This is a genomic window from Paraburkholderia sp. AV2, from assembly GCF_054968425.1.
Window position 1 is genome coordinate 1 of sequence record NZ_JBANLK010000048.1, and the last position, 46,060, is coordinate 46,060.

Annotated in this window: 40 protein-coding genes and 2 pseudogenes; 20 read left to right on the forward strand and 22 right to left on the reverse strand. The window is 63.5% G+C overall.

The window, feature by feature from the left end:
* From V8683_RS25505 to V8683_RS25520, 4 genes are all read right to left on the reverse strand, one after another.
* Positions 1-136, reverse strand: a 136-nt coding sequence (locus V8683_RS25505) for an ESPR-type extended signal peptide-containing protein (protein ID WP_462880687.1), incomplete at its 3' end; no start/stop codon positions are given.
* A gap of 252 nt (positions 137-388) precedes the next feature.
* Positions 389-916 carry a DUF6496 domain-containing protein gene (locus V8683_RS25510; RefSeq protein WP_411193126.1) on the reverse strand — a complete coding sequence of 176 codons (528 nt, stop codon included), beginning with the start codon at positions 914-916 and terminating at the stop codon, positions 389-391.
* A 92-nt stretch (positions 917-1,008) separates the two neighbouring features.
* Entirely contained in the window at positions 1,009-1,503 is a 495-nt protein-coding gene (locus tag V8683_RS25515; protein WP_411193125.1) for a PRC-barrel domain-containing protein, read from the reverse strand.
* A 131-nt stretch (positions 1,504-1,634) separates the two neighbouring features.
* Entirely contained in the window at positions 1,635-2,054 is a 420-nt protein-coding gene (locus V8683_RS25520) for a hypothetical protein (RefSeq protein ID WP_411193124.1), read from the reverse strand.
* Between the two features lie 353 nt (positions 2,055-2,407).
* On the opposite strand from V8683_RS25520, the gene V8683_RS25525 reads away from it, so the two are divergent.
* The gene (locus tag V8683_RS25525) at positions 2,408-2,686 is read left to right on the forward strand and encodes a hypothetical protein (protein WP_411193123.1); all 279 of its coding nucleotides are present in this window, start codon (positions 2,408-2,410) and stop codon (positions 2,684-2,686) included.
* 56 nt (positions 2,687-2,742) lie between these two features.
* On the forward strand, positions 2,743-2,874 hold the full coding sequence (locus V8683_RS25530) for a hypothetical protein (RefSeq protein WP_411193122.1): 132 nt from the start codon (positions 2,743-2,745) through the stop codon (positions 2,872-2,874).
* A gap of 73 nt (positions 2,875-2,947) precedes the next feature.
* Here the strand turns inward: V8683_RS25530 and V8683_RS25535 are convergent, their stop codons facing one another.
* Positions 2,948-3,379 (reverse strand): CBS domain-containing protein, encoded by a 432-nt coding sequence (locus V8683_RS25535; RefSeq protein ID WP_411193121.1) that lies wholly within the window; start codon positions 3,377-3,379, stop codon positions 2,948-2,950.
* 153 nt (positions 3,380-3,532) lie between these two features.
* Between V8683_RS25535 and budC the strand changes: the two genes are divergently transcribed.
* Together budC and V8683_RS25545 are read left to right on the forward strand one after the other, a co-directional pair.
* The gene (budC, locus tag V8683_RS25540; protein WP_411193120.1) at positions 3,533-4,297 is read left to right on the forward strand and encodes a meso-2,3-butanediol dehydrogenase; all 765 of its coding nucleotides are present in this window, start codon (positions 3,533-3,535) and stop codon (positions 4,295-4,297) included.
* A gap of 75 nt (positions 4,298-4,372) precedes the next feature.
* A complete protein-coding gene (locus V8683_RS25545) occupies positions 4,373-5,443 on the forward strand; it encodes a hypothetical protein (RefSeq protein WP_411193119.1) in 1,071 nt (356 codons plus the stop codon).
* 53 nt (positions 5,444-5,496) lie between these two features.
* Here the strand turns inward: V8683_RS25545 and V8683_RS25550 are convergent, their stop codons facing one another.
* The 9 genes from V8683_RS25550 to V8683_RS25590 all read right to left on the reverse strand — a co-directional run bounded on the left by V8683_RS25550 (position 5,497) and on the right by V8683_RS25590 (position 14,013).
* Entirely contained in the window at positions 5,497-5,925 is a 429-nt protein-coding gene (locus V8683_RS25550; protein ID WP_411193118.1) for a DUF3005 domain-containing protein, read from the reverse strand.
* A 62-nt stretch (positions 5,926-5,987) separates the two neighbouring features.
* Complete coding sequence (locus V8683_RS25555; RefSeq protein ID WP_411193117.1) at positions 5,988-6,587, reverse strand: hypothetical protein; 600 nt, start codon at positions 6,585-6,587, stop codon at positions 5,988-5,990.
* 144 nt (positions 6,588-6,731) lie between these two features.
* Positions 6,732-6,917, reverse strand: coding sequence for a hypothetical protein (locus V8683_RS25560; RefSeq protein WP_411193116.1), 186 nt, complete (start codon positions 6,915-6,917; stop codon positions 6,732-6,734).
* 76 nt (positions 6,918-6,993) lie between these two features.
* Positions 6,994-7,818, reverse strand: coding sequence for an alpha/beta hydrolase (locus V8683_RS25565; protein WP_411193115.1), 825 nt, complete (start codon positions 7,816-7,818; stop codon positions 6,994-6,996).
* 83 nt (positions 7,819-7,901) lie between these two features.
* Entirely contained in the window at positions 7,902-8,225 is a 324-nt protein-coding gene (locus tag V8683_RS25570) for a hypothetical protein (protein ID WP_411193114.1), read from the reverse strand.
* Positions 8,226-8,436: 211 nt separating this feature from the next.
* Positions 8,437-9,894: an NCS1 family nucleobase:cation symporter-1 gene (locus V8683_RS25575; protein WP_411193113.1), complete on the reverse strand. Its 1,458-nt coding sequence runs from the start codon at positions 9,892-9,894 to the stop codon at positions 8,437-8,439.
* A gap of 104 nt (positions 9,895-9,998) precedes the next feature.
* A complete protein-coding gene (locus V8683_RS25580; RefSeq protein WP_411193112.1) occupies positions 9,999-11,147 on the reverse strand; it encodes a porin in 1,149 nt (382 codons plus the stop codon).
* Positions 11,148-11,377: 230 nt separating this feature from the next.
* A complete protein-coding gene (locus V8683_RS25585; protein WP_411193111.1) occupies positions 11,378-12,763 on the reverse strand; it encodes an LLM class flavin-dependent oxidoreductase in 1,386 nt (461 codons plus the stop codon).
* Positions 12,763-14,013 carry an SfnB family sulfur acquisition oxidoreductase gene (locus tag V8683_RS25590; protein WP_411193110.1) on the reverse strand — a complete coding sequence of 417 codons (1,251 nt, stop codon included), beginning with the start codon at positions 14,011-14,013 and terminating at the stop codon, positions 12,763-12,765. The genes V8683_RS25585 and V8683_RS25590 overlap by 1 nt, the downstream gene beginning before the upstream one ends.
* A gap of 754 nt (positions 14,014-14,767) precedes the next feature.
* On the opposite strand from V8683_RS25590, the gene V8683_RS25595 reads away from it, so the two are divergent.
* The 3 genes from V8683_RS25595 (at position 14,768) to V8683_RS25605 (ending at position 20,953) form a co-directional block, all read left to right on the forward strand.
* A complete protein-coding gene (locus tag V8683_RS25595; RefSeq protein WP_462880686.1) occupies positions 14,768-16,279 on the forward strand; it encodes an efflux transporter outer membrane subunit in 1,512 nt (503 codons plus the stop codon).
* Positions 16,280-16,594: 315 nt separating this feature from the next.
* Positions 16,595-17,692, forward strand: a complete 1,098-nt coding sequence (locus V8683_RS25600) for an efflux RND transporter periplasmic adaptor subunit (protein WP_411193108.1) — start codon at positions 16,595-16,597, stop codon at positions 17,690-17,692.
* 12 nt (positions 17,693-17,704) lie between these two features.
* Positions 17,705-20,953, forward strand: coding sequence for an efflux RND transporter permease subunit (locus V8683_RS25605; RefSeq protein ID WP_411193107.1), 3,249 nt, complete (start codon positions 17,705-17,707; stop codon positions 20,951-20,953).
* A 62-nt stretch (positions 20,954-21,015) separates the two neighbouring features.
* Here V8683_RS25605 and V8683_RS25610 read toward each other — a convergent pair whose 3' ends face one another.
* The 4 genes from V8683_RS25610 to cynR all read right to left on the reverse strand — a co-directional run bounded on the left by V8683_RS25610 (position 21,016) and on the right by cynR (position 26,517).
* Positions 21,016-21,759 (reverse strand): SDR family NAD(P)-dependent oxidoreductase, encoded by a 744-nt coding sequence (locus V8683_RS25610; protein ID WP_411193106.1) that lies wholly within the window; start codon positions 21,757-21,759, stop codon positions 21,016-21,018.
* A gap of 151 nt (positions 21,760-21,910) precedes the next feature.
* Complete coding sequence (locus tag V8683_RS25615; RefSeq protein ID WP_411193105.1) at positions 21,911-22,966, reverse strand: HAF repeat-containing protein; 1,056 nt, start codon at positions 22,964-22,966, stop codon at positions 21,911-21,913.
* Positions 22,967-23,141: 175 nt separating this feature from the next.
* Complete coding sequence (locus V8683_RS25620) at positions 23,142-25,508, reverse strand: DNA polymerase II (protein WP_411193104.1); 2,367 nt, start codon at positions 25,506-25,508, stop codon at positions 23,142-23,144.
* A 127-nt stretch (positions 25,509-25,635) separates the two neighbouring features.
* On the reverse strand, positions 25,636-26,517 hold the full coding sequence (gene cynR, locus V8683_RS25625) for a transcriptional regulator CynR (RefSeq protein ID WP_411193103.1): 882 nt from the start codon (positions 26,515-26,517) through the stop codon (positions 25,636-25,638).
* Between the two features lie 125 nt (positions 26,518-26,642).
* On the opposite strand from cynR, the gene V8683_RS25630 reads away from it, so the two are divergent.
* The 5 genes and pseudogenes from V8683_RS25630 to V8683_RS25650 all read left to right on the forward strand — a co-directional run.
* Positions 26,643-27,302, forward strand: a complete 660-nt coding sequence (locus V8683_RS25630; RefSeq protein WP_411193102.1) for a carbonic anhydrase — start codon at positions 26,643-26,645, stop codon at positions 27,300-27,302.
* Between the two features lie 40 nt (positions 27,303-27,342).
* Positions 27,343-27,813 (forward strand): cyanase, encoded by a 471-nt coding sequence (gene cynS, locus V8683_RS25635; RefSeq protein WP_411193101.1) that lies wholly within the window; start codon positions 27,343-27,345, stop codon positions 27,811-27,813.
* Positions 27,814-28,654: 841 nt separating this feature from the next.
* Positions 28,655-29,506 (forward strand): SPFH domain-containing protein, encoded by an 852-nt coding sequence (locus tag V8683_RS25640; protein WP_411193100.1) that lies wholly within the window; start codon positions 28,655-28,657, stop codon positions 29,504-29,506.
* Between the two features lie 53 nt (positions 29,507-29,559).
* The gene (locus V8683_RS25645) at positions 29,560-30,084 is read left to right on the forward strand and encodes a hypothetical protein (protein WP_411193099.1); all 525 of its coding nucleotides are present in this window, start codon (positions 29,560-29,562) and stop codon (positions 30,082-30,084) included.
* 41 nt (positions 30,085-30,125) lie between these two features.
* A pseudogene (locus tag V8683_RS25650) lies at positions 30,126-30,359 on the forward strand (transporter substrate-binding domain-containing protein); the annotation flags it as partial.
* On the opposite strand, the gene V8683_RS25655 reads toward V8683_RS25650, so the two are convergent.
* Positions 30,360-30,782 carry an Rrf2 family transcriptional regulator gene (locus V8683_RS25655; RefSeq protein WP_411193098.1) on the reverse strand — a complete coding sequence of 141 codons (423 nt, stop codon included), beginning with the start codon at positions 30,780-30,782 and terminating at the stop codon, positions 30,360-30,362. It lies immediately after the preceding pseudogene.
* Between the two features lie 76 nt (positions 30,783-30,858).
* Here V8683_RS25655 and V8683_RS25660 point away from each other — a divergent pair, with 76 nt between their 5' ends.
* The gene (locus tag V8683_RS25660; RefSeq protein WP_411193097.1) at positions 30,859-31,833 is read left to right on the forward strand and encodes an alpha/beta fold hydrolase; all 975 of its coding nucleotides are present in this window, start codon (positions 30,859-30,861) and stop codon (positions 31,831-31,833) included.
* A 313-nt stretch (positions 31,834-32,146) separates the two neighbouring features.
* Here the strand turns inward: V8683_RS25660 and V8683_RS25665 are convergent, their stop codons facing one another.
* On the reverse strand, positions 32,147-32,881 hold the full coding sequence (locus V8683_RS25665) for a hypothetical protein (protein WP_411193096.1): 735 nt from the start codon (positions 32,879-32,881) through the stop codon (positions 32,147-32,149).
* Between the two features lie 255 nt (positions 32,882-33,136).
* On the opposite strand from V8683_RS25665, the pseudogene V8683_RS25670 reads away from it, so the two are divergent.
* Positions 33,137-33,379 (forward strand): annotated as a pseudogene (locus V8683_RS25670) (integrase); the annotation flags it as partial.
* 763 nt (positions 33,380-34,142) lie between these two features.
* Here the strand turns inward: V8683_RS25670 and V8683_RS25675 are convergent.
* Complete coding sequence (locus V8683_RS25675; protein ID WP_411193095.1) at positions 34,143-34,712, reverse strand: YdeI/OmpD-associated family protein; 570 nt, start codon at positions 34,710-34,712, stop codon at positions 34,143-34,145.
* Positions 34,713-34,886: 174 nt separating this feature from the next.
* Between V8683_RS25675 and V8683_RS25680 the strand changes: the two genes are divergently transcribed.
* From V8683_RS25680 to V8683_RS25700, 5 genes are all read left to right on the forward strand, one after another.
* Complete coding sequence (locus V8683_RS25680; protein WP_411193094.1) at positions 34,887-35,522, forward strand: TetR/AcrR family transcriptional regulator; 636 nt, start codon at positions 34,887-34,889, stop codon at positions 35,520-35,522.
* A gap of 8 nt (positions 35,523-35,530) precedes the next feature.
* On the forward strand, positions 35,531-36,640 hold the full coding sequence (locus tag V8683_RS25685) for an alkene reductase (protein WP_411193093.1): 1,110 nt from the start codon (positions 35,531-35,533) through the stop codon (positions 36,638-36,640).
* Positions 36,641-36,702: 62 nt separating this feature from the next.
* Complete coding sequence (locus V8683_RS25690) at positions 36,703-37,677, forward strand: alpha/beta fold hydrolase (RefSeq protein ID WP_411193092.1); 975 nt, start codon at positions 36,703-36,705, stop codon at positions 37,675-37,677.
* A 101-nt stretch (positions 37,678-37,778) separates the two neighbouring features.
* Positions 37,779-42,629 carry an NAD-glutamate dehydrogenase gene (locus tag V8683_RS25695; protein WP_411193091.1) on the forward strand — a complete coding sequence of 1,617 codons (4,851 nt, stop codon included), beginning with the start codon at positions 37,779-37,781 and terminating at the stop codon, positions 42,627-42,629.
* A gap of 12 nt (positions 42,630-42,641) precedes the next feature.
* Positions 42,642-43,544: an NAD-dependent epimerase/dehydratase family protein gene (locus tag V8683_RS25700; protein WP_411193090.1), complete on the forward strand. Its 903-nt coding sequence runs from the start codon at positions 42,642-42,644 to the stop codon at positions 43,542-43,544.
* A gap of 10 nt (positions 43,545-43,554) precedes the next feature.
* Here the strand turns inward: V8683_RS25700 and V8683_RS25705 are convergent, their stop codons facing one another.
* Positions 43,555-44,208, reverse strand: coding sequence for a TetR/AcrR family transcriptional regulator (locus tag V8683_RS25705; RefSeq protein ID WP_411193089.1), 654 nt, complete (start codon positions 44,206-44,208; stop codon positions 43,555-43,557).
* 156 nt (positions 44,209-44,364) lie between these two features.
* On the opposite strand from V8683_RS25705, the gene V8683_RS25710 reads away from it, so the two are divergent.
* Positions 44,365-45,975, forward strand: coding sequence for an AMP-binding protein (locus V8683_RS25710; RefSeq protein WP_411193088.1), 1,611 nt, complete (start codon positions 44,365-44,367; stop codon positions 45,973-45,975).
* The last annotated feature ends 85 nt before the right edge of the window (positions 45,976-46,060 follow it).

Genomic DNA, 46,060 nt, shown 5'->3' on the forward strand with positions numbered 1-46,060 from the left:
CCGTTTCCGAAACGGCGACAAGCATTCCCCGAAGCCTGCTGAACACAAGCCGGTAGCAATGGTTATTCAATTTTCTTGTACCTGTGATGCTGGACGAAGCCCTGCCGGTTTGCAGGACGTTTCCCAGTGACGTCACACGAGGCCAGACACGGCATCGGAACTGGAAGCGCGCTTTGCACGCACAGGCATGCTTACCCAATCCCTAATTAACGACTGTCAACTATTGCCAGGATTCGTCGTTAAAACCACACTTCGTTAAATGCTTTATGCGCCTTGTCGGTAAAACCGGCTTCGACCGATTACGCAGATAACGCTGCAATCTGGCCGATCGCGATCGGGCGATCTCGCCCGATGAGCCCGACGAAATCCGGCCGGATAGTGCGGCATGCTAGCGGTGCGTCCCATGTGCGCGCGCCGCTCGCGTTTGCGCGGCCTTTTTCGCCGCGGCCGAGCGTCCCGCCGCGCCCTTGGTCTGCGCGGCCTTCTTCGCGGCGGCCGAACGGCTGCTGGCCGGCCGGCGCGCGGCTGCGCTCTTCGCCTGCTTCGACATGGCCTTTTTCGAGGCGCCTGCCGGACTCTCACGCTTCAGTGCGGCCGTGGTCGCGCGCGAGCGTTGGGTCTTCGATTCGGAACTGGCGCGGGCCGGCTTCCGGCCCTGGCCCGCAACCGCATCCTTGCCGGCTTTTCTGCGCGTCGCTTCGCGGGTCTTGCCCTGCGCCGGCGGCTTCAGATCGACGCCGGCCCGGCGTGCCTCGGAAAGGCCGATCGCCACCGCCTGGCTGGCGGAACGCACGCCGTGCTTGCCGGCCCGCACGCGTTCGACTTCTTCCTTGACGAATTCTCCAGCCTGCGTGCTGGCCGACTTGCCGGCGCGCTTGTCGGCGCGCGCACGCTCGATGGTCTTTTGCTCGGGCATTTTCGTTCTCCCAGGTAAGTGTCGGGACATCTTGCATTTGCGCAATAGCCGTACCGCGCAGGTCCAGGTCGTGCCGAGCACTTCGTTTGCGATCAGCGCTTCGTTTCTGGAGCGTCCGGGTCGTCGCGCAGGCCGCGCATGTCGAGCACGGCGGGATCGTCCCAGTAGGGCTGGGTGCCGTAGTATGCGTGCAGCGTCGTGGCCCAGCTCAGGTCGGCCATGGTGGGCCACTGGTCCTTGTCGAATCCCGGCGCTTCCTTCACGCGTTCGGACGAAACACTGAGCAAAAAGCACTTGCGGCTCGTATCGAGCGTAAGCGCGCTCCACGGTATGGCGAGGAGCTTGTTGCCAATGCCGAGAAAGCCGCCGCTCGCCATCACGGCATAAGCGATGCGGCCGCCCTGCACGTCGAGCATGATCTCCTTGATCTTGCCGACTTCTTCTCCCTCCGAACTCAGCACGCGGTCGCTGTCGAGCGTGCTGGCCGCCATGACGTTCGGCCCCGGCCCGGCGGCCGTGGCACTGCCTTTGCCGACGATGCGCGCGCCGGTTCCTGCTTGCGTGGAGGTATGAGAGGTAACAGACATGATGGACTCCTGATCGGTTGGATGGCCCCTCATGGGCAGCAACGCGCGCGCCTGACGCGAGTTAGCGGGGTCTCGCGATGCGTGGCCTTGTGCGGATCTTTACGTGCGTGGCCGACAGCAGGCGAGTGGCGTTACCGGAAGGGGGCGCACAGGCGGTCGAGGGGCAGGACGAGCAGCACGGTCCCGCTGAATGCCAGGCCGAACGTGAAAGCGGCGGCCGAGGCCACACTGCACCAGGCCACGAACCGGATCGCATCGCCGCGCCGCGGCGCGAGCGAGACGATCTGGCGTAACGCGCGTCCCGCCGCGACCACCAGCGCGAGGCAGGCACCGAACGCCAGCACCGAGGCAATGGTGACGAAGCGCTCGAGTTCGTCCCATGGAAGCGCGTTGTGTTGCGTGATGCCGCCGGAGCAGGCCGTCGAGACGAGCTTTATGCTCACGAGCAGGTGCAGTAGCCAGATGAGCGGCGCGGCGAAGAGCGCAGTCCAGATGATCGCCCGCTGCAGCCGGGTGGGATCGCGGGGGGAGGGGGAAGCGGGCAGGCTCATCGTCGGTCGGCGGAATGATGGCTCGTCGCCATGGCTGGAGTTCCTGTCGGCAAATCTCGCTCTCGATCATACGCGCCTATCGCGGACTGCCCGATGGTGCCCGCCTGGCCCGACGCGACGTGGACAGGTCGGGTCACCTGGCCGGCCTGCATGAAAGGCCGGTGGAAGTGCAACTGTACCGTGCAACGCATCTCCCATGCCCGGGGCCCATTCCGGTAGTCCGGCAGCGCGACCTGACCGCAGGTACGAGCGATGCGAACCGCCATGTCGGGCAGGTTCATCGTCACGCGCGGACCGCCGTGCCCGCACCGTGCGGCCTCTCGCCCGAGGCCACGTTACCGAAGGAGAGTTCCATGAATTCTGCCAAACCCCATTCGCCTGCTGGCTCCGCCACGACGCCCCCTGTCGAAGGCACGCCGCCACGATCCGACGCGAAGCCCGCGCGGGGTTATCCCGGCTCGTTCGATCAGCCGGAGCCGCGGCCGGAGGCGATGCCCGCCGAAGGCGGTCCGCATCCTGAGCAGACCGCCGAGGTGCCGCTCGGCATGCACGGGCACCCGGAGCCGCCCGGCGCACGCGGGCACAACAGTCCGCCCATACGTAGGAAGCCCGGCGACAAATGCACGCAATAGGCCCACATAACCGCCACGCGCAGCCACATCGAGCGATGCGCTGAGGAGTGCGGATCATGCCGGAAGAGACCGCGTGGTTCCTGCTGGTTGGCGTGCTGCCGATGTTCGTCGCGCTCGACGCCATCGTGATTACCGTTGAGGGACTTTGCGGACCACCGAGGGCGACGAGGGCGCCGTTGCAACGATGACGTGTAATGACTGCAACGGCGAGCATCTCAGGGCCAATCGTCCGATGGTAAGCGCGTCTGTCTGCGCTCGTAATCACCTCACGCGCCGCTGCGAGATGTCTTCCAGCGTATTGGCCACGCTCTGGCGCTGCTGGCCGTCGCAGCGCGTGGCGATATCGGCGAGCGAAAGCGTCCCGACCAGTTCGCGCGCGTGGTTGACGACCGGCACGCGGCGCACCTGCGCCTCGCCCATGCGGCGCTGCACGACGTCGAGGTCGTCGTCCTCGTAGCAGCACTGTACGTCGGAACTGGCCACGCGCGCCACGGGCTCCATCGGCTCGTAGCCGGCGGTCAGGGCGCGCACCGCGAGATCGCGGTCGGTCACCATGCCGACGACATGATCGCCGTCGCAGATGGGCAGCGCGCCGATGTCGTGCCGGCGCATGAGTTGCGCAGCGTGCCGGATCGTGGATTCCGGCGTCACGCGCACGACGTTGCGCGACATGATTTCGTAGACCTGGGTCATGGGTTCCTCCTCTTTCGTGTGCAAGCGCGCAAGCATAGGAGCATCGGCCGTTCCGCGCTTCGCCTTAAGCCGCATCAGAGACGGGCATGGCAGTTGCACGTCCGGTCCTCACGTGCGCGGCCGCGCCGCGACGCTGCTGCCAGGGAGGGCTCGATGGAACGTTTCAACGACAAAGTTGTGATCGTGACCGGTGCGGGCTCGGGCATCGGCGCCGCCACCGCACGCCGCTTCGCCGCAGCGGGCGCCGCCGTGGTGCTCGCGGGCCGCACGCCCGCGAAGCTGCGCCACGTGGCCGCCGGGTTGACGGAAAGCCGTGCGCTCGTTCATCCCGCGGACGTGAGCGATGCGGGCGAGGTGCTGGCGCTCGTCGACGCCACTATTGCGCGTTTCGGCCGCATCGACGTGCTCGTCAATAACGCGGGCATCGCCTCGATGGGGGCGATCGACGAAGCGCCGCTCGAAGACTGGGACCGCGTCATGGCGACCAACGTGAGCGGGGTGCTCTATTGCATGCGAGCGGCTGCACCGTTTCTCAAGGCGACGAAGGGTTGCATCGTCAATGTGTCTTCGGTGTCGGGCCTGGGCGGCGACTGGGGCATGAGCTTTTACAACGCGGCCAAGGGGGCGGTCACGAATCTCACCCGTGCGGCAGCGCTCGATTTCGCGCCGGCGGGCGTGCGCGTGAATGCGGTGTGCCCCTCGCTGACGCGTTCGGATCTCACCGGGGATCTGCTCGACGATGAAGCCCTGATGGCGCGCTTTCGCGAGCGCATTCCGCTTGGCCGCCATGCCGAGCCCGAGGAGGTCGCAGCCGTGATTGCGTTTCTCGCGAGCGACGACGCGCGTTTCATCACGGGCGCGAATATTCCCGTGGATGGCGGATTGGGCGCGTCGAACGGGCAGCCGCGTCTGGCCTGAACGCATTCGTCAGAGGTACGAGAATTGCTGTGCGGGCGCGGATTCCACCACGGGCCGCCATGCGTCCCCTACAAGATGATTTCAAAGGCAACCGTTCTGGCTCTTCTTGGCGCCGCCTGTCTTGGTGCGGGCTGCGCGCATATCGGCCCGGATCACCTGCGCGCCGACCAGGTGGACTACGCGCGGGCACTCGGCGATGCCAAAAAGCGGCAGATCCTCGCCACGATCGTGGGGCTGCGCTATGGCGACGCCCCGGCCTTCCTCACGGTCAGCTCGGTCATTGCCGCGTATCAGTTCGATTCGAGCGCGGGCGCAACGGGCAACATTGGTTCGGGATCCGAACCGAACTACGCCATGGCGACGGGCAGCGTCTCGTATGGCAACCACCCCACGTTCACGTTCGCGCCGACTACCGGCGAAGCCTACGCTTCCGCCTATATCCGGCCGCTTGCGCCGGAACTCGTGTTGCCGCTCGCCGAAGGAGGCATTCCGATCGATCTGCTGCTGCGCATGACGGCGCAATCGATCGGCGGCTTGCAGAACGGCAGCGCGCTAGGCGGCGAGAACAGCGCCGGCGCCCCCGGTTTCTTCGAGTTGCTGCGCGTGTTCCGGCGCCTGCAACTGGCGGGCGAGTTGAGCCTGGAGTCTCGCGACGACAAAGGCAAGCCGAGCGTCTGGCTCGCGATCGGCGCCGAGCAGAGCGCCAGCACGCACGAGGTGGCAGCCGATCTGGCGCGCGTGCGCCAGTTGCTGCATCTGTCGGCGGCCACGCGCACCTACGAGATCGTCTATGGACCGTCCTCCGGCGGCGGGACGCGCATTCCGATGGTGACGCGTTCGGTGCTCGGCATCCTGACGGACCTCGGCGCGCAGGTGGAGGTGCCCGACGAGCAGGTGAGCAATGGATCGACGAAGGCGACCGTCGGCCTCATCGGCGGCGAAACGCGGCCGACCATCATCGTCCATGCCGGCAGGAAACCGGGCGCGGATCCGTATGTCGCCGTCGACTACGACGGCACGGCCTACTGGGTGGAGCGCGACGACTTCGACTCGAAATACGCGTTCACGGTATTGCAGAACCTGATGGCGCTCGCGGAATCCGATACGAGCGCGAAGGCGCCGGTGCTGACGATTCCGGCGAATTAAGGGGTCGTTTGCAGCCGGCCCTGCAGCCTGCCCGTTCCGGCGGCGGATTGCCCCTATTCGTGCGGGTCGCCCTGGACTTCGCGCTCCAGACTGATGATCGCGTCCGTGCGCTCGCCGTGGCGGCTTTCCACGACCACGTAGCCCTGCACCACCACGCGGTAGCCCGGCAGCGCCGCGATATGCGGCACGGCGCGCACGGTGCGGCTGTCGAAGCCACCGAGCCCGTCCGACGCGACGGAGACGTGGTTCTCCATCGTCGCATTGGAGGTGACGACGTTGTCGTGCCGTTCCCTCACGTCGCGACGCGCTTCGAGCGTCTTGCCGTCGGCGTCGACGGAGCTGTTGCTCGCCGCCGTTCCCGCTACTTCGACGGTGAGAATTCTGCGGCTCGCAATGGCGAGGGGATCCAGCGACGCGAAGCCGGCGGGGTGGTCGGCATCGGCTTCCGGCGGGGTGTTCCGGTTGTGCTCGGAATGCGGCATGTTGGCCTCCATGAGTGAGATCACATCGATGCGCATCGCGCGTTCCAACCGCCTGGCCGCCCTCATTTCACGTTCGTGCGGCTGCGTGCGGTACGGCTTTCGTCGACGGGTTTCACCGTTCGCGTGGGATCGAAGTCCGACCATTGACCATGTTGCCAGAGGCCGGACGCTTCTTCGATGTCCTGACCGTTGGCTTCGCGCAGGATGCTCACCACGCGCGGCTGCTCGGCGGGGCTGACGTGGACGGCGACGAGCACGCCGGACTCGCGCTCATGCGGACCTGCCGTAACGGCAGGCTCGTTCTCCTTGCCTCCGCCTCGTGTCATCAGCATCGCACCCGCCAGCGAGCCGACATAGGCGCCCACTGCGGTCGCCACGATCAGGACCAGCAGCGAATGAAAGAACAGGAGCGTCAGGATGCCGGCTATGAGCATCCCCACCACGGCGCCGATGCCGCCGCCGCCCGTTGCCCCGATGCCGGCGGGTCGCGCCTGTGTGTCGGCGTATTCGTCGCCGCCAATCGGGTAGCGCGCATGCTGGCCGCTGGGATTGACGTAGAACTCGGCGACGTCTTCGTCGACGAAGCCGTGGGTCAACAGCCGCCGTTTTGCCGAGTCGGCAGCGGCGAATGTCGTAAACCGTGCTGCGATGATCTGGGACATGGCTTCCTCCGTTTTGCAGTCGGCGATTGGGGATCGACGCCAGTGAAGCGACGCGTCGATCGATCTGCCTGCTGTCGCGCAAGTGCCGTTCCGACCATGTCGTGGAAAGCTCGTGGAAAGCGATGCGGACGCTTCGGCACGGCATCACGCGCCGGTAATCGGCCAGTCGGCCGCGCCGCCGCTTCGGTCCGCCGCGAGCAGCATGCGGACCACGCCGCTGTGCAGGATGACGGGTTTCCCGCCGTTGCGTTCGAGTGCCTGCGCGCAGATCGCTTCGATGCGGTCGCGCGCCTGAGAGAAGGCGTCGAGCAGCCAGGTCGCGCGGAGCACTCGCGAGGGCGTCGGCAGGATGCGCGCCTGGGCCGCCGGTCACGTTGGCTTCACGGCACGGCTTCCTGCCGCGACGTTAATCCGGCGCCCCGAGTACGCTCATTTGCCAGCCGTCATGTCGCGCGAGATCGTCGAGCATCGAAAAATGCGTGCAGCCGGGCACATGCACGAGCCCGACAGGTTCACGTGCCGCTTCGCACGCGAGCGCGTAGTCGGTCGAATGGCGCACCAGTTCCGCAAGCTCATTTGCGCCGACCGCGAGCACCATCGGCGCGCCGTGGCCGATATGCCTCAGCGGACTGTAGTCGTTGATCTCGCGCGCGCTCAGTTTCAACTTTTCGTCGAGCCAGCAGAGGCTGATCGGTTCGAGGTCGACGAGCGCGCTGATCGCGAGCACCTTCGAAACGGCCGGATGCGCGCGATAGATCGCGCTCAGATGCCCGCCCGCGGAATGCCCGCTCAGACACAGCGGGCGCCCTGCGATGCCGGCTCCGGCGCGGTCGGCGGCCAGGTGGTCGAGCAGCAGACCGATTTCCGCCACGATTTCGGTCATGCTGGCTTCCGGGGCGAGCGTATATTCCGCAAGCGCCACGTTATAGCCGCGCGCGATCGGACCCGAGGCGACGAACGCGAAGTCCTCTTTCACGCAGTTCTGCCAGTACCCGCCGTGAATGAAAACGAAGGTTGGCGCGTCCGGCCGGTCACAGGGGATCCAGTCATAACGCTGGCGCGGCCGCCCGCCGTATCGCAGATCGCGTTGGCAGGGCACGGCTTCGTAGAGCTTGCGGCTGCGCGCCTGGAAGTCGGCCAGCACGCCCGCGAAGTCGGCGACGGCTTTCGTGTTGTTGTAGGCCATGTCGAGCGTGTCTCGATCCATGCCTCGATAGATGGCTTGCGTCATCGTCTCCTCTCGTCCTCTGTGGTCGGATCGCCGTTTGCGGCCACGGCATGCAGCGTATTTTATGATCGGGCCGCAAACCCGCGCTAAACCGACGTGTGCCCGGCGTAAAACTGTCCGAAGTGGCGCGCGGCGAAGAGGGAAATCAACAGCCCGCCCAGGCCGGCGGCCGCCACATGCGAGGTAGCGTGAAGATCGAAAGACCCGACGCGGCAGATCAGCAGGTAACCTGTGGCGAGATTAAAGGCCCCCCACAGAACATTGACCGTCGGCGAGGACCGTCCCTTGCCGGGGGGATTGGCGAACGGACTCTGAAATGGCCGCCCCATCGTTCCGCTCACGAGATGAGGTATGGCATTGGCGAGAAAGACCCCGCCGAAAAAGTAAGCAATATGGTGTGCCCATTCCATTAGCAAGGTTCCTCATTGAGTGTTCCGGACCATCGACCGCGGCTCCATGCCGTGCGGCTTGCACAAGCGAAATTTGACAGTAACACTTAACAGTTTATCTGGCAAGTTTGACTGATGATAAGGACGTGCGCGACGGCTGCGCGGAAGCCGTCGCTTCGTGCAGCCGTCCCGGCAGGAAATGGGGGCTTTGTGCTTTCCCGGCGGAAAGCCTTCAAACGCGCGTGGGTGCGACGGCGGTGCGGGGCCGCAAGGCCGTCATGATCAGGTACGTGCCGCCGCCGATCGCGACACCGAAGAACCACCCATAGGTGTTCCACCAGACCGGCAGCAGGCTGGTGAGATTGGGCAGAAACGTGGAAAAGAGGCTGCCGAGCGCGACGGCGACGAGGGCGTTGACGTTCCAGCCGCCTTCGTAACGGTACTCGCCGTATTCTTCGTAGAGCGCCGCGACGTTGACGTTCCCTTTGGCCACCAGATAGTAGTCCGCAAGGATGATGCCGAGCAGCGGGCCCATCGTGGCGCCAATAGCGTTGACGAAGTGCGCGGCATTGCCTTCCCACGGGGCGAACGGGTAGAGCACGAGCGCGATGATCGCCGCAACGTAGCCGCCTTTGCGGAAGCTGATCTGCTTCGGGAACGTGTTGGAAATGTCGAAGGCCGCCGAGACGAAATTGGCCACCACGTTGATGCCGAGCGTGGCGACCGCGAAAGTCAGCGCCGCGATGAGCGCCAATACCCAGCTATCGAACCGGGCCGAGATCTGCTCCGGGTGGAGCAGCACTTCGCCATAAACCCGGTAGGCGGCGAGGGTGGTGATGCCGGCGACCAGCGAAAAGGCAATCAGGTTGACCGGCAGGCCCCACAGATTGCCTTTCTTCACGGCGTCGCGGTTTTTCGCATAGCGCGAAAAGTCGCAGAAATTGAGGTACAGCGCTGCGAAATAGGTGATCCAGGTGGCGCCCACCGCCATCAGCGCCCAGAATGAGCCCGGCTTGCCGCTCACGCCGACGTCTTTGGTCTTGTCGAGCAGCACATCGGTCGGAATGCCGCTCGCGAACGAGAAGCCGCCCGCTTTCACGCACAGGCCGACCGAGAGGATCAGCATGGCCACCCACACGGCCGGTCCCGCCCAGTCCTGGAACCGGCGCACCGTCTCCATGCCCTTTTGTATGATGAACAACTGCAGCACCCAGATGACCACGTAGCAGATCACCTCCAGTGCCGAATGGCCGAGCAACTGCGTGCCCTTGTGGAACGCGAGAAGGCTGTCGTTGCGGATCAGCAGCGCGACCACTGCGCCCGAAGCCGCCGCCGTTTGCGCGCCGTACCAGAAGCAGGCCACCACGGCTCGCACCAGCGCGGCCAGGTTGGCGCCCCAGATGCCGAAGGAGGCGCGTGCGAGTACCGGATAGGGCACGCCGGTCTTTTCGCCGGCATAGCCGATCAGGTTCATGAGCGCGAAGATCACGAGCGAGCCGATGCCGATCGCGAGGATGAAGTTGACGAAGCTCCCACATAGCAGGAACAGGCTGGCGGCGAGGTAGTAGCCCCAGAGGCTGTGCACGTCCGAGGTCCAGACGTTGAAGATGCTGAAGGCCCCCCAGTTGCGCGTCTGCGCCGGCGCGAGGTCTTCGTTGTAGAGGCCGGGGGAGGGATCGCGGAGGTCCATCTGTTGCTCCTTTGCACGCGCGGAAAAGAAGAAACACGACCGGACATGCCCAGATGGAGACGCTCCGCCACTGAGGCCTGCTGGTTTGCAGGCATTCTATGCTGTCAAAAACGCTCGCGCATGCCAATGGTGGCGGCGATCTGGGTTTGCGTGGACGACGGGCCACCCGCACCGTCGATGAACGCGACGTAGTTGTGCCCCGAAACCTTCTGGAACATGGTTTCGAAGTAGACGTCCGTATGTTTCGACAAGGTGTACACGGTCTGGAAATCCGCGGACTGCCAGTGCGGATTGCTGCCGTAGGTCTTCGTATCGGAAACGCTGCCGTCCGTATACGTATAGGTCAGTCCGACCGAGACACGCGAGGTCACGGTGAACATCGCATTCGCTTCGTAGTTGTTGAAACGCACCGTGCCGTCCGCGCTGCCGAACGAATCGCTGCCTTCGAACGCGCTTTGCGTATAAGCGAGCCCTAGCCGGGCAATACCGATCCCGTAGTTGACGGCGCCGCCGAAAGTCCGCTGTGTCTGCGCGCCGAGCTGGAAGCCGGCTTTGGCTTCGTACGACGACTCCGCGGTATCGACGGCGCCCGTGGTGTTGGTGGAGCTGGATCCATTGACCTGCATGTACCCGGCGGCGACATCCAGCGGACCGTTCGTGTATCTCGCGCCCGCGCTGTAGGCCCGGTTCGCGGCGAACTCCGTCGTGTTCGAGAACGCGTAGGCACCCCCGAAGCTCAAGCCGGACAGATCCGGGCTTGCGTACTTGACGGCGTTGTTGAACGCGAACGAGTGGACGAGGTTGTCGTTGTCGAACGGATGGGCGAAGCCGGTACTGCCGAAGGTATCCGCCTGGGCGGTCAGCGGTCTCAGGTAGTCGACGATGGAATCGTACTGGCGACCGAGCGAGAGCGAGCCGCTGTTGACACCCCCGATACCGACGAAGGCCGAGCGCCCGAACAGCCGGTTGTCCTGCCCGAGCTTGCCGTTCGTGACGTTGAAGCCGTTTTCGAGGTCGAAGAACGAGTTGATCCCGCCGCCCAGGTCTTCCTGGCCGCGAACGCCGAAACGCGATCCGTTGATCGTGCCGCTCGTCGCTTGCCAGAGCGGCCCATGGGCGCCCCCGCTCGAGACGTTGTTCGTATACATGAGCCCCGCGTCGATCAGCCCGTAGAGTGTCACGGAGCTTTGTGCGTGCGCGGCGCTGGCCCAGGCAAGAAGCAGGGCGGCGGGCACGGGTAGTAATTTTTTCATTGAGTTTCCCAAGGTCTCGACTGCACGATCAGCAGGCAGCCGAGTGTAGGGAAACGCCCCTAATTGCCGAACCAAGCAGTTTGAAAAAGCATTCCCGCGGCAATGCAAAGTAAGCGGGGCGGGGATGGCGGGGGCGATCGCGTTGTTCTGAAAGTCAGAATTGAGAATTTCGGAAGAATGGCGGGCGATTTTGCGGGGCTTTCGCGCCCGCGCCTTGTCTCCTCGCGTCGTCAGGCCACCGGTGCCTCGGCGCGCGCGCCCACGCGGAACCGCGCGCCGGCATGGCGTTCGGGCAGCGTGTCCTCTGCGCCGAACAGTTTGTGCCGCAGCGTGCCCGGCGCATACGCCGTCTTGTAGAGCCCGCGGTTCTGCAGCTCGGGCACGATCAGTTCGACGAAATCCTCATAACTTTCGGGCACTACCGTGCGGCTCAGGTTGAATCCGTCGACGCCGGCTTCGTCGACCCAGGCCTGCAGTTCGTCGGCGACTTGCGCAGCACTGCCGACGATGGCCGGATAGCGTCCGCCCAACTCGAACATCTCCAGCAGCTTGCGGCGCGTCCAGCCGTGCTGCTTTGCCGTGCGCGCCGCCGATTCGATCGCGTTGCCGCCTGCGTAGTCCACCGGCGCGTCGAGATCGTATTGCGCGTAGTCGACACCGGTGCTGGCCGCGAAGTGGGCGAGGCCGGCTTCGCGGCTCGCGTAGTGCAGATAGTCCGCGTATTTTTCGCGCGCTTGCGCCGAGGTCGCGCCGGGCACGACGGCCGCGCCCACGAAAACTTTCACGTCGTCGGGCCGGCGGCCCGCGCGCACCAGTTCCTCGCGCAGCGTGCGCACGGTTTCGCGGGCGGCCTGGCGGTTGGGCGGCGAGATGAACACGCACTCGGCGTGGCGCGCGGCGAAACGCTGGCCGCGCCCGGAACTGCCGGCCTGGAACAGCACCGGCGTGCGCTGGGGCGACGGCTCCGCGAGATGGTAGCCGTCCACGTTGTAATAGCGCCCCGCGTGCTGCACGCGATGCAGTTTCGCCGGATCGGCGAACACGCGCGCGGCCTTGTCGCGGCGCACGGCGCCTTCTTCCCAGCTGCCTTCCCAGAGCTTGTAGAGCACGTCGAGATATTCGTCCGCGCGATCGTAGCGCTCATCGTGCGGCAGTTGTTCGGCGAGTCCCATCGCGCGGGCGGCGCTGTCGAGGTAGCCCGTCACGATGTTCCAGCCGATGCGCCCGCCGGTCAGATGATCGAGCGTCGAGAAACGCCGGGCGAGCAGATAGGGCGGCTCGTACGAGAGATTCACCGTCACGCCGAAGCCGAGATGCGAGGTCGCGGCCGCCATCGCGGAGACGAGCAGCGTCGGGTCGTTGACCGGCAACTGGATCGACTCGCGCAGCGTCACGTCCACGTCGTGCCGGTAGACGTCGTAGACACCGACGATATCGGCGAGAAAGAGGCCGTCGAACAGGCCCCGTTCGAGCGTGCGCGCGAGATTCGTCCAGTAGGGCAGCAGCCGGTAGTCGGTCGAGCGGTCGCGCGGATGGGTCCAGAGCCCGTGATTGATGTGCCCCACGCAGTTCATGTTGAACGCGTTGAGGAGGACAGGCTTGCGCGGCGCGGTCATCAGATCGCTCCGTGCCGCGGCGGCAGGACGTCGTTCAGGAAGTAGTTGCCGATGGCGTGATATTTCCAGCGGACGGGGTCGTGCAGCGTGTGCGTGCGCGCGTTGCGCCAATGGCGGTCGAGGTTGTGGGCGGCGCGCGTGGCGGACGAGCCGGCCAGCTCGAAGAGCTTTTCGCTGGCTTCGAGCGCGATGCGCGTGGTCAGCACCTTGGCCTCGGCGACGGCTACCGAGGCGCGCGCGCTTGCTTCGGCGTCCACACGTTGCGCCGCGATTGCGTCGAGCGTGCGTGCCGCTTCGAGCAGGACTTCGCGCGCCGCGTGCAGATCGATCTGCACGCGGCCCACGTCGGCGATGATGTAAGGATCGTCGGCGGCGCGCGTGACGCCCGAATCGATCCAGGGCCGCGCGCGTTTGCGCACGAATTCGAGCGCGTCGGCCACGGCCGCCTCGGCGATGCCCTGGTCGATGGCTGCCTGGATCAGTTGCGAGTTCGGGCCGTAGAGTCCCGGACGGGTCGCGAGCTTCCAGATGGGCAGGACGTCGTCGGGGTCGACCGGCACGTCTTCGAAGATGACCGTGCCGCTCGCCGTGGTGCGCTGCCCGAACGAGCCCCAGTCGTCGATGATGAGGAGACCTGATGCGTCGCGCGGCACCCAGACCTGCACGGCGCGGCCCGCGTCGTCCACGGCGCGGGCGGGCACGCGATGCGCGAAGAGCGCGCCGGTGGAGTAGTAGCGCGTGCCGGAAAGGCGCAGGCCTTGCGGCGTTTCGGCAAGAAGCGTGGAGCCTTGCAGGATCGTCGCGGCGTCGGCTGAGCGGCGCTCCGGCCCGGCATTGCCGAAGCGGCGGCCCGCGAGCGCTTCGCCGTAGAAGCGGCGCTTCTGCGCCGGCGAGCCGATCTCGCGCAATACGCCTGGTACGCCGAAATGATTTTGCGGAATCTGCCCGAACGCGGGATCGGCGGCGCAGAGGATCGCGAAGACTTCGGCGAGCGTCGCGTAGGAAACGTCGGCGCCGCCGTATTTGCGCGGCACCGTGATGCCGCCCAGACCGCCTTCGGACCACAGGTCGAGTTCGTCCCACGGCAGCGTGCGTTCGCGGTCGCGCTGCGATGCGCCCGGCGCGATGGCCGCGGCGAGGGCGTGCGCCGCTTCGAGCGCTTCGGCGTCGCTGGCGATCCGGCGCACGCGCGAGGGATCGGGAAGACGAGGCAAACGCGCCCCGTCGGAGGCAATGACGGAGAGGGACATGGAGATCCGGTTCGAAAAGGCCGATGGACTGTGGTGGCCCGCGCGCATGTCGTTGCGTACCGTTGCGCGCCGTGGCCGGCGGCCGACACGTCGAGTGGGCCTGTCATTCATTGGAACAGCGGGCGCCGCGATTCCCTACCACTAAATCGTCGATTGCATATGCGCTTTCTTGCTATGCCGCCGCCGCTACGCCGGGACAGACGCCTCGGCCTGGGCGCCTGCGCGCGCCGCCGCTTCTTCCCGCTTGATGCGCTCGATGTCGCGAAAGCGCGCGGCCATATTCTCCCGCGGCAATCTCAACCCAACGGCTCGTTCCCCGGCGCAATTCGCCTGGAGATGACCGCTCCGGTCCAAAGGACTATATCGTTTAAAGACGATTGATCCGCTGCGCAATATCAATTCGCCAGTCTGTCTCCAACAAAACGAAAAAAAATCCGCCATTGTTTTCCGTATCGCTCAATTCGGCGATGTCGGTAACTGTCATTAGGGCGAAAAGTACGCCATTGCGGGCATTACCATTCCTTCTTCCAGGTAATATTCGAAACCGCTGGCGCCGCTAATCCCGATGGACGAATCGTCTTGAATCGCGGTTTGTAGGCTAATTGAAAACTGGTAATCCGTTTTAATTGACTCATTGATTAAGTTGGCTTAGGCTTCGTCGTTATTGTTCCTGGGGCAATCCCTTACGGCGGGTTCGCGAATGCACGTGTTTTCCGGTTTCTGCACCAGAAAGTCGCTTTCAGCACATGCCCGCTTGCGGGCCCTGACGCAATACGGGTGCATGATCGGCGCGGCCTGGTTGATGGCGGCGTGCGCGGTCGGGCCGGACTACCAGAAGCCGGAAGTGGTGATCCCCACCAGCTTCAAGGAAGGGGTGGACTGGCAGCGTGCGCAGGTCAATCCGCAAGCGTCGCTCTCGAGCACATGGTGGCTCGACTACAACGACCCCAAGCTCACGGAGCTGATCGAACAGTCGTTCAAGGCCAACCAGTCGATTGCCCAGGCGGAAGCCGCATACCGGCTCGCCCAGGCGACCGTGGAGGCCAGCAGGGCGAGCTTTTTCCCGACCATCGGCGCGGAGGCGGCCGGCACGCGCGTGGGGTTCGGCTCGGGCGCGGCGCAGCTCCAATACGGTAGTTCGGCGTTGTCGGGGGCGTACAACACGATCAATGTCAATGCCACGGCGAGCTGGGAGCTCGACCTGTGGGGGCAGTTCCGGCGCGAGCTCGAATCGAGCAAGGCGAGTGCGCAGGCGAGCGATGCCCAGCTTGCCGGCGAGCGCCTTTCCATTGCCGCGAGCATCGCGACCGACTACTTCGAGCTGCGCCAGGCCGATATCGATATCGACCTTCTCAAGCAGCAGGAGCAGATCGATAGCCGTATCCTCGAAATGACGCGCGCGAGCTATACACGCGGCATTTCGTCGTCCGATGACGTGCTGAACGCGCAAGATACGCTCGAACTCGTGGTCGCTCTTTTGCAGTCGACACAGACCTCGCGCGAGCAGGACGAGCATGCGATTGCGGTGCTGATCGGCGTGCCGCCCGGCAATTTCTCGCTCGAACCCAACGTGGATTATGCGTTCGCCGCGCCGGCCGTGCCGCTCGCCTTGCCGTCACAACTGCTCGAACGGCGCTATGACGTGGTGAGCGCCGAACGTACGGCCGCCGCGGCAAACGCAAAGATCGGCGTGGCCGAAGCGGCGTTCTTCCCGACGCTCACGCTCTCGGCCGAGGGCGGCTTCGAGCACAACGCGCTTGCCAACCTGTTCATGGTGCCGAACCGTTTCTGGACACTTGGCCCGACGCTCGCAGGGACGATTTTCGACGGCGGCGCCCGCACGGCCGCGGTACACGAAGCGCGCGCGACCTACGACGAAGATGTGGCGGCCTACCGGCAAGCCGTGCTGGGCGCGTTCGAGAACGTCGAGGACAGTCTCTCGTCGTGGAATCACCTGCAGCAGCAGCAAGATGCCTACGCGAAGATCTATCAGCGCAACCAGCAGCTTTTCAGCAGCGAGCACGCGCAGTTCACCATCGGCACGGCCAGCGAGCAGGATCTGCTGAACCAGCAGCTCACGCTGCTGACCGCCCGGGAGAACCTCGTGGATACGCAGGCGCTGCTGACCGAAGCCAGCGTCGTGCTGATCAAGAACCTCGGCGGCGGCTGGCAGTGGGATGACGCCAGCGGGCACGCGGCCAATGCAGTTGCGTCGGCGGCGCAAGCGCCGGTCGCAGCGTCCGGTTCGACACTTGCGCCGCAGTGAGGCCGGTATTCACGGGGCTCTCCGCGCGGCGCTAGGCTCGGGGCAATGCGCTGTCCCTGCGCGGCAAGACGTGCCGCGGGCAGTTTATCCACAGCGGCAAGCAGGTCCCCGGTGGGCCTGGAAAGCCGGCCCGGAAAGCGGGCCTGGCCGTTGCCGGCTGTCTTGTACTCATTCGCAGTCCTTTCTCTTTCAACGATCATGCAAGCATGGTGTCCCATGACGTTATTGCCTGTGCGCGCGTCCCTGCTGTCCTTAGGCCTACTCGCCCTCGCGGGCTGCGACAAAAGCAGCCCGCCGCCTCCGCCGCCGCCGCAGGTGAGCGTCGTCAAGGCCGAGCCCCAGAATGTTCCGCTCAAGCGTGACCTCGTCGGGCGGCTCTCGGCCTGGTACAGCGCCAACGTCACGGCCCGCGTTTCCGGCGTGCTGCTCAAGCGCGTCTATACGGAAGGCGCCACCGTGAAGGAAGGGCAGTTGCTGTTCGTGATCGATCCGGCCTACTACCAGTCGGTGCTCGACAACGATCTCGCGACGCTCGCCGAGGATCAGGCCACGTACGTCAACGACCACGTCACGGCGGTGCGCTATCGCCAGTTGCTGCCGGTCGGTTCGGTCTCGCAACAGACGGTGGACAACGCGGACGCCGCGGAGCGTAGCGCGGCGGCCAAGGTCAAGGCGGATCAGGCGGCTATCAACGGCGCGCGCCTGAGTCTCGGCTATACGAAGGTGACGTCGCCGATCAGCGGCATCGCGGGCCAGCAGCAGGTCACGGAGGGCGCGGTGGTGGGCTCCAGCACGGCCGACGCCGGCACGGGCGGCACGCTGCTCACGACCGTGCAGCAGATCGATCCGCTCTATCTGAACTTCACCATCAGCGCCGCCGATCTGGTCACGCTGAGGCAGGCGCAAAGCCAGGGCAATGTCGCGCTGGCCTCGCAGAATGCGACGACGGTGCAGATCACGCTGCCCAACGGCAGCCCCTACGACCAGACCGGCACGCTCGACTTTTCCGACGTCACCGTGAACTCCACCACGGGAGCGGTCAACCTGCGCGCGCGGATTCCCAATCCGCAGCATCAGTTGCTGCCCGGCATGTACGTGTCGCTCACCGTCGACCTTGGCCAGCACAACGGCGTGTACCTGATTCCGCAGCAGGCTATCCAGCGCGATACCGTGGGTGCTTTCGCGATGGTGGTCGACCCGAGCGGCAAGGTCGCGCGCAAGGACGTCGAAGCCAGGGACGCCGATGGCAACAACTGGATCGTCACGGGCGGGCTCGCCGAGGGCGACGAGGTGATCGTCAAGGGACTGCAGAGCGTACACGAGGGCGTGTCCGTCAAGGCGAGCGCATGGCAGCCGGATTCGGCGGGCGCCGCTCCGGCATCGGGGGCTCAGGCCGCCGGTGCGAAGTCGTAAGGAGTCCGCCCCATGCCACGCTTTTTTATCGATCGCCCGGTCTTTGCCTGGGTGATCCCCATTTTGATCTGTCTGATCGGCGCCATTTCGCTTTCGCGCATGGGGATCGATTCGTATCCCGACATCGCGCCGCCGCAGGTGACGGTCACCGCGACCTATCCGGGCGCGAACGCCGCCACGATGGAATCGACGGTCACGCAGGTGATCGAGCAGCAGCTTACCGGCATCGACAACCTGCTGTACTTCAGTTCGACGTCGAACAGCAACGGCACGGCGACGATCACGCTGAGCTTCGCCACCGGCACCGATCCCGACATTGCCGAAGTCCAGGTGCAGAACAAGGTCGCCCTGGCGCAGCCGCTGCTGCCGACCGAGGTGACGCAGCAGGGCGTCGTGGTGGCCAAGGCGAGCCCCGACATTCTGATGTTCATCAGCTTGCAGTCCAGCAACCCGGCTATCGATGCGGCCCGGCTCTCCGACCTCGTCGCTTCGCAGATCCAGCCGGTGATCGCGCGGATCAACGGCGTGGGCAATACGTTCATGCTCGGTTCGGAATACGCGATCCGTATCTGGCTCGATCCGGACAAGCTGCAGGGCTATGGTCTTTCGACCACCCAGGTGCTGAACGCGGTCAACGCGCAGAACGCGCAGTTCGCGACGGGCTCCGTGGGGGCGGACCCGGCGGTGAAGGGGCAGGTATTCACGGCGACCGTCTCCGGCGACACGTTGTTCTCGTCGATCGAGCAGTTCAAGAACATCATTCTGGTGACCACCAACGACGGTACCGTGGTGCATCTGGGCGACGTCGCCCGCATCACCTTCGGCGCGCAGTCATACGGCTCTTCGGCGGCCTACAACGGCCACTCCGCGGGCGGCATGGGCGTGTACCTGCTGCCCGGCGCCAATGCGCTGGCCGTGGCGAAAGCGGTCAAGGCGGAAATGGCGACTCTCGCCAAGGACCTGCCGGCGGGCGTGACGTGGGACGTGCCTTACGACACCACGCCGTTCATCACGGCGTCGATTACCGACGTGGTGCGCACGCTGATCGAGGCGATCATCCTCGTGTTCTTCGTGATGCTGATTTTCCTGCAGAACATCCGGGCGACCATCATTCCCACGCTGGTCATTCCGGTGGCCCTGCTTGGCACCTTCATCGGCCTGAAGGCGCTGGGCTTCTCCCTGAATCAGCTCACGCTGTTCGGCATGGTGCTCGCGATCGGGATCGTGGTGGACGACGCGATCGTGGTGATCGAGAACGTCGAGCGCATCATGACCGAGGAGAAACTCAGTCCAAAGAAGGCGACGCGCAAGGCGATGGGGCAGATCACCGGCGCCATCATCGCCATTACGGTGGTGCTGGCCGCGGTGTTCGTGCCTTCGGCTCTGCAGCCGGGCGCAACCGGCATCATCTACGCGCAGTTCGCCATGACCATCGCCATTTCGATGGGTTTCTCGGCCTTCCTCGCGATGTCGTTCACGCCGTCGCTGTGCGCAACGATCCTCCGGCCCGAGCACAACGCGGATTCGCACTTCATCTTCCGGTGGTTCAACCGGGGCTTCAACCGGCTCAGCAACACGTACTTTGGCCAGGTGGGGCGCGCGGTGCGCCATGCGCCGCGCTGGATGATACTGTTCGTGCTCGTGGCGGCGCTGGCCGGGTTCCTGTACGTGCGTATGCCGACCTCGTTCGTTCCCGACGAGGACCAGGGCTTCATGCTGGCGATCGTCAATCTGCCTTCCGGCTCGACGCTGCAGCGCAACGACGCGGTCATGGCGGAGATCGGCGACAAACTGCAGCACAGTGACATCGCCCGTGACATTGCCGGCGTGTTCGACGTGAAGGGTTTCAGCTTCGTGGGGCAGAGCGAAAACGTCGGCATGGTCTTCATCAAGCTGACCGACTGGGGCAAGCGTTCGCGTTCGGCCATGCAGTTGATCCCGGAGGCCAACAAGGTCCTGCACAGCATTAACGACGCGCAGATCTTCGTGGTGAACCTGCCGACCATTCGCGGGCTGAGCCAGTTCGGCGGGGTTGACATGTTCCTGCAGGCGCGCGCCGGGCAATCGCGCGCGCAGCTCGGGCAGGCCGAACAGACGCTGCTGGGCGAAGCAGGCAAGAGCCCCGAGCTTTATGGCATCCGCCCGAACTCGCTGCCCGAGGCGCCGCAATTGCAGGTGGCCGTGGACCGCGTGCAGGCCTCGGCCATGGGCCTTTCGCTGACCGACGTCTACAACGCGCTGCAGATGCAACTGGCGCCGTACTACATCGACCAGTTCACGTACGCGGGCCGCGTGAAGCGCGTCTATCTGCAGGCCGACGCGCCTTTCCGGATGAACCTCGACGCGCTGCAGCACATTTACACGCCAAGCGGCGTGACCAGCAGTTCCTCCGGCAGCACCAGTTCGAGCGCCACGACCACGGCCGTCAATGCGAATGGCTACGTCACGCCGTCCAATCCGTCGGTCAGCAACAGCGCGATCAGCCCGTACAACATGGTGCCGCTCTCCAGTGTCGTGAAGGCGAACTGGGGTGTGGGCCCGCAGGCGCTGCCGCGCTATAACGGCTATTCGGCGATCGAGATCGTCGGCAACTCGGCGCCCGGTTATTCCACCGGCCAGGCAATGCAGGTGATCACGCGCATCATCGACAAGTCGCTGCCGCCAGGCTTCGCCGCGGACTGGACCGGACAGTCGTATCAGGAAATCCTGGCGGGGAACGCGGCCACCTTGCTGATGATTCTTTCGGTGTTTGTCGTGTTCCTGTGTCTCGCCGCGCTCTACGAGAGCTGGTCCATCCCGGTTGCGGTGCTGCTGGTGGTGCCGCTGGGCCTGCTCGGCATGCTGACCTTCTGCGATCTGCGCGGCATTCCTAACGATATCTACTTCAAGATTGGCATGGTCACGGTGATCGGGCTGGCGGCGAAAAACGCGATCCTGATTGTCGAGTTCGCCGTGGACGGCCAGGCGCAGGGCATGACGCTGTTCGACGCCACGCTGAACGCGGCCAAGCTGCGCCTGCGGCCTATCCTGATGACTTCCATGGCGTTCATTCTCGGCGTGCTGCCGCTCGTCTTGTCGAGCGGCGCGGGCGCGTCGTCGCGGCACGAGATCGGCACCGGCGTGATTGGCGGCATGATGTTCGCCACATTCTTCGGCTTGCTGCTGATTCCGGTGTTCTACATCACGGTGCGCCGTGTGCTGGGCGACAAGCTCGATGAAGTCTCGAAGAAGATTCATCATGCCGATGACGACGATGACTGACGTGCGAATGCCCGGCTCCGGCCGGGCACTTGCCTGTCGGCAGGCGACGGGTCGCGACACGCTCAGGTGAGGTTCAGGCCGCCATCGGAAAGCAGGATTTCCCCGGTCAAATAATCCGAGGCGACGAGCATTGAAACGATCTGGGCGATGTCCTCCGGACTGGCCGCCCGGCGCATTGGGGCCCGTTCTTTCCAGAGCTGCTGCGCCTGAGTCCAATCCGCTGTGAGAGGCGTATCCACGAGGCCCGGAGCAACGGCATTGACCCGGATGTCCGGGGCAAGCGAAAGCGCCAGCAGGCGGGTGACATGATTCAATGCCGCCTTGGTCGCGGCATAAGGAATGGACGCACCCTTGGGCCGCACGCCGGCGTGGGAGCTCACGTTGACCACGCAACCCGGCTTTCCTCGCCTTGCGGCTTCGCGAAGCGCGGACTGGGCTTCGGCTATTAACCGAAACGGCGCTACGACGTTGACCTCATGCAGTTCATGCCAGACCTCAGGCGTTGCCGCCGCCATGTCCGCGTGAGCGATAACGCGGCTGATGCCCGCATTGTTGACGAGGACGTCCAGCCGGCCCGAGATCGCTATGGCTTCCCGGACCAGCTTTACCCGGTCGGCGTCATCTGCCAGATCCGCTTGCACGTAAGCGGCCGATCCCAGCTCGCGGGCCAGCGTACGGCCGGTTTCCGCCGAGATGCGCGAATGCAGGACAACAAAGTAACCGTCCAGCGAGAGGCGTCGTGCAATTGCCTCGCCAATACCAGAGGTCGAGCCGGTAACAAGAGCGACAGGGGGCGAAGATGGCATGGTGGACAGGGATTGTGGCCCATGCGCCTTTGGACATTGAAGGCGCATCGATGCTGGCCGTTTATTAACTCGGTGACGGATTGTCTGCGATTTAGCCGATTGTGTCGAATGTCCCCACCTCGCGGCATCTGCACCGATGCGGGATCGCCAGTCATTTTCCCGGCGTCCAGATAACGGCGTGCCACGGAGAATAAGGCGTCGCGGAGAAGCCCACGATCTGGCCGCGATTATTGATCGTGTCGGCGCCGCTGGTGTTGCCGCCAGGGAGTTCGCCCAGGTCGGTCATCACGCCGTTTTCATACAGGAAAGCGTGAAAGTTTCCAGTTGCATTGGTCGACGAGCCGACTATCTGGCCGCGCTCGTTGATCCCGGAAGCGGCGCTGATGCTGCCGCCGGGCAGCGTGCCCAGGTCGGTCATCACGCCGTGCTCGAACAAAAAGGCGTGCTCGTACCCGGCTGGCGTGGACGCCTGGCCGACCACCTGGCCGCGATCATTGATCGCGAAAGCGTCGCTGCTGTTGCCGCCGGGTAGCGTGCCCAGGTCGGTCATCACTCCGTTTTCATATAGAAAGGCATGGTCGTTGCCACTGCTTGCGCTCGTGGACCAGCCAACCACCTGGCCGCGCTCGTTGATCCCGTAAGCCGCGCTGAAGTAGCCGCCAGGGAGCGTGCCGAGATCTTTCACGACGCCTTTATCGAACAGAACGGCCTGAGTGTCCGTGAGTGAGTTGAGCGACCAGCCGACCACCTGGCCGCGACTGTTGATTGAGTTGGCGACACTGGTGTTGCCATTGGGCAGGGTGCCCAGATCGGTCATCACGCCGTGTTCGAACAAAAAGGCGTGCTCGTTCAACAGGGCGTGCTCGTTCCCGCCCAGGGACGACGAGCCGACTATCTGGCCGCGGTCATTGATTCCGGAAGCGGCGGAATTGGTGCCACCGGGAAGCGTGCCCAGGTCGGTCACCTTTCCATTTTCAAACAGGGTGGCGTGCTGATCCCCGTTCGAGAGGTTCGAGAAGCCGACGACCTGGTCGCGCTCGTTGGTTCCGCTTGCCTGACTCGTGTTGCCAGGAAGCGTGCCGAGATCCTTGATCGTAAAACTTTGCGCGTCAGCGGGCTGGAATGCGGCAGGCGCAAGCAGCGTGAAAATAATCAGGGTGCGGTGAATGGAGGGTGTCTGGCGAATTGACCTGCATGCGAGTTGCATAGTAATCCCCTTTCCAGTCATTGGAAATCAGATTAAAGGAGGCAGGTAAATAGAAGTCATCGACCAGTCTAGTCTACGGAATGCGTTTTTCAACCGGTCGTTGTACGCGAGCGAGAAGACATGCGAAAGACCGGGAGCGATGCCATCGGCACTCACGCAGACGCTAACACCAGCACTAAAAAAGGCTCGCCTGCCCCGAAGTTATCGTTTCGAAATCGTCGCCCACAAAGAGCAGGATCGCATCCGCAACGGGTTGCAACTGGCGCGCCACATAGAACGCGTAATCGATCGGCGCCGCCAGCGTTTCCAGCGGCTGCGGCCCGGCCACGGTCATCACGTAGCTGATCCATCCGCCGTTCTGGTACTGCAGCGGCCGTCCCTTTTCGCGATTGAATTCGTCGGCCACGCGCGCCGCGCGCACGTGAGGCGGCACGTTGCGCTGGTAGTCGCTCAACGGACGGCGCAGGCGCTTTCTGTAGACGAGCTGATCGTCGAGTTCGCCGCTCAGGGTTCGGCGCACGTAGTCGCGAATATAGTCGGCGTAGGGCTCGCGCCTGAAAACGCGGCGGTACAGCTCGCGCTGGAACTGCTGCGCAAGCGGCGTCCAGTCCGTGCGTACGGTTTCGAGCCCCTTGAACACGATGTCCTCGCTGCCGTCCTTCGCGCGCGTGAGCCCCGCGTAGCGCTTCTTGCTGCCTTCCTCAGCCCCGCGCACGGTGGGCATGAGAAAACGCGAGTAGTGCCGTTCGAATTGCAGTTCGAGTGCGCTGTCGAGCCCGTAGCGCTCGCGCAACTCCGCCGTCCACCAGGCATTGACGTGCTCGACGAGCGCGTTGCCGGTCCGCACGGCATCGGCTTCGGCGTAGGGGCGCTTGAGCCAGACGAACGTCGAGTCGGTATCGCCGTAGATCACGTCGTAGCCCTGCGCTTCGATGAGTTCGCGCGTCTTGCGCATGATCTCGTGCCCGCGCATCGTGATCGACGAAGCGAGCCGCGGGTCGAAGAAGCGGCAGCCGGTCGAGCCGAGCACGCCGTAAAACGCGTTCATGATGATCTTCAGCGCCTGCGAGAGCGGCGCATTCTGCTGGCGCTTGGCCTGATCGCGGCTTTCCCAGACCTGTTTCACGATCTCGGGAAGACAGTGCTTGCCGCGCGAAAATCTCGCGCCGAGAAAGCCCGGCACGGACTGCGGATCGGACGGGTCGCGCAGGCCCTCGATCAGGCCGACGGGATCGATGAGAAAGGTTCGGATGATCGACGGATAGAGGCTCTTGTAGTCGAGCACCAGCACCGAATCGTAGATGCCGGGGCGCGAATCCATGACGAAGCCGCCGGGGCTGTTTTCGCCCGTGACGTCGCCGAGATTCGGCGCGACATAGCCGAGGCGATGCATTCGCGGCAGGTACAGATGCGAGAAGGCCGCGACCGACCCGCCGCTGCGGTCGACGGGAAGTCCTGTCACCGAAGCGCGTTCGAGCAGAAAGGCCATGAGCTCCGTCTTCTCGAAGATGCGCGTAACAAGTTCGCAATCCTTGAGGTTGTAGCGCGCGAGCGCGGGCTTGTCCTCGTCGAAGCGGCGCTGGATCTCGTCCATGCGCTGATACGGATTGTCGATCGATTTGCCTTCGCCCAGCAGCGCCTGCGCGACGTATTCCAGGCTGAACGACGGGAAGCTCCATGTGGCCGAACGCAGCGCCTCGATGCCGTCGATAATGAGGCGGCCTGCCGCCGCGGCGAAATAGTGCTGCTGCCGCATGCCATGCTCGCGCCATTCCATCGCCTCGCCGCCGCGCCCGAGGCGCAGGGGCACACCATATTTTTCAGCGTGCTCGCGCAGCACGCGCAGATCGAACTGCACGAGATTCCAGCCGATGATCGCATCCGGGTCGTGCCGCGCCATCCACGCGTTCAGGCGCTCCAGCATCTGCGCGCGGTTTTCGCAGTACTCGAACTGGAAATCGATCGCGCTCGCGTGGCCGTTCTCCGGTCCGAGCATGAAGACCTGGCGTTCGCCGCAGCCTTCGAGCGCGATCGAATAGAGCTCGCCCTGAGCGCTCGTTTCGATGTCGAGCGAGACCAGTTTCAGGCGCGGGCGATATTGCGTCGCCGGCTTCAGCTCGCCGTTCATCAATCGGCCTGCTTCGTCGGGCTCGCCGCGAAAGAGAACCGGTGCCGTGATGAAGCGCTCCATCATGTAGCGATCGGGAGGCTGAATATCGGCTTCATATACGTCGACGCCGGCCTGCGCGAGCCGTTTGGCAAGACCCACGAGCGGGCGATATTGCGGCACGTAGAGCCCGAGCACAGGGCGCCGGCGAAAGTCTTCGAGCGAGAGCGGGCGAAGCTCGACACGCGCTTCGCCTTTGAGCACCCGCGCGGCATCGGGTGCCTGGTCGGCCGGGATGAACGCGACCGAGGGTTGCGGACGCAAACGCAAGAGGCGTGGCCCGGTTTGCGTGGATAGCCAGAATTCGACCTCGGTATGCGTGCCGGCATCGCGCCAGTGGCGCGTCAGAATGTAACCCTCCTGGAAATCGGTCAAAGCTTTACCCAGCAGTCCGTGTGATCTGCGATGATTTTAATACGCCGGTGCGGCACGACGAGGCCGCGGCTTGGGGATGCGGCGCGGGCTCGCGTCGATGTCGATGTTTTCTTGCGCGCAACACGGATCACCGGCTGGCTTCTTCCATCGCCAACGCGATAAACGCCTGGGTTGCCGCACTGCGCCAGGCTTCCTTTCTCAATAGCAGCGCGGCCGTTCGCTTGGGAGGTGCGGGCTTCAATTCCACGAGGCAAAGCTCCTTGTGGTCACGCGTAATATCGGCAGGCAATATTGTCGCGAGCTTGCTCCGGCTTACCAGTTCAATAACGGCGCTGATCGAATTCGCCTCGATCGCGATACGCGGCGCAATGCCGTGCTGCCGGCAATACCGGTCAATGTAATGGCGCGTCGCGAAGTGGTCGTTTAGCAGAACCAGCGCCTCGTTCCTGAACTCCTTCAGCGTCAGCGGCGCACGGGTTTTGGCATGCGGATGCGTCTTCCCGACCACCATGGCCAACGCCTCCACGAAAAGCACCTGCGCTTCGATATCGGGGGACTGGATATCGTCGAATGCGATGCCCACATCGAGCTCGTCTTCGCTCAACAGGGCTTCCATCCGTTCCTGCGACATTTCGATCACATTGAGCGTGAGGTTGGGATAGCGCCGATTGTATTTTTCGAGCAGTGGACCGATCAGGTACGCGGTGAAGGTTGGCGTGGTCGCGAGCCGCAGCGAGCCGCGAGTGAGTTCCTGAACATCGTGTATGGCGCGCTGCCCGGCCTCCAGATCCTGAAGCGCCCGCTGCGCATATCGAACATACGCCTCGCCCGCGTCGGTCAGTTGCACCGTACGACCGGATCGGTCGAACAACTGGGTGCCCAGCATGTCTTCGAGCTGCCGGATCTGTTGCGACAGCGTTGGCTGAGACACGTGCAATGCCTCGGCCGCACGCGTGAAATTGCGGTGTTTTGCGACAGCAAGCAGGTAGCGAATATGTCTGAGCAGCATGACCGGGCGGGTTCGAGGTATTGGTGTTGCCTATGGAGTGTATAGCAAGCCGGTCTTGGACTCGATAACGGGATCGGCGCATTCTTCGCTCATCGGTTGAACGACACCATCTGATGGAGCGAACCATGCAAGAGATCATCGACGGCTTCCTGAGATTTCAGCGCGATGCATTTCCGAAGCGCACTGAACTGTTCAGGGAACTGGCCACCTGCCAGCATCCGCAGACCTTGTTCATCTCGTGTTCCGACAGCCGGCTCGTGCCCGAACTCGTCACTCAGCGTGAACCCGGCGATTTATTCGTCATCCGAAATGCTGGAAATATCGTTCCGTCCTATGGTCCGGAACCGGGCGGTGTAAGCGCGACGGTCGAATACGCGGTAGCCGGACTCAGAGTGGCCGACGTGGTGATCTGCGGTCACTCCGATTGCGGCGCCATGACCGCGATCGCGACCTGCAAATGCATGGATCACATGCCCGCGGTCCGCAGTTGGCTGAACTACGCGGATTCGGCGAGGGTGGTCAACGAAGCGCGCGAGCATGCCAGCGAACACGAGCGTGTCGATTCGATGATCCGGGAAAACGTAATCGCCCAGCTTGCCAACATCAAGACGCATCCTTCCGTGCGCCTCGCTCTCGAACAAGGCCGCCTCGCACTGCACGGCTGGGTGTACGACATCGAGACTGGTTCGATCGAGACGTTCGACGGCACGAGCCACTGCTTCGTCCCGCTCGCTGAACATCCGGGTGTTTGCGCGACACCGGCCCGAGCCGACGCCAGGGCTTGAATCGCTATTTCCCCTTCATTTCACCACCAGGAGAACTATCATGACCCAGTCGCTGTGCATCAAAGCCCCTCGTGAAGCTCTTACCGAAACGATTCTGGACGCGAAGATCAGCAAGGATCTCACGTTCGAGCAGATCAACGAAGGCACCGGTCTTGGCCTCGCGTTCGTCACGGCGGCGCTTCTCGGACAACATGCCCTGCCGGCCGACGCGGCGAAGGTCGTGGGCGAGAAGCTGGACCTTGACGAAAGCCAGATTCGCCTGCTGCAAACGATACCCTATCGTGGCAGCATCCCCGGCGGCTTGCCCACCGATCCGACTATCTACCGCTTCTACGAGATCATTCAGGTGTACGGAACGACCCTGAAGGCGCTCATTCACGAAATGTTCGGCGACGGGATCATCAGCGGGATCAACTTCAAGCTGGATATCAAGAAGGTGCCCGATCCGGATGGCGGCGAACGAGCCGTGATCACGCTGAATGGCAAGTATCTGCCGACCAGGCCGTTCTGATGCATCGAGGGGGCGTTTCCATGGCGCCCCTCGATGCCTGGCGGAAACCCGGACATGCAGGCCGCGCCGCTCAGTCGGCCGAAGCGACCAGGCAGCTCCCGCACGAACGCGCCTGGCCTAATCGCAGACGCCCGGCACTCACGGTCGTCTCGCCACCGCAGTCGCACCGGCAAACCCACAAACCATCGCCGGCGTACCGGTCCGTCGTCAGTTGGCCGAACACCTCGCCTCCGCGTAGCGCAGGCGAGCCCGGCCGGGACCGCCACACACGGCGCTGCTCACGGCAGCCGCAATCCCGCGTACGGCCGGCCTCCACCGCGTCGAGCCCCGCGGTCACGTGGGTGCCGCACCGGCACCTCCAGAGCCACACGCCGGCGCCGCGATATTGAAGTGCGACGAGATCGCCGAAGGTCCGACCCGCGACATCGCGATTCGGCGGAAAGGGCCATTCGGGCGGCAAGGAGGGACGGATACGCGGATTCACGAACGATAAATGGGACTCGGTACCCGGCTTTCAAGCCTTGCAGCGGCCGCTTGATCGAGGGGCCATTGAACTCCTTACTGGCAGAATCGGACCCGGCATGTATCTTCTATCACACAATTGACCGATTTTTATGTTGGTGTCGACACCGCCTGGGCCAGTGCGAGGACGCTTTTTCCGTGCCACTTCCGGCTCCCGGGCACGGTGGACCCTATGCAGGGCATCGTTACTGGTATCGTTGACATCGAGGCCAACGCCCCTCGCGCGATCTGAGCGCCAGCGGGCCGCCAAGGACAGAACGCTGTAACGGCCACACTCGCCGGCCTGTGCGCGGGTATCTAACGGGAAGGGAACACGGATATGGCATTCGGACAAGGCAGCGGCCTGCAGCGACAGGTCATCAGCACGCTCGACAACCAGGGGCGCGACGTGATGGGGCTGGACACGCTGGCCTGGAAGTACCCGGACAGCAGTATCGTGTCCGGCTCCCTGCTGACCGTGGAATCGAACCACTTCTGCGTGCTGAAAAGCCGCGGCGCAGTGCTCGACGTCTACGAGACCGGTCAGCATCAGGTCATCACACCGGACAAGCCGATCCTCGGCAATATCGTGCAGGGCTTTTTCAGCGGCAGCTCACCGTGGCAGTACGAAACCATCTACGTCCAGCGCAGCAAGCTGCTGGCGCAGAACAAGGGCATCGCCACCTCGAAAGAGATGGCGATCATGGAATACACCGTTGACTATTACGTCCATGTCGACACGAAGGACGATGCGGTCAAGCTCATCACGCACATGCCGTTCGCCGGCGAACGTATCCCGATCGCGGAGCTGACCGCGTATGCCGGGCCCGTGATCGAACAGGCAATCAACCAGATCGTGCAGGTCACGCCGATGGAGCAGGTCAACGAGCGTATTCACGACATCATCGAGCTTGCAAAGGGACACCTGAGCGAGTTTCTCGACATCTACGGCGTGCATTTGAACGACGTGAAGGTGCTGATCATGCCGCAGGACGCCCGCATGCGCGAACTGATCTCGCTGCGCGCCTTTGGGATGACCGAAGTCGAGGCCGCGCGCATGTACCTTGCGTTGAAGATGGCGGACAAGGGCCTCATTTCCGCACCGAATGCTGCGGCGGGCATGCCGTTCCAGATCGGCGGCGGTACACTGGGCACGTTCGACGCAGGCGCGCTGGGCGGCCTGCCGAAGTAATCTCTCCACCGCGGCGGGCCGGCCGGCCCGCCTTACTTGCGACCGGACAAGCCATGTCCCTGACACCGAACCCCATCGACGACGCCGGCGTGCTCAAGGCGCTACTGGTTAATCTCTACACCGGTTGGGGCTACAACGCTTATCGGCAGGAAAACAAGGACCGGGCCGATGACCAACTCGTCCGCAATGGTGTGTGCGGCTTGCTGGGCGAAGCACGCGCGGCGCTGGCCAGTCGTGCGACAACCATTCGCCGCACGATCCCGACGCCCAGCCGCGAAGTGCCGTTTCCGGGCGTCGAAGAGCGTGCGCAGATCAAGAAACTCGAGGCGATCGGCCGCGATATCGAAGCGGTTGAAGCCCTCATCCGGCATCTGCCTGTTCCCGAGAACGACACGACCTGGCTGCGGCACCGCGCCGAGCGGGAATTTCTCCCGCGCCTGATCGCCGCCGATGAAGCCATGGCCGGCGAGGCGCTGCAATTGCGCGAGTGTGCGTGCAACGGTGCGGATCCCGCGACCGTTGTCGGGAGGATCGAAAAGCTTCGCACGACAATCGCAAACCGCAAAGCCATCCTGTAGCAATGCAGCCGGCGCGGTTTGGCCCGGTCATCGTCACCGGGCTATTCCGGGCAGGAAATCCAAAAACGCTCAAGAGCTATGCTTCGCTTGCGGAACGCCACGATGCACGTCTTGGCATCATTGCCGGACAGGTCCAACACGACTCGGCGAGAAATTCTGGCGTAAGCGACGACCAGATAACCTTCTTCGAACAACAGGCCGATGCCATCGAAGCGGTTCGCTCGGGGGCGATCGATGCATATGCGAGCACCGCTTTGGGAAATCGCATACTTGCCTTAGGCCTTCAGCACCTTCACGTACCGTGCTATGTCGGAAAGACGCATTTGCGCGAGACGCCGGAGCAATTCGTCCTCCGCCGAATTCAGTGCATCGTCGAGGAACCGGTTGACTGCTGACTCCACCGGGCAGGCCGGATTGTCATCCGCCGTACCGATCGCGAATGCGCTCTTGGATGCTATAGCAGCATATATGTCGCGCACGGTGAGATCATCGAGTTCACGACAGAGAGCCCAGCCTCCCCCCGGTCCTGCGATCGACTCTACATAACCGGCTGAACGCAGCGCAGCCATAGTGCGTCGAACCAGCGACGGCTGAGTGTGCAGCATTTGCGCGATCGTCTCGGAGGTGGTTGTGCCGCCGCGCAGATGCATGTGTACGAGTACGTGAAGAAGCCGGGCCAGCCGTGTATCTCGATGCATGTTTTTTGAAGCAGGGTATTCGTGACATTTGATGTTACGATTTCGCGTGACTTAACGCAACCATAGGAGCGCGATCGTGTCTGCATTGACTCAGTCCTTCATCGAAACCAATGGCGTCCGCCTGAGCGTCGCCGTCCAGGGAGCGGGGCCGCTGGTCCTGCTTCTCCACGGGTTTCCTGAAACGTCGTACGCGTGGCGACACCAATTGGCGGGCTTGTCGAGTGCTGGATTTCGTGCAGTTGCTCCGGATCTGCGGGGCTTCGGACTCAGCGATTGTCCGATTGAATCAGGGCGGTATACGACGCTCGACATCATCGGTGACCTGGTGGGGATCATGGATGCGCTCGGAGAGACAAATGCCGTCGTGGTGGGAAATGACTGGGGCGCAACCATTGCGTGGCAGGCCGCGCTGTTGCGGCCCGACCGCTTTCGCGCTGTCGTGGCGCTAGGGGTTCCCATGATGGACCGGGCCCCGATCATGCCGAGCCGGCTATTTCCGCAAACTGAACAAGCGTGGTTTTACACGCATTATTTTTCTCAACTGGGGCAAGCCGAGAGCGAACTTGAGTCCGACGTTGCCGCTACACTGCGTAAGCTCTATTTCTGGGCATCAAGGGACGCCGGCCCGCGCGACCAGAAAACACCGAATCCTTTCGGACTCGTGGCACGGCAGGCGGGACTCCTCGACGCTTTGCCGGAGCCCGCATCGCCACTCACGTGGCTCGAGAAGGCCGACATTGACACTTTTGTGCGGGCATACGAGGTGTCGGGGTTTCGCGGTGGACTGAACTATTACCGCAATCTCGACCGTAACTGGGAATTGCAGGCAGCCTTCATTGGCCTGCCGGTCCAAACTCCCGCCCTTTATCTCGTCGGGGAATACGACACCGGGCTGGCGATTCCGGGTATGCACGAAATCATTAGCGGCATGCGTAAGCTTGTGCCCAACCTGCGAGACTCCCGAATCATTCAGCAAGCGGGTCACTGGCTTCAACAAGAGGCCCCGGATCTCGTCAATGCCGCCGTGATCGAGTTTCTGCACAGCCTTTAGGAGCCGTTGACCGCACGTAGATTATCGGTCGTTCGCTCAAGGGGGAGCAACGACCGTCTCGGGTCGTCTTATATCATTTGCGTGAGATGCCGCCCTCCGGCGATCACCGCGCTCACTCGTGGGGCGGTGGTCGGCCACTTGACGACATTCGTTGTCACGGCTAAACGGTTACCAGAGTGGCTGTTCCACCAAGTAGAGCAGTCATTGAATGGATAGTGGGCGGAGTGGGTGAATACGGGCAACTACGCTGATTCGATACGGTCGACCGAGAATATGTACACTCCGGTTTTGCACCGGTTAGCCGTGACTTCGTTCATTGCGACTTCGCGAAATCCTGGCCAATCATCGCCACCACCGCTTGTTCGCACACTTTCAGGCCCGTCACGGACTGATCGAACTGGTCTTCCAGTTTTCCGAAACTTCCGTAACGGTACGCGGCATCACTATCAATATGAACGCTATTTGCCTTGATGTCGTAGCCGCAGGCGAAGGTCTTGTAGTACATGTCTTGCTTCGTCTTTGCGTCCAGTAGACGGGCACGAACAACAACCCATGGGACGAAATCGGTGGACTCAGGCGGCGACACGTAGCCGAACGATGTGAACCACACGTTCAGGATGGCATCTGCGTTTGTATGAATGTCAGAGTAGTCGTCCGATTTGCCATCCGCTGAAAGTTTGACCTTCTGATTGGTCAGCTTGACAACCTGATACCCGTCTGTGGTGAGGCGCGAGATGATTCCATCGCTGGTCAGTGGAGCAAACAGAATCTTCTGTTCCGCAATTTTCTGTGCGTAAGTCTTCGAATGACTACTGTTGATACCGGCTTGCACGAGCCCGCCAACAAGGCCAAACGCACCTGCGGCGCCCCCCAGATTCCAGACATTTTCGGCAGCCGGCTCGTTCACCTGAAGAATAGCGATGGAGTGCAACCCCTCACGATTTTGGGCAGCAAGTTCGCTCTTGGGTAAAGATACACATCCCGCCAGGAACGTTATGCAGAGAGCAGAAGTCGCTAGCCCGGTCCTGGAAATATATTCATTTTTCATAGTGTGGTCCATTCTTCTTTTATACGGAAAATCCTCTGGGGGAGTCGCACCACGGATGTGCTAATGGTTCGTCCATGCGGACCCGAGAGGACAGGATTAATATCGGCAGAACACGCATATACTTTAGGAATGACGCTTTCGACCGGAGTCGGGACCGGTCGAAAACGGATATCGCGTATTCACCTATTCGATCAGCACTCGTTGCTTTGGACACACACTGGATCTCCCTTCAACTGAAAGGAGATTGTTGCGAGTGTGCCATCCAATACCGGTTCGTCGCGGGTGCCGTGGAACAAAGGGAGATTGACCGGTCGATCAGAAGCCGCCGTTGAAGCTCAAGGAGATTTGGGCGATCCGAGCCTGCAGCTTTCGTTCCGCGTGCGGGATCTGGCCATGTTCAATCTCGCCATCGACAGCAAGCTTCGGGCGTGTGATCTGATGAAGTTTCGGGTGCGAGACGTCTGTCACAGGGAGCACATCGCCAACCGCGCGACGGTCGCCTTCGGATCGACTTGTACCTTCTGCATGAAGCGCGTGCCTCGGTCAGGTTCTTGTGCCAGTGGCGTAAAGATGGTCGACGCAATATGCGCTACCGTTCAACTGATTCTTCTCACAGGCATTCCACATGCATTTTGCCCCCGTATTCTCCCCGCGCAATTGAACGAGATATTCCTTACGCAGGGCCTCGTCTGAAGCACTCCAGTCCTTCATCGCCTTGACCTTTACCGCAAACTGAATCTGATACTTGTCCCATTCATCAGCAGCCCATAGTTGTCCGCACGTCGGACATCGCAGAAGCGCTCTCCAGTCCACAGCATCCACACGCTGGAAGCCGGGAAACAGTGCCAGCAAAGTCCCGTCAATCCTGCGAATTGCTGGCTGATCGTGGCAATCACATTTCATAGGCTTCCCGCAGTCTCTCATCGCTGAAAGAAGGTAACAGCGATAGCACGGATTAGGTCGTCAACCCTCGTCTGCTCCACTTCGGAAATCTCTGTCCGACAATTGGCTCGTAGTGTTCGTAGCGCTTCATGCAGAGCACCCCAATCGTCCGTTAGCCCGCTTGTCAGCGGCCACGCGCGCAGCAAGTGGCGTAAGGGACGTGCGGCGCGACGTTCGCACCCTATGTCGAAAAGTTCGGAGCATCCAGCGTTGATGTCGGCAGGAAACATTGATCGATTTTCGTCGGGTACGCGTGGCGCCTACGGTCTCGTTCTGTGCTCACCTGAATGGCAAGCACCAGTGCCAGAAGAACCCAAACCTAGGAATAAAAAGTCTCGCCTCGGTTCAGCATGTCGACGAATTCCTCGATCTTGCGCGCGCGTGTTTCCGGCTTTTTCGCATTCTGTACCCGAAACAGGATCGCATAACGATTGCGGCTGTTAAGCGTCGCAAAGAATTTCCTGGCTTTCGGATTGGCGTCGAGCGCAACCTGCAGATCGTCCGGCACTATCGAGTGACTTGCCGACGTATAAGCGGCCTCCCAGCGGCCGTCTTTCCTGGCCTTGTCGATCTCCCTCAAGCCTTGGGGACGCATTCGGCCCGCAGCGATCAGCGCTTCAGCTCTCGTTTTGTTGAGTTGGGACCAGAGGCTTTTCGGTGAGCGCGGGGTGAAGCGTTGTAACCAGTATTCCTCGCTCCCGGCCTGTTTTTGACCATCAATCCAGCCATAGCAGAGGGCGCTTTCCGTCGCCTGTGCGTAAGTCAAGGCAGGCTGCCCGGCGCCCTTTTTCGACAGGCGCAGCCATATTCCGGTCGAAGTGCCGCCGTTATGCTCCAACCAGCTTTCCCATTCAGTCTGGCTGCCAAATGCTAGAGGGACTTCAGTCATTGAAATGTCGCAAATGGTCGAGTAGGGGCGGGGCGTTCCGCGTGCAGTCTAGCAGCGTTTAACAGACTCCTATCTCGTGCTTCTGCGGAAGGCCAGCCGCTCAGTCGCCGCTCGCCGGACGACATCGCCGTCCGGCCGTTTGACTTTTAAGACGACCGGTCATATTATCCGCTCATGTCTCGAACCGCCGACAAAACCGACATCCCCAACCGCCTGATCCGGGCGGGGCGCGAGCTCTTTTCGCGCCAGGGCTACAACGCCACCGGCATCCAGCAGATCACCGATCACGCCGGCGTGCCGAAGGGTTCGTTCTACAACCATTTCGACAGCAAGGAGGCCTTCGCGGTCGAAATCATCGCGCAGTACGCGGCCTATCTGCAGCGATCGTGGGAGACCATGATCGAATCCGCGCCGCCGCAGCCGATGGCCGCGATCCGCTATGTGTTCGCGCAGATGATCGCGTATCACGAACGCCGGACGATGCAGGCCGGCTGCCTCGTCGGCAACTTCGCGGCGGAGATCGGGCTTGCCAGCGACCCGTGCCGTGTCGCGCTGCTCGAAGCGCAGTTCGCCTGGCGCGAGCGCCTTGCCGGAATGATCAGCCGCGCGCAGGCGCACGGCGACATTCGCGACGACGTGGCGCCGGCTGCGTTGTCGGGCCTCGCGTGGGACGCGTGGGAAGGCGCGCTGCTGCGCGTGAAGCTCGAGCGCTCGGTCGAGCCGCTGCGCCAAAGCGTCGACCTGATTCTCGATCAGTTGTTTCCGCCTGTTATCCGGGCTGCCGCCCCCATCAAACCAACCTCGGAGTAGTCCTCAACATGGGTGTCCAGACCGAAGCCTGTCTCACCGACGCATTGTTCCAGCCGATCAAGCTCGGCAAGCTCGAACTCGCGAACCGCATGGCCATGGCGCCGCTCACGCGCAGCCGCGCCGACGACAGCCTTGCGCCGACCGATATGGTCGTCGAGTACTACCGTCAGCGCGCCAGTGTCGGCCTCGTCATCGCCGAAGCGACGCAGGTCTCCGAGACGGCCCAGGGCTATACGCATACGCCGGGCGTTTACACCGCCGACCAGATCGCCGCGTGGAAGAAGGTGACCGATGCCGTACACGCGAAGGGCGGCAAGATCTTCGTGCAGCTCTGGCATACGGGCCGCATGTCGCACACGCACTTCCAGCCGGATCGCCAGGCGCCGGTCGCGCCTTCGGCGATTGCCGCGAAGGCCAAGACCTATATCGCCGACCAGGGCTTCGTTGACTGCTCGGAACCGCGCGCGCTCGCAACGGCCGAGATCGCCGGCATCGTCGACGATTTTCGCACCGCCGCGGCGAAAGCCATCGAGGCCGGATTCGACGGCATCGAGATTCACGGCGCACACGGCTATCTGATCGACGCCTTCCTGCGCAACGGCTCGAATCACCGCGCCGATGAGTACGGCGGCAGCATCGAGAACCGCGCCCGCTTCCTGCTGGAAGTCATGGCCGCCGTGATCGGCGAGATTGGCGCGGAGCGCGTCGGCATTCGCTTGTCGCCGGTCTCGCCGGTCAACGATTCGTCGGAAAGCGATCCGCAGCCCCTGTTCGAATATGTGGTGCGCGAGCTGGAGAAATTGCACCCGGTGTACATCCACGTTGTCGAAGGGCACACGGGCGGTCCGCGCGACAATGCGCCGTTCGACTACGAAGCGCTGCATCGCCTGTACACGGGCGTGTGGATGCTGAACAACGGCTATACGAAGGAGATGGCCGTCGACGCGCTGCAGAGCGGCCGCGCCGACATGATCTCGTTCGGCCGCGCGATGATCACGACACCGGACCTGCCGCGCCGTTTTCGCGAGAATGCGCCGCTCAACCCGCCGTTCAAGGACGCTTCGCTGTATGGTGGTGCCGGTGCGCACGGCTACGTCGATTATCCGGCGCTGGCGTGACGCGGTGCGAGTGAGCGCCTGATTCGATCCCTCAAGCCACGCAGGACAACGGGAGAAGTGCGATGTCGACGGACTGGAAGCATGGCTATGCGTACACCAATGGCATCCGGATGCACTACGTCGAGGCCGGAAGCGGGCCGCTCGTGCTGCTGTGCCACGGCTGGCCCGAATCGTGGTACTCGTGGCGCCATCAGATCGGGGCGCTCGCCGATGCGGGCTTCCGGGTGGTCGCCATGGATCAGCGCGGATACGGCGACACCGACGCGCCGCTCGCGATCGATTCGTATCACGTGCTCAACCTCGTGGGCGATCTGGTCGGCCTCGTGCGCGCGCTGGGCGAGCAGGAGGCGATTCTTGTCGGGCACGACTGGGGCTCGATCGTCGTGCAGTACGCTTCGCTGTTGCGCCCCGATCTGTTCAGCAAGCTTGCGCACTTGAGCGTGCCGTATCTGCCGCGGCACAAGCTGCGGCCGGCGGTGCGCTTCGATGCCGGCACGCAGGAGCGGGACTTCTATCAGCACTATTTCCAGGAGCCGGGGAAGGTCGAGCGGGAACTCGAACTGGACGTCCATCGCTCGCTGCTAGGAGTGCTGTACACGGCGTCCGGCGATGCGCAATTCGACGAAGCGCACAAGCGGATCAGCTTCGCGCGATTCGAAAAGGGCACGCGGATCATCGACAACCTGGCGATTCCGGACAGGCTACCCGACTGGCTGCCGGCCGAGGACCTCGACTATCTGGTCGGGCGGTTCCGGCTGTCCGGTTTTCGCGGCGGGATCAACTGGTACCGGAATCTGGACCGGAACTGGGAGATGACGCCGTTCCTCGACGGCGCGAAGATTCTGCAGCCGACGCTGTTCATTGCCGGCGAACTCGATGGCGTGCTGAAAATGGCGAAAGACGAGTACGCGAATCTGTCGAGCAACGTGCCGAATCTCGTTGGCAATCATCTCATCGCGCGCGGCGGGCATTTCATCCAGCAGGAGAAACCCGAAGCGGTGACGCGCTTGCTGCTGTCGTTCCTGACAAGAGGGTGACAGCTTCCGTCGTGCTCACGCATTCATCGTTCGATCACCTTGACGGTGCATAATGGCCGGACCGCCGATGCAGTCGATGGCTACCCGTCAAGGAGTCCGTCATGCTAGCGAAGAACGAAGAATTCGTCGCTCATCTGCTCTCCGATGTCATGGAATTCGCTCGGGCGCGTTTGCCCGAGCCAACCTTCCTGATCGTCGAACCTTTCCTGCGGCACTACTACGATTTCGCCGACGCAGAAGATCTGCGCAGCCGCAGCATTGCCGACCTCTACGGCGCCGCCATGGCGCACTGGCGAACCGCCCAGCGCTTCGTGCCGGGCAGCGAGCGCACGCAGGTTTACAACCCGATTCTTGAGCAGCACGGTTGGCATTCAGACCACACGGTCGTCGAAATCGTCAACGACGACATGCCGTTTCTCGTCGATTCGGTCTCCATGGCCGTCAACCGGCTGGGGCTCGCGCTGCATTCGGCGCTGCACCCCGTGTTCCGGATCTGGCGCGACAAAGAGGGGACGATCCGGCGGGTGGACGAGGGCGTTGCCAGCACCGACGACGGACAATCGCAACTCGCCTCGTTCATCCACTTCGAGGTGGACCGCTGCGGCGACGCAGCAAAACTCGAAGAATTGCGCCACGACATTGCCAGGGTACTGGGCGACGTGCGGGCGTCGGTCGAAGACTGGCCGAAGATAGTCGAAGTCGCGCGCGCCACGATCAAGACCCAGAAAGCCCGCGAGTCGACCGCCGAGGACATTGAAGCGCGGGCGTTTCTCGAATGGATGGTGGCGGATCACTTCACTTTCCTTGGCCAGTGCGACTACGCGCTCGTGGGGCACGACGGCGGCTACGGTCTGCGCCGCGTGGAGGGCTCGGGCCTCGGCATCCTGCGCGAATCGCTGCGAGTGCCGGGCGCACCCGACGTCACCCCGTTGCCGCCCGCGGCCCAGGACATCATCGGCGGCGCCTGGCCCATTTTTCTCACCAAGGCCAACTCGCGCGCCACGGTACACCGGCCGGGCTATCTCGACTACGTGGGGGTGAAGCTCGTCGGGCCGGACGGCAAGGTGTGCGGCGAGCGCCGCTTCGTCGGGCTCTACACCTCGACCGCGTATAGGGTGTCCGCCGCCGAAATCCCCATCGTGCGGCGCAAGTGCGCGAACATCGTGCAGCGCGCGGGTTTTCTGCCGAAAGGGCATCTCGGCAAATCGCTTGTCACGGTGCTGGAAACGTATCCGCGCGACGAACTGCTCCAGGCCAGCGAGGACGAGCTCTACGAGATCGCGCTCGGCGTGCTGCGCCTGCAGGAGCATCAGCGCACGCGGCTGTTCGTGCGGCGCGACCGCTTCGACCGGTTCGTCTCGTGCCTCGTGTACGTGTCGCGCGACAAGTACAACACCGACTTGCGGCGGCGTATCGCGAACCTGCTGGCGGATGCCTTCAATGGCGTTTCCGTGGAATTCACGCCGCTGCTTTCGGAGTCCGCCATCGCGCGGATCCATTTCGTCGTGCACGCCGAGCCCGGCACGATGCCCGACGTCGACACCCGCGAACTGGAGGCGCGGCTCGTGCAGGTCACGCGCCGCTGGCAGGACGATTTGGCTGACGCATTGCTCGACGCATTCGGCGAAGAGCAGGGCACGCGGCTCCTGCATCGCTACGCCGATTCGTTTCCGGCAGGCTATCGCGACGACTATCCGGCGCGCACGGCGGTGCGCGATATCGAACTGATCGAGCGTGTGCAGGGTACGCCGCGCATCGCCATGAATCTTTACCGCCCCATCGAGGCGGGGCCGCGCACGTTCCGCTTCAAGGTCTATTGCGCGGGCGAAGCGATCGCGCTTTCGCGCAGTCTGCCGATGCTCGAACACCTGGGCGTGCGCGTGGACGAGGAACGGCCCTACGTGATCGAGGCGCCCACGTGCGCGCCGGCATGGGTGCACGACTTCGGCCTCGAACTCGCGGACGACACCGAATTCGATATCGAACGCGTGAAGGGCCTGTTCGAAGACGCGTTCGAAGGCCTGTGGAGCGGCCGCATCGAGAACGACGATTTCAATCGGCTCGTCCTGCGCGCCTATCTGGGCGCGCGCGAAGTCACGATCCTGCGCGCTTACGCAAAATATCTGCGCCAGGTGGGATCGACCTTCAGCGACGCCTATATCGAACGCGCGCTGACCGGCAATCCGGCGATCGCCCGCCAGTTGGTCGAACTCTTCGTACTACGATTCGATCCGCGCGACGACGAAGCCCGCGAGGAGCGCGTGGCGCTCAAGCTCAAGGCCATCGAAGCCGCGCTGGACCAGGTGCCCAATCTCGACGAGGACCGCATCCTGCGGCAGTTCCTCGGCGTGATCAAGGCGACGGTGCGCACGAACTATTTCCGCCGCGGTGCGGACGGCGCGGAACGGCCCGCGCTGTCGTTCAAGTTCGATCCGTCGAAAGTGCCGGGCCTGCCCGAACCCAAGCCGATGTTCGAGATCTGGGTCTACTCGCCGCGCGTGGAGGGGGTGCATTTGCGCGGCGGGCGCGTCGCGCGCGGCGGCCTGCGCTGGTCGGATCGCCGCGAAGACTTCCGTACCGAAGTGCTCGGCCTCATGAAAGCGCAGATGGTGAAGAACGTGGTGATTGTGCCGGTGGGCTCGAAGGGCGGCTTTGTCGTGAAGAATCCGCCGCCGGCGAGCGACCGCGAGGCATGGATGCGCGAAGGCGTGGCGTGCTATCAGACCTTCCTGCGCGGTCTGCTCGATCTGACCGACAACCTCGTGACCCGTGCAGTCGTGCCGCCGCCCGACGTGGTGCGCGACGACCCCGACGATCCCTACCTCGTCGTGGCCGCCGACAAGGGCACGGCCACGTTCTCCGACTACGCGAACGCGATTTCCGCCGAATACGGCTTCTGGCTCGACGACGCGTTTGCTTCGGGCGGTTCGGTGGGCTACGACCACAAGAAGATGGCGATCACCGCGCGCGGCGCGTGGGAGTCGGTCAAGCGGCACTTCCGCGAAATGGGCGTGGACACGCAGGCCACCGACTTTACGGTGGTAGGTATCGGCGACATGTCGGGCGACGTGTTCGGCAACGGCATGCTGCTCTCGCCGCATATCAAGCTCGTGGCCGCCTTCGATCACCGGCACATCTTTCTCGACCCCACGCCCGATCCGCTCGCGAGTTTCGCGGAGCGCGACCGCCTCTTCGGGCTCGAACGCTCGAGCTGGGCCGATTACGATACCGCCGCGATTTCGGCGGGCGGCGGCGTGTTCGCGCGCACCGTGAAGACGATTCCGCTCGCGCCCGCGGTGCAGGCGGCGCTGGGTATCGAGGCCGTGGCGCTTACGCCGAACGAGCTGATTCGCGCCATTCTGCAAGCGCCCGTCGATCTGCTCTACAACGGCGGCATCGGTACGTATGTGAAGGCTGCGCGCGAAACGCACGCGCAGGTGGGCGACCGCGCCAACGACGCGGTGCGCGTCAACGGCTCGGACCTGCGCTGCAAGGTGGTGGGCGAGGGCGGCAATCTCGGTGTGACGCAGCTCGGGCGCATCGAATTCGCGCAGCACGGCGGGCGCATGAACACCGACGCGATCGACAACTCGGCAGGCGTCGATTGTTCGGATCACGAAGTGAACATCAAGATCCTGCTCGGCCTCGTGGTGGCCGACGGCGAAATGACGACGAAACAGCGCAACACGCTGCTGGCGGAAATGACCGACGAAGTCGGACTGCTGGTGCTGAGCGACAACTATTACCAGACCCAGTCGCTCTCGATTGCCGGTCGTTATGCTGTGAGGCTGCTGGATGCGGAGGCGCGCTTCATGCGCTGGCTCGAACGCGCGGGGCGGCTCAATCGCGTGATCGAATTCCTGCCGACGGACGAGGAAGTGGCCGAGCGCCAGGCCGCGAAGCTCGGCCTCACGTCTCCCGAACGCGCCGTTCTGCTCGCCTATAGCAAGATGTGGCTCTACGATGCGCTGCTCGACTCGGACGTGCCTGAAGATCCTCTCGTGGCCGGCCTACTGACCGATTATTTCCCGAAGCCGCTTCAGCAGCGGTTCAGCGAGCCGATGCAGCGGCATCCGCTGCGGCGCGAAATTCTTGCCACGCATCTGACCAATGCGCTCGTGAACCGCGTGGGCTGCGCGTTCGTCCATCGTCTCATGGAGGAGACCGACGCGCAGCCCGACGAGATTGTGCGCGCATGCATCATGGCGCGCGACGTGTTCGACCTCGACGACATCTGGCGCGCCATCGACGCACTCGACAACCGCGTGCCCGACGACGTTCAGGCGCGCATGTTCGTCGAGATCGCGCGGCTGCTCGAACGTGCGGCGCTGTGGTTCCTGCGCCATCTGCAGGCGGGCGCGGTGGACCGGGACGGTGTGGGCTCGCTGCTTGCGCATTGCCGGACGGCGGCGCAGCGGCTCGCGCCGCAACTGCCCGCGCTGCTGCCGGAGGGCGATCTCGAAGCGCTTTCCGTGCGCCAGGGCGAACTGGTGAATGCGGGCGTGGAAAGCCCGCTCGCGCTGCGCGTGGCGGGCGGTGAAATCTCCGTCGCGCTGCTCGATATCGCCGAAGTGGCGGCGGCATGCGGCCGGCCGCTGGAACTCGTCGCGGCCACGTATTTCGCGCTGGGCACGCGGCTCAATTACGGCTGGATCAGCGAGCGTGCGGCGGCGTTGCCCACGCCGACCCACTGGGACACGATGGCGCGCGCGGGCGCGCTCGCGGAGGTGGCGCGCCTCAAGCGCGCGCTCACGACGAGCGTGCTGGCGCAGGCAGCGGAGGTGGCGGATACGGCGGACGCGCAAGCGCTCGTGGACACCTGGTGCGGGCAGCACGAGGCCGCGCTGGAACGCTATGGGCAGTTACTTGCGGAATTGCGCGCGTCGAGCGGCGTGAGTCTTTCGGTGCTACTGGTGATTGTTCGGGCGATGGCTACGCTCGAGAGGGCTTAAGGAGGGAAACCGATGACGAAGAGAGTGATTGTGACCGGCGGCAGCGGCCTTGCCGGAAAGTGGGTAGTGCAAGACCTTGTCGGGCACGGCTACGAGGTGCTGAATCTGGACCGTGTGCCCATGGCGCAGCGAACCGCGCGCACGCTGATCGCGGACATCACGGACGCCGGCCAGGTGTTCAACGCGCTCGCCTCCAGCACGGCGGCGGTGGAGTTCGCCGAAGACCTGGAGCCGAAGCCGATCGACGCGGTCGTTCACCTGGCCGCCATTCCGCGCATCATGATTACGACCGACAACGAGGTCTACCGGATCAACGTGATGGGCACGTACAACATTCTCGACGCCGCCTCGAAGCTGGGGATCCGCAAGGTGATCGTGGCGTCGAGCGAGACGACTTACGGCGTGGTGTTCGCGCACCGGCATCGCGACCCCGAGTACTTCCCGCTCGACGAAGCGTATCCGGTGAACCCGATGGACAGCTACGCGACGTCGAAAGTGGTCAACGAAGTCACCGCGAAGGCATTTCAGACGCGGACCGGTTCGGATATCTACTGCTTTCGTATCGGCAACGTGCTCGAACCCGACGACTATGCGAAGTTCGCCACGTGGCTCAAGGATCCAGGCTTGCGCAAGCGGATCGCGTGGAGCTATATCGACGGGCGCGATCTCGCTCAGGCATGTCGCCTCGCGATCGAAACAGACGGGCTCGGCTTCGAGATCATGAATATTGCCGCGGACGACGTCTCTTCCGACGTGCCCACGCAGACGCTGCTGGAACGCTACTATCCCGGCGTGCCGGTCAAGAAGACGCTCGGCGAGTTCGAAACGTTGCTCAGCAACGAGAAGCTCAAGCGTCTGCTCGGCTGGCAGCAGCAACACTATTGGCGGGACGAGGCGGCGCGCTTCAGCGGGTAGGCGTTTGATCTCAGCATGCCGCTTTGCGCCGCGTTTTCCGCAGACCGAGCGCGCGGCATGCTATCTCCACCAGTTCGGCGACGATGGTGTCGACGTCGAGCCGTCCTTCGGGCTTGTACCAGGTGTACAGAAAGCCCGACACACTGCATGCGGCCTGCGCGGTGATACGCGTTTCGTTGAAATCGAACCAACCCTCGTCGCGGCCCTGTTCGAGCAGCGCGCACAGGCGCGCATAGAAATGTTCGGCGAGCTGATGCTGCTTCTCCAGGTACTCGGGGCGGTAAGCCTGCCGTTCGCGCGCCGGAAAAAACGAACTCGGGTAGTGCTCGATCGTTGCGCGGATCAACTGCTCGATCCCGGCGACCACCTTCTGGTGTGCGGGGCGAGGGTCGTCATCGGGGAAATCCAGCACCGTGAAGCAGGCGACGGCCGGCCGCCACGACAGCGTTTCGAAGATTTCCTGCTTGCTGCCGAAGTAATAATAGACGAATGGTTTGGTCACGCCGAGTGCCTGGACGATCTGGTCCATGGTCGTGCTCGCATAGCCCTGCGCGGCGAAAAGCCGCTCCGCGGCATCGAGAATCCGCTCGCGCTTATCGTCCGTACCGTGCGTCGCGATACGCTGGCGGCCCGATTTCGCGGGCAGGGTCGGCTTTTTTTTCATACTGACTAGTATAAGAGTGATACTGGTTGGTATATATTAAGGGCGCTGCTACGGCCGGTATGGGCTGGCGCCTGTCCCGGCACACGACTGTCCAATTGTATGGGATCGGAGTAAGGCGCTGAAGCGCTCACCCCGGTCGACACTGGAGACGACCCGATGGCCGATGCCGCCCCGCAAGCCCAGCCGTTGCACGAAACCCTGCGCCATCATGCGCGCACGATGCCGTCGCGCGCGGCGCAGATCTGGTACGGGCGAACGATTACGTGGGCCGAACTCGACGCGATGAGCGACGCGTTCGCGGCCCGGATGCAGGCGCTCGGCGTGAAGAAGGGGGAACCGGTCGCGCTGTACATGAACAACTGCCCGCAGTACCTGGTGGCGCATTATGGGATCCAGAAAATCGGCGCTGTCGTTTGCCCGTGCGGGCCGCTGAACAAGGAACATGAACTCGCGTATCAGCTTGGCGACCTGCACGCGCGCGTGATCGTCGCGGCCGACGTGCTGTTGCCGATCGTCGACAAGGTGCGCAGCCAGACGCAGTTGCAGCATGTATTCGTTGTCCGCTACGGCGATCTGCTGCCTGACGAACCCGAGATTCCGGTGCTTGCCGAGTTGCTCGAAATGCGTGCGCGGGCGGCGCCTGTGCCGGCCGGCTGTGAGGATTTTCTCGAGTCGGCCCGCTCCGGCGCGCGGCCGACGCCGGTGGATGTGGGTCTCGACGACCTCGCGCTGATGACCTATACGTCCGGCTCGACCGGCTTGCCGAAGGGCGCGATGCTGACCCACGGCAGCACGGTGTACAAGATTTCGTCCGCGGCGAAGATCAACGAAACCGGGCCCGACGACGTGATGCTCGCGGTCGCGCCACTCTACCATATCGCCGGCATGAACAATGGCGTCTACGCGCCGGTCTGCACCGGCGCGACTTCGGTGCTGATGTATCGCTTCGATCCGGTTGCCGTCGCGCTCGCGCTCGAACGCTATCGCATCACGTGGTGGTACAGCATCGCTCCGATGAACGTTGCGCTCATGCAGTTGCCCGACGCGCGCCAGCGCGACTGGAGCGCATTGCGCCGCAATCCGGTGACGAGCTTCGGCATCGCGTATACCGAGGCGCTGGCGGACCAGTGGCACGAATTCACGCCGAACTGCATCTCCGCCGAGGCCGCGTACGGGCTCAGCGAAACGCATACGTGCGACACCGCCATGCCGCCCGATGCGATTCGCTGGGGCACGCACGGCAAGCCGTTGCCGGGCAACGAGATCCGCATCGTCGATCCCGCGACGGGCGCCACGCTGCCGGCCGGTGAGTCGGGCGAGATCGCGATTCGCGGGCCCGGCAATTTCCGGGGCTACCTGAACAAGCCCGAAGCGACCGCCGCGACACTGCGCGACGGCTGGGTCCATACGGGCGACATGGGCCGTTTCGATGCCGACGGTTATCTGACCTTTCTCGGCCGCTTCAAGGAAATGATCAAGGTGTCGGGTTACAGCGTGTTCCCCGAGGAAGTCGAGGTCATCCTGATCAAGCATCCGGCCGTCGCGCAGGCAGCGGTGATCGCGAAGCCGGACCCGGAGAAGGGCGAGGTGGTCTGCGCGTTCATCGTCATCAAGCCGGGCACTGGGCTCACGGCCGAGGCGCTCGTGGCGTGGGCGCGCGAGAATATGGCGGCTTACAAGGTGCCGCGTGAGGTGCGCTTTATCGACGCGCTGCCTACGACCGGTTCCGGTAAGGTGCTGCGGCGCATGCTCAAGGAGCTTGTTTGAGATTTGCGTTTCCTTGTGTTCGTGGTGGTTTGCCAGGGTTGCCCCTGTGCGGGGCGGCACCTACTTTCTTTGCCGCGGCAAAGAA

Bases quoted from the DNA above. Each gene is read 5' to 3' on its own strand.
- V8683_RS25510 (WP_411193126.1), bottom strand. From the start codon at position 916: ATGCCCGAGCAAAAGACCATCGAGCGTGCGCGCGCCGACAAGCGCGCC.
- V8683_RS25515 (WP_411193125.1), bottom strand. From the start codon at position 1,503: ATGTCTGTTACCTCTCATACCTCCACGCAAGCAGGAACCGGCGCGCGC.
- V8683_RS25520 (WP_411193124.1), bottom strand. From the start codon at position 2,054: ATGAGCCTGCCCGCTTCCCCCTCCCCCCGCGATCCCACCCGGCTGCAG.
- V8683_RS25525 (WP_411193123.1), top strand. From the start codon at position 2,408: ATGAATTCTGCCAAACCCCATTCGCCTGCTGGCTCCGCCACGACGCCC.
- V8683_RS25530 (WP_411193122.1), top strand. From the start codon at position 2,743: ATGCCGGAAGAGACCGCGTGGTTCCTGCTGGTTGGCGTGCTGCCGATG.
- V8683_RS25535 (WP_411193121.1), bottom strand. From the start codon at position 3,379: ATGACCCAGGTCTACGAAATCATGTCGCGCAACGTCGTGCGCGTGACG.
- budC (WP_411193120.1), top strand. From the start codon at position 3,533: ATGGAACGTTTCAACGACAAAGTTGTGATCGTGACCGGTGCGGGCTCG.
- V8683_RS25545 (WP_411193119.1), top strand. From the start codon at position 4,373: ATGATTTCAAAGGCAACCGTTCTGGCTCTTCTTGGCGCCGCCTGTCTT.
- V8683_RS25550 (WP_411193118.1), bottom strand. From the start codon at position 5,925: ATGCCGCATTCCGAGCACAACCGGAACACCCCGCCGGAAGCCGATGCC.
- V8683_RS25555 (WP_411193117.1), bottom strand. From the start codon at position 6,587: ATGTCCCAGATCATCGCAGCACGGTTTACGACATTCGCCGCTGCCGAC.
- V8683_RS25565 (WP_411193115.1), bottom strand. From the start codon at position 7,818: ATGACGCAAGCCATCTATCGAGGCATGGATCGAGACACGCTCGACATG.
- V8683_RS25570 (WP_411193114.1), bottom strand. From the start codon at position 8,225: ATGGAATGGGCACACCATATTGCTTACTTTTTCGGCGGGGTCTTTCTC.
- V8683_RS25575 (WP_411193113.1), bottom strand. From the start codon at position 9,894: ATGGACCTCCGCGATCCCTCCCCCGGCCTCTACAACGAAGACCTCGCG.
- V8683_RS25580 (WP_411193112.1), bottom strand. From the start codon at position 11,147: ATGAAAAAATTACTACCCGTGCCCGCCGCCCTGCTTCTTGCCTGGGCC.
- V8683_RS25585 (WP_411193111.1), bottom strand. From the start codon at position 12,763: ATGACCGCGCCGCGCAAGCCTGTCCTCCTCAACGCGTTCAACATGAAC.
- V8683_RS25590 (WP_411193110.1), bottom strand. From the start codon at position 14,013: ATGTCCCTCTCCGTCATTGCCTCCGACGGGGCGCGTTTGCCTCGTCTT.
- V8683_RS25605 (WP_411193107.1), top strand. From the start codon at position 17,705: ATGCCACGCTTTTTTATCGATCGCCCGGTCTTTGCCTGGGTGATCCCC.
- V8683_RS25610 (WP_411193106.1), bottom strand. From the start codon at position 21,759: ATGCCATCTTCGCCCCCTGTCGCTCTTGTTACCGGCTCGACCTCTGGT.
- V8683_RS25615 (WP_411193105.1), bottom strand. From the start codon at position 22,966: ATGCAACTCGCATGCAGGTCAATTCGCCAGACACCCTCCATTCACCGC.
- cynR (WP_411193103.1), bottom strand. From the start codon at position 26,517: ATGCTGCTCAGACATATTCGCTACCTGCTTGCTGTCGCAAAACACCGC.
- V8683_RS25630 (WP_411193102.1), top strand. From the start codon at position 26,643: ATGCAAGAGATCATCGACGGCTTCCTGAGATTTCAGCGCGATGCATTT.
- cynS (WP_411193101.1), top strand. From the start codon at position 27,343: ATGACCCAGTCGCTGTGCATCAAAGCCCCTCGTGAAGCTCTTACCGAA.
- V8683_RS25640 (WP_411193100.1), top strand. From the start codon at position 28,655: ATGGCATTCGGACAAGGCAGCGGCCTGCAGCGACAGGTCATCAGCACG.
- V8683_RS25645 (WP_411193099.1), top strand. From the start codon at position 29,560: ATGTCCCTGACACCGAACCCCATCGACGACGCCGGCGTGCTCAAGGCG.
- V8683_RS25655 (WP_411193098.1), bottom strand. From the start codon at position 30,782: ATGCATCGAGATACACGGCTGGCCCGGCTTCTTCACGTACTCGTACAC.
- V8683_RS25665 (WP_411193096.1), bottom strand. From the start codon at position 32,881: ATGAAAAATGAATATATTTCCAGGACCGGGCTAGCGACTTCTGCTCTC.
- V8683_RS25675 (WP_411193095.1), bottom strand. From the start codon at position 34,712: ATGACTGAAGTCCCTCTAGCATTTGGCAGCCAGACTGAATGGGAAAGC.
- V8683_RS25680 (WP_411193094.1), top strand. From the start codon at position 34,887: ATGTCTCGAACCGCCGACAAAACCGACATCCCCAACCGCCTGATCCGG.
- V8683_RS25685 (WP_411193093.1), top strand. From the start codon at position 35,531: ATGGGTGTCCAGACCGAAGCCTGTCTCACCGACGCATTGTTCCAGCCG.
- V8683_RS25690 (WP_411193092.1), top strand. From the start codon at position 36,703: ATGTCGACGGACTGGAAGCATGGCTATGCGTACACCAATGGCATCCGG.
- V8683_RS25695 (WP_411193091.1), top strand. From the start codon at position 37,779: ATGCTAGCGAAGAACGAAGAATTCGTCGCTCATCTGCTCTCCGATGTC.
- V8683_RS25700 (WP_411193090.1), top strand. From the start codon at position 42,642: ATGACGAAGAGAGTGATTGTGACCGGCGGCAGCGGCCTTGCCGGAAAG.
- V8683_RS25705 (WP_411193089.1), bottom strand. From the start codon at position 44,208: ATGAAAAAAAAGCCGACCCTGCCCGCGAAATCGGGCCGCCAGCGTATC.
- V8683_RS25710 (WP_411193088.1), top strand. From the start codon at position 44,365: ATGGCCGATGCCGCCCCGCAAGCCCAGCCGTTGCACGAAACCCTGCGC.